This window comes from Chloracidobacterium sp., assembly GCA_016720705.1.
In the GTDB taxonomy this organism is placed as follows: Bacteria; Acidobacteriota; Blastocatellia; order Pyrinomonadales; family Pyrinomonadaceae; genus OLB17.
Genome location: JADKKB010000005.1, coordinates 461371 through 519041, shown reverse-complemented (window position 1 = coordinate 519041; position 57671 = coordinate 461371). Strand labels below are relative to the sequence as shown.

59 protein-coding genes (2 of these 59 only partly in view) are annotated in these 57671 nt (G+C 51.7%); 12 read left to right on the top strand and 47 right to left on the bottom strand.

Translation table 11 applies throughout. The annotated features are described in order from the left end of the window. Window positions 1-177, bottom strand: the 5' portion of a protein-coding gene (locus IPQ00_05630) for a hypothetical protein (GenBank protein MBL0240044.1). It extends 333 nt beyond the left edge of the window; only the first 177 of its 510 coding nucleotides appear in the window; the start codon lies at window positions 175-177; its stop codon lies off the left edge, out of view. 163 nt (window positions 178-340) lie between these two features. Between IPQ00_05630 and priA the strand changes: the two genes are divergently transcribed. The 3 genes from priA (at window position 341) to IPQ00_05615 (ending at window position 4129) form a co-directional block, all read left to right on the top strand. Beyond that, window positions 341-2599: a primosomal protein N' gene (priA, locus tag IPQ00_05625; GenBank protein ID MBL0240043.1), complete on the top strand. Its 2259-nt coding sequence runs from the start codon at window positions 341-343 to the stop codon at window positions 2597-2599. Between the two features lie 102 nt (window positions 2600-2701). Further along, complete coding sequence (locus tag IPQ00_05620; protein ID MBL0240042.1) at window positions 2702-3514, top strand: nuclear transport factor 2 family protein; 813 nt, start codon at window positions 2702-2704, stop codon at window positions 3512-3514. 111 nt (window positions 3515-3625) lie between these two features. Continuing rightward, window positions 3626-4129, top strand: coding sequence for a nuclear transport factor 2 family protein (locus tag IPQ00_05615; protein MBL0240041.1), 504 nt, complete (start codon window positions 3626-3628; stop codon window positions 4127-4129). A 71-nt stretch (window positions 4130-4200) separates the two neighbouring features. Here the strand turns inward: IPQ00_05615 and IPQ00_05610 are convergent, their stop codons facing one another. Next, complete coding sequence (locus IPQ00_05610) at window positions 4201-4809, bottom strand: Uma2 family endonuclease (GenBank protein ID MBL0240040.1); 609 nt, start codon at window positions 4807-4809, stop codon at window positions 4201-4203. 137 nt (window positions 4810-4946) lie between these two features. Here IPQ00_05610 and lpxD point away from each other — a divergent pair, with 137 nt between their 5' ends. Beyond that, complete coding sequence (gene lpxD / locus IPQ00_05605; protein ID MBL0240039.1) at window positions 4947-5975, top strand: UDP-3-O-(3-hydroxymyristoyl)glucosamine N-acyltransferase; 1029 nt, start codon at window positions 4947-4949, stop codon at window positions 5973-5975. Between the two features lie 7 nt (window positions 5976-5982). Here the strand turns inward: lpxD and IPQ00_05600 are convergent, their stop codons facing one another. Further along, window positions 5983-6963 carry a hypothetical protein gene (locus tag IPQ00_05600; GenBank protein ID MBL0240038.1) on the bottom strand — a complete coding sequence of 327 codons (981 nt, stop codon included), beginning with the start codon at window positions 6961-6963 and terminating at the stop codon, window positions 5983-5985. A 72-nt stretch (window positions 6964-7035) separates the two neighbouring features. Here IPQ00_05600 and cax point away from each other — a divergent pair, with 72 nt between their 5' ends. Both cax and msrB read left to right on the top strand, forming a co-directional pair. Then, a complete protein-coding gene (gene cax / locus IPQ00_05595; protein ID MBL0240037.1) occupies window positions 7036-8091 on the top strand; it encodes a calcium/proton exchanger in 1056 nt (351 codons plus the stop codon). Window positions 8092-8194: 103 nt separating this feature from the next. After that, window positions 8195-8641: a peptide-methionine (R)-S-oxide reductase MsrB gene (gene msrB / locus IPQ00_05590; GenBank protein MBL0240036.1), complete on the top strand. Its 447-nt coding sequence runs from the start codon at window positions 8195-8197 to the stop codon at window positions 8639-8641. 228 nt (window positions 8642-8869) lie between these two features. On the opposite strand, the gene IPQ00_05585 is transcribed toward msrB, so the two are convergent. From IPQ00_05585 to IPQ00_05575, 3 genes are all read right to left on the bottom strand, one after another. Continuing rightward, window positions 8870-9103 (bottom strand): hypothetical protein, encoded by a 234-nt coding sequence (locus IPQ00_05585; GenBank protein ID MBL0240035.1) that lies wholly within the window; start codon window positions 9101-9103, stop codon window positions 8870-8872. 124 nt (window positions 9104-9227) lie between these two features. Further along, window positions 9228-10061, bottom strand: coding sequence for a hypothetical protein (locus IPQ00_05580; protein MBL0240034.1), 834 nt, complete (start codon window positions 10059-10061; stop codon window positions 9228-9230). Between the two features lie 54 nt (window positions 10062-10115). After that, on the bottom strand, window positions 10116-10574 hold the full coding sequence (locus IPQ00_05575; protein MBL0240033.1) for a hypothetical protein: 459 nt from the start codon (window positions 10572-10574) through the stop codon (window positions 10116-10118). A gap of 218 nt (window positions 10575-10792) precedes the next feature. Between IPQ00_05575 and IPQ00_05570 the strand changes: the two genes are divergently transcribed. After that, complete coding sequence (locus IPQ00_05570) at window positions 10793-12901, top strand: PD40 domain-containing protein (GenBank protein MBL0240032.1); 2109 nt, start codon at window positions 10793-10795, stop codon at window positions 12899-12901. A gap of 44 nt (window positions 12902-12945) precedes the next feature. Here the strand turns inward: IPQ00_05570 and IPQ00_05565 are convergent, their stop codons facing one another. From IPQ00_05565 to ada, 5 genes are all read right to left on the bottom strand, one after another. Beyond that, complete coding sequence (locus IPQ00_05565) at window positions 12946-13104, bottom strand: hypothetical protein (protein ID MBL0240031.1); 159 nt, start codon at window positions 13102-13104, stop codon at window positions 12946-12948. Window positions 13105-13737: 633 nt separating this feature from the next. Continuing rightward, on the bottom strand, window positions 13738-15102 hold the full coding sequence (locus IPQ00_05560) for an amidohydrolase family protein (GenBank protein MBL0240030.1): 1365 nt from the start codon (window positions 15100-15102) through the stop codon (window positions 13738-13740). Beyond that, window positions 15102-16502 carry an amidohydrolase family protein gene (locus IPQ00_05555; protein ID MBL0240029.1) on the bottom strand — a complete coding sequence of 467 codons (1401 nt, stop codon included), beginning with the start codon at window positions 16500-16502 and terminating at the stop codon, window positions 15102-15104. Before IPQ00_05555 ends, IPQ00_05560 begins: the two co-directional genes overlap by 1 nt. A 50-nt stretch (window positions 16503-16552) precedes the next feature. Next, window positions 16553-18199: an amidohydrolase family protein gene (locus tag IPQ00_05550; protein ID MBL0240028.1), complete on the bottom strand. Its 1647-nt coding sequence runs from the start codon at window positions 18197-18199 to the stop codon at window positions 16553-16555. A gap of 106 nt (window positions 18200-18305) precedes the next feature. Continuing rightward, entirely contained in the window at window positions 18306-19370 is a 1065-nt protein-coding gene (gene ada / locus IPQ00_05545) for a bifunctional DNA-binding transcriptional regulator/O6-methylguanine-DNA methyltransferase Ada (protein ID MBL0240027.1), read from the bottom strand. Window positions 19371-19447: 77 nt separating this feature from the next. Between ada and IPQ00_05540 the strand changes: the two genes are divergently transcribed. From IPQ00_05540 to rpoD, 5 genes are all read left to right on the top strand, one after another. Beyond that, window positions 19448-19840 carry a thiol-disulfide oxidoreductase DCC family protein gene (locus IPQ00_05540; GenBank protein MBL0240026.1) on the top strand — a complete coding sequence of 131 codons (393 nt, stop codon included), beginning with the start codon at window positions 19448-19450 and terminating at the stop codon, window positions 19838-19840. 43 nt (window positions 19841-19883) lie between these two features. After that, window positions 19884-20162 carry a DUF427 domain-containing protein gene (locus tag IPQ00_05535; protein ID MBL0240025.1) on the top strand — a complete coding sequence of 93 codons (279 nt, stop codon included), beginning with the start codon at window positions 19884-19886 and terminating at the stop codon, window positions 20160-20162. Between the two features lie 209 nt (window positions 20163-20371). Beyond that, entirely contained in the window at window positions 20372-22834 is a 2463-nt protein-coding gene (locus IPQ00_05530) for a Smr/MutS family protein (protein MBL0240024.1), read from the top strand. A gap of 3 nt (window positions 22835-22837) precedes the next feature. Further along, window positions 22838-24715, top strand: a complete 1878-nt coding sequence (locus IPQ00_05525; protein MBL0240023.1) for a DNA primase — start codon at window positions 22838-22840, stop codon at window positions 24713-24715. A 121-nt stretch (window positions 24716-24836) separates the two neighbouring features. After that, the gene (gene rpoD, locus IPQ00_05520; protein ID MBL0240022.1) at window positions 24837-26570 is read left to right on the top strand and encodes an RNA polymerase sigma factor RpoD; all 1734 of its coding nucleotides are present in this window, start codon (window positions 24837-24839) and stop codon (window positions 26568-26570) included. Window positions 26571-26634: 64 nt separating this feature from the next. Here rpoD and IPQ00_05515 read toward each other — a convergent pair whose 3' ends face one another. The 36 genes from IPQ00_05515 to rplX form a co-directional block, all read right to left on the bottom strand. Next, a complete protein-coding gene (locus IPQ00_05515; GenBank protein ID MBL0240021.1) occupies window positions 26635-28020 on the bottom strand; it encodes an HD domain-containing protein in 1386 nt (461 codons plus the stop codon). A 55-nt stretch (window positions 28021-28075) separates the two neighbouring features. Then, a complete protein-coding gene (locus tag IPQ00_05510) occupies window positions 28076-29191 on the bottom strand; it encodes a histidine kinase (protein ID MBL0240020.1) in 1116 nt (371 codons plus the stop codon). A 70-nt stretch (window positions 29192-29261) separates the two neighbouring features. Further along, window positions 29262-29819 (bottom strand): potassium-transporting ATPase subunit KdpC, encoded by a 558-nt coding sequence (gene kdpC, locus IPQ00_05505; GenBank protein ID MBL0240019.1) that lies wholly within the window; start codon window positions 29817-29819, stop codon window positions 29262-29264. Between the two features lie 7 nt (window positions 29820-29826). Next, window positions 29827-31860 carry a potassium-transporting ATPase subunit KdpB gene (gene kdpB, locus IPQ00_05500; GenBank protein ID MBL0240018.1) on the bottom strand — a complete coding sequence of 678 codons (2034 nt, stop codon included), beginning with the start codon at window positions 31858-31860 and terminating at the stop codon, window positions 29827-29829. 8 nt (window positions 31861-31868) lie between these two features. Then, window positions 31869-33659: a potassium-transporting ATPase subunit KdpA gene (gene kdpA / locus IPQ00_05495; protein MBL0240017.1), complete on the bottom strand. Its 1791-nt coding sequence runs from the start codon at window positions 33657-33659 to the stop codon at window positions 31869-31871. 9 nt (window positions 33660-33668) lie between these two features. Further along, entirely contained in the window at window positions 33669-33758 is a 90-nt protein-coding gene (gene kdpF, locus IPQ00_05490; GenBank protein MBL0240016.1) for a K(+)-transporting ATPase subunit F, read from the bottom strand. Window positions 33759-33861: 103 nt separating this feature from the next. After that, window positions 33862-34563, bottom strand: coding sequence for a hypothetical protein (locus IPQ00_05485; protein ID MBL0240015.1), 702 nt, complete (start codon window positions 34561-34563; stop codon window positions 33862-33864). Then, window positions 34556-34855: a hypothetical protein gene (locus IPQ00_05480; GenBank protein MBL0240014.1), complete on the bottom strand. Its 300-nt coding sequence runs from the start codon at window positions 34853-34855 to the stop codon at window positions 34556-34558. The genes IPQ00_05485 and IPQ00_05480 overlap by 8 nt, the downstream gene beginning before the upstream one ends. Before the next feature lie 116 nt (window positions 34856-34971). Continuing rightward, on the bottom strand, window positions 34972-35682 hold the full coding sequence (locus tag IPQ00_05475) for a response regulator transcription factor (GenBank protein MBL0240013.1): 711 nt from the start codon (window positions 35680-35682) through the stop codon (window positions 34972-34974). Next, window positions 35679-36797: a DUF4118 domain-containing protein gene (locus IPQ00_05470; protein ID MBL0240012.1), complete on the bottom strand. Its 1119-nt coding sequence runs from the start codon at window positions 36795-36797 to the stop codon at window positions 35679-35681. The genes IPQ00_05475 and IPQ00_05470 overlap by 4 nt, the downstream gene beginning before the upstream one ends. A 117-nt stretch (window positions 36798-36914) precedes the next feature. Then, entirely contained in the window at window positions 36915-38306 is a 1392-nt protein-coding gene (locus tag IPQ00_05465; protein MBL0240011.1) for a glycine--tRNA ligase, read from the bottom strand. Window positions 38307-38419: 113 nt separating this feature from the next. Beyond that, the gene (locus IPQ00_05460) at window positions 38420-39589 is read right to left on the bottom strand and encodes a hypothetical protein (protein MBL0240010.1); all 1170 of its coding nucleotides are present in this window, start codon (window positions 39587-39589) and stop codon (window positions 38420-38422) included. Window positions 39590-39843: 254 nt separating this feature from the next. Then, window positions 39844-40800, bottom strand: a complete 957-nt coding sequence (locus tag IPQ00_05455; GenBank protein ID MBL0240009.1) for a PEGA domain-containing protein — start codon at window positions 40798-40800, stop codon at window positions 39844-39846. Window positions 40801-40881: 81 nt separating this feature from the next. Beyond that, window positions 40882-41484, bottom strand: coding sequence for a PEP-CTERM sorting domain-containing protein (locus tag IPQ00_05450; GenBank protein ID MBL0240008.1), 603 nt, complete (start codon window positions 41482-41484; stop codon window positions 40882-40884). A 343-nt stretch (window positions 41485-41827) separates the two neighbouring features. After that, window positions 41828-43954, bottom strand: coding sequence for a polyribonucleotide nucleotidyltransferase (gene pnp, locus IPQ00_05445; GenBank protein ID MBL0240007.1), 2127 nt, complete (start codon window positions 43952-43954; stop codon window positions 41828-41830). A 259-nt stretch (window positions 43955-44213) separates the two neighbouring features. Then, entirely contained in the window at window positions 44214-44483 is a 270-nt protein-coding gene (rpsO, locus tag IPQ00_05440; protein ID MBL0240006.1) for a 30S ribosomal protein S15, read from the bottom strand. A 191-nt stretch (window positions 44484-44674) separates the two neighbouring features. Next, window positions 44675-46024, bottom strand: coding sequence for an acetyl-CoA carboxylase biotin carboxylase subunit (accC, locus tag IPQ00_05435; protein ID MBL0240005.1), 1350 nt, complete (start codon window positions 46022-46024; stop codon window positions 44675-44677). A gap of 113 nt (window positions 46025-46137) precedes the next feature. Continuing rightward, window positions 46138-46659 (bottom strand): acetyl-CoA carboxylase biotin carboxyl carrier protein, encoded by a 522-nt coding sequence (gene accB / locus IPQ00_05430; GenBank protein ID MBL0240004.1) that lies wholly within the window; start codon window positions 46657-46659, stop codon window positions 46138-46140. Between the two features lie 20 nt (window positions 46660-46679). Next, window positions 46680-47183 (bottom strand): 50S ribosomal protein L17, encoded by a 504-nt coding sequence (rplQ, locus tag IPQ00_05425; GenBank protein ID MBL0240003.1) that lies wholly within the window; start codon window positions 47181-47183, stop codon window positions 46680-46682. A gap of 67 nt (window positions 47184-47250) precedes the next feature. Then, complete coding sequence (locus IPQ00_05420; GenBank protein MBL0240002.1) at window positions 47251-48267, bottom strand: DNA-directed RNA polymerase subunit alpha; 1017 nt, start codon at window positions 48265-48267, stop codon at window positions 47251-47253. Between the two features lie 96 nt (window positions 48268-48363). Continuing rightward, the gene (gene rpsD / locus IPQ00_05415) at window positions 48364-48996 is read right to left on the bottom strand and encodes a 30S ribosomal protein S4 (GenBank protein MBL0240001.1); all 633 of its coding nucleotides are present in this window, start codon (window positions 48994-48996) and stop codon (window positions 48364-48366) included. Window positions 48997-49134: 138 nt separating this feature from the next. After that, window positions 49135-49530 (bottom strand): 30S ribosomal protein S11, encoded by a 396-nt coding sequence (gene rpsK / locus IPQ00_05410; protein ID MBL0240000.1) that lies wholly within the window; start codon window positions 49528-49530, stop codon window positions 49135-49137. A 65-nt stretch (window positions 49531-49595) separates the two neighbouring features. After that, window positions 49596-49979 carry a 30S ribosomal protein S13 gene (gene rpsM / locus IPQ00_05405; GenBank protein MBL0239999.1) on the bottom strand — a complete coding sequence of 128 codons (384 nt, stop codon included), beginning with the start codon at window positions 49977-49979 and terminating at the stop codon, window positions 49596-49598. 18 nt (window positions 49980-49997) lie between these two features. Further along, window positions 49998-50111, bottom strand: a complete 114-nt coding sequence (gene rpmJ / locus IPQ00_05400; GenBank protein ID MBL0239998.1) for a 50S ribosomal protein L36 — start codon at window positions 50109-50111, stop codon at window positions 49998-50000. A gap of 309 nt (window positions 50112-50420) precedes the next feature. Beyond that, a complete protein-coding gene (map, locus tag IPQ00_05395; GenBank protein MBL0239997.1) occupies window positions 50421-51206 on the bottom strand; it encodes a type I methionyl aminopeptidase in 786 nt (261 codons plus the stop codon). 62 nt (window positions 51207-51268) lie between these two features. Then, entirely contained in the window at window positions 51269-51913 is a 645-nt protein-coding gene (locus IPQ00_05390) for an adenylate kinase (GenBank protein MBL0239996.1), read from the bottom strand. Window positions 51914-52010: 97 nt separating this feature from the next. Next, window positions 52011-53429 carry a preprotein translocase subunit SecY gene (secY, locus tag IPQ00_05385; GenBank protein MBL0239995.1) on the bottom strand — a complete coding sequence of 473 codons (1419 nt, stop codon included), beginning with the start codon at window positions 53427-53429 and terminating at the stop codon, window positions 52011-52013. A gap of 77 nt (window positions 53430-53506) precedes the next feature. After that, entirely contained in the window at window positions 53507-53989 is a 483-nt protein-coding gene (gene rplO, locus IPQ00_05380; GenBank protein MBL0239994.1) for a 50S ribosomal protein L15, read from the bottom strand. Window positions 53990-54085: 96 nt separating this feature from the next. After that, window positions 54086-54289, bottom strand: a complete 204-nt coding sequence (rpmD, locus tag IPQ00_05375) for a 50S ribosomal protein L30 (protein ID MBL0239993.1) — start codon at window positions 54287-54289, stop codon at window positions 54086-54088. 84 nt (window positions 54290-54373) lie between these two features. Beyond that, window positions 54374-54883, bottom strand: a complete 510-nt coding sequence (gene rpsE / locus IPQ00_05370) for a 30S ribosomal protein S5 (protein ID MBL0239992.1) — start codon at window positions 54881-54883, stop codon at window positions 54374-54376. After that, window positions 54870-55277: a 50S ribosomal protein L18 gene (rplR, locus tag IPQ00_05365; GenBank protein MBL0239991.1), complete on the bottom strand. Its 408-nt coding sequence runs from the start codon at window positions 55275-55277 to the stop codon at window positions 54870-54872. Before rplR ends, rpsE begins: the two co-directional genes overlap by 14 nt. A 66-nt stretch (window positions 55278-55343) precedes the next feature. Further along, on the bottom strand, window positions 55344-55904 hold the full coding sequence (gene rplF, locus IPQ00_05360) for a 50S ribosomal protein L6 (protein ID MBL0239990.1): 561 nt from the start codon (window positions 55902-55904) through the stop codon (window positions 55344-55346). A 66-nt stretch (window positions 55905-55970) separates the two neighbouring features. After that, window positions 55971-56369: a 30S ribosomal protein S8 gene (rpsH, locus tag IPQ00_05355; protein MBL0239989.1), complete on the bottom strand. Its 399-nt coding sequence runs from the start codon at window positions 56367-56369 to the stop codon at window positions 55971-55973. 86 nt (window positions 56370-56455) lie between these two features. Then, a complete protein-coding gene (rpsN, locus tag IPQ00_05350; protein MBL0239988.1) occupies window positions 56456-56761 on the bottom strand; it encodes a 30S ribosomal protein S14 in 306 nt (101 codons plus the stop codon). Between the two features lie 12 nt (window positions 56762-56773). Further along, window positions 56774-57313: a 50S ribosomal protein L5 gene (gene rplE, locus IPQ00_05345; protein MBL0239987.1), complete on the bottom strand. Its 540-nt coding sequence runs from the start codon at window positions 57311-57313 to the stop codon at window positions 56774-56776. A 67-nt stretch (window positions 57314-57380) separates the two neighbouring features. Further along, on the bottom strand, window positions 57381-57671 hold the 3' portion of the coding sequence (gene rplX / locus IPQ00_05340) for a 50S ribosomal protein L24 (GenBank protein ID MBL0239986.1). It continues 135 nt past the right edge of the window; the window shows 291 of its 426 coding nt (coding positions 136-426); its start codon lies off the right edge, out of view; it ends in the stop codon at window positions 57381-57383.

Below are 57671 nucleotides of genomic sequence, written 5' to 3'. Positions count from 1 at the left end.
CGGTGTTCCCTCACGAAACGAGCCCTCGAGCAGCTTTGCCGTCTGCTCCTCCATCGGCGGTTTGAACGACAAAAGGTATATCGCTCCGCCGATCAGAAGGATCCCGATCACTATCCCAACCGCAAATATCGGGTTGATGCCGCGCTTCTTTTTTTCCGGTTTGAAAATGTGGTCCATAGTTTGATTTTACAGCAGAGTCGTTAAGACTGAGCGACGTTAAAGTGACTTTGACTCAAGTGCGTCGATACTCCGTCGCTTTGTCGGCGATGGTTATTCCTATTTAGACGCCGGTTTCGGCAATATGTTCCGATAGGTTATCATTTTGGTCACAGACGAGAAAATGCCGACTCCAAAGTCCATATCCGATTCGCTTCCGGCGTATGTCGAAGCCGTTTTGCCGGTTCCCTTGCGGCGCTCGTTTACCTATCGCGTGCCGGATGAACTTCGCGGCACCATCGCCATTGGGGCGAGACTCAAGGTTCCGTTCGGAAAGCGAATAATGACCGGATATGCGGTTAAACTGCATACTGATCTGCCGGAGGACATCGAGTTTGACGAGTCGAAAATCAAACACATTCTTGAGGTCTCGGACGACGAACCTCTGATCACTGCCGAGATACTCAAACTTACGCAATGGACCGCTGAATACTATGCCAGCTTTTGGGGCGAAATGCTTAAAGCATCGCTTCCCGCAGGCATCAATTCCGATAAAGTGCGGCCCAAACGGCGAAAGGCCGTGCGACTGCTGACTGCCGACGCTGACGGCAAGCAACTTACCGACCAGCAGCAGGCGATCATCGACTTGCTCAGCGCAAACGGCGGCGAAATGCTCTTTACAGACGTGTTGGAACAGGCAGATGTCGGTGCATCGCCGATCAATACACTCGCCAAACGTGGCATCGTAGATATATATACCCAAGACGTTTTGCGCGATCCGCTGAAGGGGGCCGCGATTCCCGATCTTGACAACCACACGCTATCTGCCGAGCAACAGTCCGCATTCGAACAGATCACCGGTGCGATCGGCGGCGCCAATGGTTTTAAGGCGTTCTTGCTGCACGGCGTTACGGGCAGCGGAAAGACCGAGGTCTATATTCGCTCAATGCGATTTGCTCTCGATGCCGGGCGTTCGGCGTTGATGCTCGTTCCTGAGATCGCTCTCACGCCCGTATTTTCGCGGCGGCTTCGGGCAGTTTTTGGGTCCGATGTGGCGATCCTGCATTCAAATCTCAGCCCCGGCGAGCGTTTCGACGAATGGCGTCGCATCCGGCGCGGTGAGGCTCGGATCGCGATCGGCACACGCTCTGCCGTTTTTGCACCGCTCGAAAATATCGGTATCGTGATCATCGATGAGGAACACGACCCGTCGTACCGTCAGCACGAATCGCCGTTTTACAACGCTCGCGACGTCGGCGTGATGCGTGCGAACCTTGCGGGTGCAATCGTCGTGCTCGGATCCGCCACACCGGCGATGGAATCGTTTTACAATGCTCAAAACGGCAAATACACCTACCTTCAACTACCGGAACGCATCGGCGGACGCGGCCTCGCCAAGGCCGAATTGATCGATATGCGGGCCGTTTTCAAACGGTTCGGCAAGGATGTCGCTCTATCGCCGGAACTGGTCGAAGCCATCGCCGAGACACACGCTAAAGGCGAGCAAGTGATCATTCTGCTCAATCGAAGGGGTTTCTCGCAATTTGTACTGTGCCGTACGTGCGGCGAGACGCTCAAGTGCAAAAATTGCGACATAACCCTGACTTTTCATCGGGGCGACGGCAAACTTCTCTGTCATTACTGCAATTATCGTGAAAAGGCACCGCGGGTCTGTCCGCATTGTCAGAGCGAGTTTCTGTATTTTGTCGGCGAAGGCACTGAGAATATCACTGAACAACTTGTTAAAAAGTTTCCGTCGATGAGGATCGCACGCGTCGATCGCGATACGATGGCACATAAGGGCGAAATGGAGGCCGTTCTGCTCAAATTCGCGGCCGGCGGACTCGATATGCTCGTCGGCACCCAGATGATCGCGAAGGGACACGACTTTCCCAATGTCACACTAGTCGGTGTCATCTCGGTCGATATCGGGCTCGGACTTCCGGACCTGCGTTCGGCGGAACGTACATTTCAACTCATCACTCAGGTCGCAGGCCGATCGGGACGCGGCAAAAAGGCCGGCAAAGTGCTGATCCAGACCTATTACCCCGAACATTACGCCCTGCGGCACGCCGTAAAGCAGGATTACGATGGATTCTATGCCGAAGAGATCAAGTTTAGACAGCGGCTCGGTTATCCGCCGTTCTACGTACTCGCGAGCATAATAATCAAGCACCGCGACCTAGCTTCTGCGTCAAAAACCGCGAATATACTTAGGCGCGAACTAGATGCTGCCAATACGGCCCGCCAAGCCCGAGTGCTCGGCCCGGCACCGGCGTCGATCTCGCGTCTGAAAAACGAATTCAGGCTGCAGATAATCCTCAAAGGTGCGAGCCGAAAGACTCTGCGCGAGGCTCTCCAGATCGCTCTCGCAAATACCGAGAATAACGGCGGAGATATGCGGTCGATATACGTTGAGATCGACCCGGTTAACCTTATGTGAGGATAAACAGAGGCTGGTTGACCCGATATCCCGTTAGGCATGGCATCGTAATAGAACTCCGTATTTCTGTTATTCGGATGGAGTGAGCTGAAAAGACGTTATATGAAAGAATGCCCAAAGTGCGGAACGATCTACACGGACGAGACCCTGAGTTTTTGTCTGGCTGACGGCAACGCACTGATCGCAAATGATAATGAGCAAGCGACAGTTATGCAGCGCCCGGACGACCCGTTTCGCATCGACGATTCGATGCCGCCGACTGCCAAATTTGTTCCGGACCAACATATCACGCAACCGCCGACACCGCCTTCGAGCGGCATCTTTAAGGTCCTGATCGCCGCAGCGGTGGTGCTCGTCTTGCTCCTCGCCGTCCTCGGTGCGATTGGTGCCCTAATATACTTTCGCAGTTCGACTGAGCAGACTGTGGCCAAAAACGCGGCTCCGACTCCGTCACCGGTTTCGGGGACGGCCAAAACTCCGTCGCCCACGCCGCTTGACATAAAATTGCCCACTCCGGCCGAAACCGAACCAGAACCTGCGGAGGCCGATAAAGAATCACTTAAGGCAGAGGTGGTCGAGGTCGAAAAGGAAGTCATAAGGGCAGCACTTCGCGGCGATACTGCGTCACTTTCTGAGATCCTGACCGACGATTTTATTTCGATGGACACGGATGGAAAGCGATATAACAAAAAAACTACCATCGACGAGGTTAAAAGCACGACGGAAGGCCGATCCTGGCCATACTCATTCGGCAAGTTTGACCTTGTCAGCGCAGACGATGACACTGTCGTGATACGGTATATTCTGACGATCTCGCCGCCCGCCTCCGAGCCGGACAGGACCCAATTGACCGAAACCTACGTCAAGCAAGACGGTCGCTGGCGGCTGAAATTTCAAAAGGCTTTGACCAAATGATCGATGCCGCCGGAGCATTTCGGGCGCGACTGATCGCATATAATTGACTTAGACAATTCAGTAGAATACCATTCGCCTATCGACAACAACTGATACAGGAGACCGACTCAAATGAAATCAACTTTAGCGTTCTTGATACTGGCGGCGGTGATGTACGTTTGCGGCATCGGCGACAAGCCCGAGACTCAAACTCCGGCCAATACGGCTCAGGCTCCCGCCAAATCGACGCCAAAGCCCGAACCGTCACCTAGCAAGCAAGCGGTGCTTGACGAACTCGTCAAACTCGAAAAAGAGATCACGGAAGGGGTAATGAACGGAGATATCACCTTGATCGCCAAATATACGACCGACGATTTTGAACTCACGGGAGTCGATGGCAAGGTGCAGAACAAAAACGAAGCCCTCGCTGACATTAAAAAAGAAAAGAATGTTAAGAGTGTAACGATCACCGATCCTGACCTGCTCAGTTTTAGCGAAGATTCGGCCGTGCTCCGCTACACTCAGGCGATCAAACTCAAGACCGGCCAATCCGGAAAAGCCCGCATTACTGATACGTTTGTTAAAAAGGACGGCAAATGGATGGTCAAGTCTGAGCAACAGACGATGCTCAAATAGATCGCCGTTCGATCAAATGCGAAAAGGCCTCGCTCACAGGAGTCGAGGCCCTTTTTATGATCGTTTTAGATCTAATTTACCGCCTTTGAGCTGAGTTCGGATTCCTTGAGTTTGACCTGGGCATATACCTCTGCAAGCGAAAGTTTGCAGTTGATCGATTCCAATGAGATAACGTCGTCGCGCTCGTTATATATTCGATAGATCCATTGTTTCGCATTCTGACGGGCGTAATGCTCGATCCGCATTTCGTTTTCGTTAACGAGGAGACATTCCTTGATCTTCGGTATTGCAAGAAATCCCTCGAGTTTTTGAGTGCGGTCGGTTGTATTTGCGACACTCGAGAATATCTCGATCACAACCGTCGGATTTTGTATGACCTCAAAGGTTTGATCATTAAAGACCGGTTCGCCGTTTACGACTACAATGTCCGGGAAACACACGGAATTTTTGCCTAACTGGACCAGCATATCATTGGCGTAAAGCTCACAAGTGCTGCGGTGAATGCGACTGCCAATGGCGATCGCAAAATTAGACGAGATCAGATTATGCCATCGATTGGCCGCAGGTTTAGCGACCAACCGGCCATCCAAATATTCATTTTTTACAACATCACGTCGCTCCGGATTGGTAAAATTCTTACTTTGCTTATTGCCGGTCTGTTCAGCGGTGGTTTGATTCATACTACGATACTACTCCTGTCAAAAAAACTATAAACGGGCCGGAAGAGTGGAATACAAAGACTGGTGACTTTGCGTGGGTTAAATTGTTTGCAAAAATAGTGTGACACATTCGCTAACGAACTATCAAGGATTTTTTGATGAAACTTCTGCAACTGGCTGAATTGACCCAAAGTGCGATCGAGCACGGCTCGCCTGACCTCGAGATCACATCGACCGCCGGCCTCGATCTCGCAGGCCCGACCGATGTTACGTTTTTGGCAAACCCGAAATATACGCCGCAGCTTACCGAAACGCGCGCCGGGGCGATATTCCTCAACGAACGTACAGCGATCGAACGCTCCGATATTGCCGTTCTGCGGGCCAAGGACGCGTATGTCGCCTATACGTTGGCGATGCGGGCATTTTTCCCTTTCCCGAAACTTACGCCATTTATCCATCCGTCGGCGGTGATCGACCTGACCGCGACCGTTGCGAGCAATGTCGAGATCCACGCCAATGCCGTTGTCGGAGCCAATTGCACGATCGCAAGTGGCGTGCGTCTGATGCCAAATGTAACGATCTACGATGGTGTCACCATTGGCGAAGACACGACCATTCATTCAAACAGTTCGATTCGTGAAAACTGTGAGATCGGCCGTAACTGCATCATTCACAACAATACGACGATCGGATCGGACGGTTTTGGCTACGCCCGCACGCCCGAGAAAAAATGGCTCAAGATACCGCAAACGGGCCGCGTTGTGCTCGAAGATGACGTCGAGATCGGAGCAAATACGGCCATCGACTGTGCCTCGGTAGGCGAAACCCGCATCAAGTGCGGTGCCAAGATCGACAACCTCGTCCAGATCGGTCATTCCTGCACGGTCGACGAGGACGCACTGATCTGCTCGCAAACGGGCCTCGCCGGTTCTTCGCATATCGGCAAACGCGTAATTCTCACAGGCCAGGTCGGCATCGCCGGCCACCTCAAGATCGGCGACGACGCAGTGTTGACGGCAAAATCCGGCATCTCGCACGATGTGGAACCGGGCAAGGTTATGTCCGGCATCCCTGCATTCGAAAATCGCGACTGGCTGCGTTCCACTGCGGCATTTCGCAAGCTCGGCGATCTGGTGCGAACCGTGCGGGACATCGAGCGGCGTCTAAGTACAATGGAGAAAGACTAGATCTTCATTATTCTGTGCCGTTCCACGTCAATGTTTTTCTCAGGTGTGGAGCCAATTTATCCAAACCCTGCATATTGCCGGCGATCGCGACCCAGTTTCCGTCATTCTTCTTTATTCCCGTGAGGCCCTCGATCCCGCCAAATGGCCCGCGTGCAATGTTATAGTCCGCGATCTCGCTCCATAGGCAGCTGGTTTCCGACTTTTTGTCGAAATACTTAAAACCATTTTCATAAATTTGCATCACGTCTCGGCGTTCGATGATCATCGTTCGAGCAATTATCAGAAACGGTATCATCAATGGGACCGTGCAGACGAAAAACGTCACTACAGCGAGATTGACCGCGGTCAATAGGATGCCAAAGCCGGCAATCAACGCAACTAGTGCTAGCGGGACAAAGTCGAACGCTTTCCGACCGACGCGAAACGTGCCCTTTAGCTCACCGAGAGATGTCGGCTCGTCCGCCAGATCAGCCGAAGTGGCTTTCTCCGCCTGCGGTATCTTGTCGAACTCGTATTCCGCGTAAAGATGATCGAGCAGGTCGAGGCCTCGCATCTTGTAGGCGAAGACTATCATTTCGCCGCCCCGCTTTTCGACCGAGGTCATTTTCATACGGTCACCCGTATCGAGCGTCGCACTTTGATCTTTGATCTGTGGCCAAGTACAAGATTGGAGTCCGCGACGGGTCTTGTATGTGAAACCGTTCTGGTATACGGTAAGCTGATCGAAAAGGCTCGGGATCGTCTTCCACAAAATAAATGCCAGAGGTAGCGAAAAGAGTAAAAAAACAAGGGCCGAAACGTATGATTTCCAGCCTGCCGGTGCTCCGTAATAGATTGCGAATCCGATCAATGCTACGCAAAATAGTCCGAAATGAGGCAAGAAGTATGTCAGTCCCATTCTCACGCGAAAAACGCCCTTAAGTTCGCCCAACGATAACTCGTCCATTTTGGTCACGACGAAGGCATTCTGTGCCTTTTTAATTCCCAATGCAACAAATAATCTCGTCCTCACCGTTGCCGAACCTGTCCAAGTCAGCGTAAAATTCCTCCATCTCGCCATATGCACAAAAAAGAAAAGATCATCATCATCATTTGCCTGATCGTGACTGCGGCCGCCGGCATTTTGCATTACACGCACGCCAATGCAGTGCTTGCCTTTGCCGTTACCGCTGCGGCACTTGCCCTTTTGGCGATGATCGTCGGCGACGCCACCGAACAGCTTGGCAGTCGTCTAGGGCCCGGAGCGACCGGCGTACTGCAGTCGGGACTCGGCAATCTGCCTGAGCTATTTGTCTGCATATTTGCACTCCGCGCAGGTCTCGACCACGTTGTGCAGGCGGCCCTGATCGGCTCGATACTTGGAAACTCGGTACTGGTGCTTGGCCTCGCTCTGTTTTTCGGCGGACTCAAAAACGGAACACAACGTTTCAATTCAGAGCCGCCAAAGATGATCGTTACGCTGATGCTGCTGGCGTCCGCCGTGCTCGTTATACCGACGCTTGCCAAGGAACTGCACACTCCCGCGGAGACTCACATACTCAGCCTCGACATCTTTTTGGCTGTGATATTGCTCGTTCTGTTGGCAGCTAATATTTATTTTTCGGTCAAGGGCGACCCTGCACTTTCCATACAGGCCGAAGAATCGGGCGAACCCGGATGGTCGCTGAAACTGACCATCATCGTGCTCGCGGGTGCGGGAGTCGGGGCCGCTCTGGTATCGGACTGGTTCGTCGAGGCATTGCAACCGGCAATGGCTTCGCTCGGCATTTCGGAGGCATTTGCCGGTCTGGTCGTAGTCGCGGTCGCCGGTAACGCCATCGAAAATCTGATCGGCATTCAATTGGCTTGGCGAAACCAGGCGGACTACGCCATCAGTGTCATTCAGAATAGCTCGCTGCAGATAGCACTCGGCCTGTTCCCCGTTTTGGTGCTGCTTTCGTACGTGTTGGGCGGAGCTATTCTTACATTTGTACTGTCCCCGATGTTGGTAGCAGTGCTACTCATCGCGGTCATCGTCAGCGCCTTTATCGTGTACGACGGAGAATCTATCTGGCTCGAAGGCCTCGCACTGATCGGACTCTATGCGATCATCGCATCAGCATTTTGGTGGGGCTAGTCATAACCGCCAGCGTTGGCGTGCGGCCAGTTCGTCGAATGATATTTCGAATTTTGAGTCCAAACTAGAAGATTTTTATTGAACTCACAAAAAGGTAACATTTATGGAAACATCAGAATCAGGCTTTGAAATCACCCCATTGTCAGCCGAATCCATCGAACGCCTCGCCCAGGAGCTTAACGAAGAGGAATATCGAATTCTCTTAAACCACGGCACCGAACCGGCGTTTTGCGGGACGTTACTTGATAACAAGTTGGATGGCGTTTACGCTTGCCGCTTGTGCGGTTTGCCGCTCTTCGATTCGAAAAAGAAGTTTAACTCCGGCACCGGATGGCCGTCGTTCTATGCTCCCTTCGACAAAGAGCACCTTACCAACATCGAAGACAACGCCTACGGTATGCGACGCGTAGAGATCCGCTGTGCCCGCTGCGGCGGCCATCAAGGCCACGTCTTCCCCGACGGCCCGCCGCCGACCTACCAACGCTATTGCCTTAATTCCGCTTCGCTTGAGTTTTTTGAGAACGGCGAGGATATCCCGCAGAAAAAGTAGCAATCGTCCACTTTTTGTTAGTAGTTGGCGAAGACATCACACAGAAATATCAATGCCTACACCTACTTAGAGACAAATTTGCATGAAATCATCTCCACCGAAATTGTCGACGAAGCGGCGTCCACAATCCCCTTGAGCGTCAGAGGGGTCTTCGGTTTAAGTTGAAGAAACAACTTCGAATCAGCTACGTCAAATCTACAACGGACCTCATCCCTCGATCGGCTCAAGTCAACCAGGACCTATCGCCCCGCCGATGGCCTCGCTGATCATAGTTGGCTCCCTGTCGACCAAACCGCTTATTGTGATCTCCTTTCCATCATATTTGGTTTTGAACTTTTCCTTTGATTCCTTGAATTCCTTGGTCAAATTGCCAACGTCGATGGGTGTCGAAGAGCTAAGAGTTCCGGCACCGCAGCCGCCTAGTATTGATGTCAGCAGAACAAGCAAAATAGTTAATTTCATTCTTCTATTCTCCGTTCAGCTGTTTTCAAAACAATTGATCATGAGATCTGATTTCACAACGCAGTGATATATCTAATAAGGATCGAAATATACATAAGGATTTGTTTCCTCGCCGGCCGATCTTCTACTTCGCCGCCGGACATCCGACGATCTCGTCACCGGCAAAATAGGGGTAACTGGCTCCGTATTTGCCGGCGCCGGCATAATCCTGAATGATGTTTATGCTGAATAGGTGGCAGAACTGATGAGTATCGGAAGCGATGCGCAGCCAAGCCTTTCCGTGTTTGTAACGAGATTTTGGTATCCCAATTTCATTTGTGTCGATCAGCCAACTCGCCTCGACCAGTCCGATCTTAAGGATAGTTTTTTCCGACAAACGAACCGCCTCGGCCCGGATCATCTTTTCGTCCGCAGGATTGTGATTTGTAAAATTGGACTGGGCCGGCAGATACGTGGGCAGTTTTTTGCTTAGTGCCTCTGCCAAGGCATCGAAAGCACCATCGATCGAATGGCCCGGACAATTACGAACGTCCTCCATCTTTTTTTCCTGGAAATATTTGTCGCGATCCGGTTTCGAAAGCGCTAACGAAACATGGTCGTCGCGGTGCATTTCGAACACCAGTTGCGAATGTTTACCGTCACCATAATTCCCGACTTGAACAATGTCCTCATTAATGTCGTCAATAGCCCAACCAATCTGGGACGCTGCCTCGGTGCAACGGCCTTTTGGTCTCGTCTCGCCACTTGAGCTCCCTTGGTCATTTCGATTTGTTGAATTTTTTGGAGTTGGCTGTGACGATGTGTCGTCTGCAGGCGCCGATGTTTTCGTGTCGGGATTTTTTATTTTCGGAATTTTCGGGATCGTAATTGTAAATTGTGCCGACGCGATTGATGACCCGACGAAAAATAGTGTGATGGTTGCGAAAACTGCAAACATCGTTTTGGCTTGTGATTTCATTCTCATTTAGTCCTGTCGTTTAGATTCGATCGGTCCGGTTCTTTTGCTTTTGTCTTACAAGTTGTCGATCACTTCTCTCAAACCTGGTTCTCGCATGTGTATCTCCGGCTGCATCTGAATCCGCAGATTCTCGAAAAAGTCCTCTGCCCCCTCGAAGATTGAGAAGTACATACTTACCGGAAAGGGCATATATTGGGAGAATACGGCGAGTCCGGCGAAGATTCGTCCAAATGCCTTTGCGGACCGTTGCGGATTACTTCGGATATCGCCTCGGAGATCTGATATCGCGTACGAGATTTCTATTGCCGCTCCAATGTTCTTGATCGCGGTTTCTGGAAACGAAAGCACGTCGATCGTCTTATCGAGAGCTCCTTTGATCTCGCCCAACTTTTGCAAGTGGGCCGATCCCGCATCATCGAGAATGTCGACGGCAGTCAGAGATGCTGAGACAAATTCTAGATTTTCCTGGAGTCGCTGCTTTCCCTCCGACGTAGTCAACAAAATCATATCCATTATTAGACTCATACAATTTGCCTCCTGTTAATGACGCGTTCCGGCGTCCCGGACCCTGCGGATTTATAAGGTAAAAAGGTCTGCATTCCGGTCCGTCAATATATCCGTTCTCATTCGTGTTAAGATTTATTGTCCGAGGCAACCAGATTAAAATGATTTTCACTTTGACGTCCTGAAAATCGGGTGGAATAAAAGTGAAATTATTGTGAAAGAGCGTTATGCGTCCGAAAGTAGAACGGTATTACGAGTTCGATAATTTTCGCGTTGACCTTTTAGAGAAGACTTTGCTGTATGACGGCGAACCGGTGTCGATTACTCCAAAGGTCTTTGACGCGCTCGAAATCCTGTTGGAGAATGCTGGGCATTTGCTCGAAAAGCATGAACTGATGGAAATGATCTGGCCGGATCGCTTCGTTGAAGAAGGCAATCTCACCTCGACCATCAAAATGCTTCGCAAAGCTCTTTCCGATGACGCAAGCGAACCAAGATTTATCGAGACTGTTCCGCGACGCGGCTATCGATTTATTGCCACAGTTCAAAGGAATTTGCCGGTGGCCGGTTTGGACGCCGCCGCAGCGTCGGCACCAATCGGTTTACGATGGTCGCGAAGATCCATCGGCCTGACGCTGGTGGCTACAACTCTCCTATTGTGCACTTTGGTTTTCGGCATTCGGCTCATAAGCGATCGTGCTCCAGAAATGAGACTCGCTCCCGGAATTTTGTCTGAACCTTTTCAGTCCGAAAAATTATCCGGGTTGGGCAAGCTGCGGTACGCCGATCTTTCTCCCGATGGCAAGTTAGTGGCGTTTGTTAACGAAACTGGCGGGAAATATGGTGTTTGGCTGCGCAAGCTGGATACAGCGGAGAGCATTCAGTTAGTGGCACCGACGAATGACAACTACATCGGAATCGCCTTTTCAAGCGACGGCAATTCTGTCTACTTTGTCCGGACAACTTTCGCCCCACCGGCCAGATCAGGCGTCTTTGTGATCCCACTCCTCGGGGGCATTCCTAAACAAATACTTGGGCAAACCGAGGGCTGGATAAGCCTCTCACCGGATGGTCGGCTTATATCATTTGTACGTTGCGAACACAGAGATGATGATTTTTGCTCGTTATTCGTCGCCGACATCGACGGTCAAAACCAGCGGAAAATAGTTAGTCGCGTGAGCCCAATTCGCATAGGGGACAACCATTTTTCGCCCGATGGCAGGTCGATCGCATTTGCAAGCGGCCAATCGTGGAACGGCGGCAACGACTTTCGTCTGGCGAACATTGTTCTCGAAACCGGTGCCGAAACTGCGATCTCCGGCCGCAGCTTTTTTGACATTAAGAGCTTTCGGTGGCTGCCCAACAGTAAAAGCATACTACTCGCGGCGATGGAAAATCTCGACCAACAATCAAGCATATTCCGGGTTATGACGGCAACTGGGGAAACCGAGCGTCTCACGCGGGATGCGGCAAGTTACTCGGAAATCAGTCTCGATAAGATAGCCGACAGAATGATCGCCGTCCAGAAAACAAATACGTTTCAGCTCTTTTTGTCATCCGGCGGCATAACGAGAATACTGGCCCCGGCTCGCGAAGTAGTTTTTGCGCCGGACGGAAAGATCATCTATTCGGCCGACGATAATGATATTTGGAGCATTAATCCGGACGGTACCGGCCAACGCCAATTGACAAACAATACTTTCAAGGATTTCTCACCGCGGGTGTCGCCTGACTCACATTCTATATACTTCGCATCGAACCGCACCGGTACAAATCAAGTCTGGCGGATGAGTGCGGATGGCAGCAATCCGATCCAATTGACGCGGACCGAAGGCGGTTACCCGGTTTTCGTCTCACCGGATGAAAAATGGATCTATTACGAATCGGGCCTGCACCAAACCCTGTGGCGGGTCTCCGCTGATGGACTCGACGAAAGAGAGGTCGTTATGGAGAAAATGTTTCGCCCGACAATTTCACCGGACGGCAAGTACGTAGCGTATTTTTTTCGTGACCGAGAAAAAGACAATCGAATGAAGATCGCGGTCCTGACCACCGTTGATAGAAATATAGTCAAGATCCTGGATCTGGTCGACGAGCAATCACGTCCGGTCAAGATCGATTGGTCAAAAGATAACCTGACCTTAAACTACGTGACTAATAACGGCGTGAAAAATTCGCTCTGGTCACAGTCGTTGGACGCGGCCGCACCGCAATTCGTCGCCGATCTTGGCGATATGGAGGTCGAGGATTTTTCCCTTTCTCTCGACGGCAATTCGGTTGCCTATACACGCGGCGAATGGCTAAACGATGCGGTTTTGATCGGAGGGCTAAAGTGAGACTCGGGAACAAATCGGTATCGGGCCTGCTATTTTGTCGATTCTCATATGGCGTCTTTGACCGACTTTAAGTACATTGCACTTACGCTTTCGGCTGATGTTGCGAAATTGTTGTCTTCCATACTGCCCCATCGTGAGAGCGATCCTGCTTGCCGTGTCGATGCAGTGATACGGTGCAGGATTTCGATACTAGGATCTTTCATTAAACTTCTCCGGACATTGACCTTCTGCCTCGATGCGATGAAGCGAAAGCGTGATGTCTTTTGGCCCGTTCGCCGTCCGTGGGGTTTAGCCAGGCGGCGATAGCGTCATTTTGTACCTGGTGAGCTTTGGTGTCAATCAATTTGTTCGCGGCCGGAGTTGTAGCTCATTTTTATTTTTGTTGCATAGATAATATATTGTATGACACACAATATCTGTGAGATAATTTTATTGTAGGCTCGGACGGCACGTTCTGCCGCTTTGGGTTTGATGTTTGAAAATACTTGCAATAACGAAAGAACTCGGGAGAAATGGCGAATAACGAATGTCGAATACGGAATAGCAACAGTCGCTGTTTGTAACCGAAAGAAAAAGGGCAGGTTTAGCTGAAAACAGCCGTGCCATTTTTGAAGCGGTGTTACTTGCACAACGTAAAAATGGCACGATTTGTCGCTGCAAATGCCCTGGTGGCAATGGGTTACAAGCGGACCGCATGTGCAAAAATGGCACGATTTATGGCACGAATTTTGGCACGACTAGGCTTTTGCCTTACGCAGAGTCCGAATAATCAAAGAGGCGAGCCAATGCACGGCTAGCCTCTCTTATTTCTCTGTCTCGCGGCGGTGGAAATTTGACTACTTTCGATCCTTAAAGCTGTCAAATAACCTCGTGTGACGACTCGTCAGCGGCACCATTCGTCCGCCGATGAATACATACTTCACATTGGTGCGGGCGTCGAGGATATCGCCGTCTGCGACCACCAGATTTGCCATCTTGCCCGTTTCGATCGACCCCATTTGGCTATCGACGCCTAGGACCTGGGCTGCATATAGAGTTACGGATTTTAACGCGTCGTCCTTAGACAAGCCGAAGGCACCGGCCAGGCCCGCCTGGTAGGGCAGATCGCGAACAACCGCATTCTCGCTTCCGGTACCGATGCAAAACTTGACGCCGGCCGCCTGCAACTTCATCGGAGCTTCAAATAATTCGTCGTACGGATCATCATCGCGAACCGGAAGGGCATAGATATTGGTATAGATCACTGAGATATTGTACTTTTTCAGATCATCCGCCGCCTTCCACGCCTCTTGTCCGCCAAAGATGATTCCCTTCAATTTCATTTCGCCGACGAATTTGGCAACAGAGCGAATATCGCGTTCCCTCTCCGCAATAAAGATCATCGGCTTTTCGCCACGAATGTACGGTTCCATCGCGTCATATCGCTGGTCTTCGGCAACGTAGGGTAATGTTTTGTCCTTAGCGTATGCATCTCGGGCACGAAGGTAGTTTTGGGAAGCTGTGAATAGCGTTTTCAACTCATCGATCTGGGCGTCGCGACGCTTGACCGCCTCGCTAAACTCTAACGGAGGGCCGCCAAATCTGCCGCCAAATCCTCCACCGGTCGAAATACGCGGAAAATTGATCACGAGGCCAAACTCACGAACGACCGCCATCTCATCCTGTGTAGCACCGTTCAGATTTATGATCGCCCCCTGTCCGGCGATCAAGCCGCCGATCGGAAACGACATTACCGTTGTGATCCCATTGGCACGAGTCACATTGACGTAAACGGAATGCGGATTTATGCCCTTTATCGCCTTAGCATTGGCGTTCATCGTGCCGACCTCAGACACGTCGACAGAGGCATTTACGCCTTGGCCGATCTCAGAGAGGCCGATTTTGGTTCCGGCATCGATCATTCCCGGAAAGACACTGAGGCCCTTGCCATCTATCTTTTCTGCTCCGGCGGGAACAGCAATACCTGATCCGACCGCGGCGATCTTGCCATTCTGGATCACCACTGTTCCGTTTTCGATCGTCGCACCCGACACCGTCACCACGCGGGCCCCGACGATCGCAAATGTCCCGGCACGTCCGGTCTGATTTTGTTCCGATCCGTCATTCTGCGCATCTACGGACGACGATGCTCCGATGGCAATGACTGATAAAAGCAGTGTGAGGCACCATTTGGATCTAAGCGTTTTCAATTTTGAGTACATTATCGGTTGCCTCCATCGCTGTATTCGGCGTCATCGCGGTCACCGCGGCGACGCTCGGACGGGATCCGCGGTTGGCCGCCGCCGGTGCCCGGCGCTTTATTGACATCAAGCTTTTCGAGCGACTCACGCTCCTTTGCCGTATCAATACGCATTTTCGCGTCCGCGGCTCGGTCAAATAGCACTTCGCCCTCGACGATCGTGGTCAACACCCGCGAGTAAACGCTGAAGGGATGTCCGCTCCAAATGACAATGTCGCCGTCCTTACCGACCTCGATAGAACCCGTGCGTTTGTCGATGCCGAGTTGCTTGGCCGGATTCAGTGTGATCATCTTGAGAGCCTCTTCCTCAGGAACATTGCCATACTTGATCACCTTTGCGGCCTCGAGATTTAAGCGTCGCATACGCTCATCATCGTCCGAGTTGATCGACACGACTACGCCACTCTTCCACAATATATATGCGTTGTAGGGGATCGTATCGTACGCCTCGAGCTTGTAGCCCCAATAATCTGTGAATATTGAGACGCCCGTGCCACGCTTAGCGATCTCGGGGGCGATCTTGTAAGCCTCCAGTCCGTGCTGGAGGGTAGCGATCTTGAATCCAAATTCATCTGCCAAAAGCATCAGATTGAGGTGCTCGTCCGACCTGTATCCGTGGGCGTGGACAAGCCGTTTGCCCTCGATCACTTCGACAAGGGGTTCGAGCTCCAGATCTTTGCGAGGAGCGACCTTTATCTTGCCCGCCTTAAAGTCGGCCCAAGCTTGTCGGTAGTCTCTGGCCCGAAGGAATGCATCGCGCATTGTTTCGATGACGCCCATTCGCGTGCGGGGGTAGCGAACAGTGGCCCCGGGCTGGGCAAACGAAGTCGAACGCTTAACGTTTTCGCCCATCGCAAATTTGATCCCAGGCGGTGCGTCCGGTATCGGATAATCCTCGACCGGATGACCCCATTTGAATTTGACCGTCGTATTCTGGCCGCCGATCGGGTTTGCCGATCCGTGCAGCAGATTTGCGACCGTAACGCCGCCCGCAAGTGCCCTATATATCGCGATATCAGTCGGATTGAGCACATCGCGGGTCCGTGTCATTGATGTGACCGAATAGACGCCCTCGTTGATCGCGTCGAGCATCGTATGTGAATGGCAATCGATGATGCCGGGCGTTACATATTGCCCTTCGGCATTGATAACGCGTGTCGTCGCCGAGGCAGAAAGATTCTTGCCGATCTTGGCGATCTTGCCGTTCTGGATCAAAATGTCGGTATTTTCAAGCGTGCCTTTGACCGCGGTCATCACGGTCGCATTTTTGATCAATACGTCCGACTTTGACTGCCCCAAAACAAGCGTCGGCGAGATCATACCTAACGCGGTCAAAATTAGAATTACGAGAATTTTTCTCATCACTATTGCCCTTAATTACTCTTGCCTTTTTTTTAACTGTCGACTGATATCTACGGGTTTTTGGTGCCGGAGAACGGCACAATGCCCTGCGGCGAATCGATCGAACCGCTGATCTGATCACCTGTCACCTTGCCGCTGACCGTGATGTCGATCGCTGCTCCGCCAAATTCGACACTGCTGGCAAACGAAAAGCCCTCGGGTGAGACCTTGCCGCTACGGATCTGCGAACTGCCAAGTTGTGAGACCATCGTTCCATTTAATGCGGCGCCGACCTGTACAAATGTCAGCGTCGCCGCCATTGGCTGGCCGGGGATGTCGATCGTTACAGCGTAGGTGCCCGAGATACCGGCGGTTGGAGCAACGTTACCGCCATTCCGTGTGCCGCCAGCTTCGCGTTTCGGCTGTTCCTTTTGCTCGTAGTACTTCCCATCGACAAAAACGTGTGAAACATATCTGTCTTTTCCGAAAACGTCGCCTTTTACGACAACGAGGTTGGCGATCTTGCCGGCCTCGATCGAGCCGGTCGTCTTATCTACGCCGAGTATTTCGGCGGACCCAAGCGTCATCGCCCGGATCGCGGCATCCTTGCTTAAACCGGCTTCGACAGCCTTGCCGGCATTTGTGAAAAAATCACTAAGCGACCGCATATTGTCGGACTGAAACGCAAATTTCACTCCCGCCGAGGCCAGTTTTGATGCACATTTTGAAGCTTCGGCCCTCGAACGCAATGTTTCCATCGACTCAGGATCGGCATCCGGCGAAGCAGTCGTTGTTCGCTTCGGAAAATTTAATGTAAGCAGTACCGTGACGTTTTGAGCCTTGAGACGGTCGGCGACTTTCCACGCTTCGGCTCCGCCGGCGATCATCCCGTTGAGTTTGAATTCTTTTATAAGGTCCAGAGCCCGAATAATGTCGATCTCGCGGTTGGCCGTAAAGACCACAGGGGTATCACGGTTGATCGCCGGATATAGTGCCTCTAACGAACGGTCCGCGGCAGGGCGTTTCATTCCCCTCGGATTCGCTACGTACATCTTTTCGATATCTTGCTGCCGTTGTGCGTCATAGAATATCTGACGGATCGCCGCAAACGTGCCTAAGAGTGAACCGGGATATTGCCCGCCGCCGATCGTTGTGAATGTAATGTGCTGTGCGAATGGCGATCTGATAATCATAGCCGAAACGGTATCGCCCGTGAGATCGATTAATGCAGAACGACCGTTGAAGATTCCGACCCGGCCAGTAGTCAAGACCGTCGTAAATCCGGCGTTTCGATTCGCCTCAAACTGCGAATCACCGGCACGGAGATCATCGATCGCCTCATCCTCCGGTCTCATTCCCGCCGGATAGACCGAATTTGACGTCGGGGCGGTTGCTGGAGCCTGTGACATCTGTCCGCCGCCCTGACCGCCGGTTCTCGCCGCTGCCGCCGGCATGCCGAGATTGGTCATTGCGTCAATAAATCCCGGATATACCGTCAGACCGCTTGCATCGAACACCTGAGCGTCTGCCGGTACGGAGACATTTGGCCCGACGGCCTCGATCAGTCCGTTTCTGACGACTACCGTCCCCTTGTCGATGGTCGTGCCGGAAACCGTTACGATGCGTGCATTGGTGATCGCATAACTCTGAGCCTCGGCCCGGTTAGCAAAAAACAAGCTTATCGCCGCAAATGCGAACAAAAAGAGCTTTGATCTCATAACTTTCCTAAATTCTTAATTTTTGGAGTCTGCGTGAAATTACTGTTACGGAGAGAATATAGAAAAAGTTTCAGAACACAAAGACACAGTTTGCGATTGCGAACCGTCAGTCCTGCACGCCACGTTGTTTGCCCTTGAGCTCCAATTCGAGTTCAAGTAGTTTTCGTTTTCGTTCAATGCCCCAACGGTATCCACTTAGCTTGCCGTCAGCGGCCACGACTCGGTGGCAAGGGATCACAACCGCAACACGATTGGTCGCACACGCACGGGCAACGGCACGAACCTTTTTCTTGTCCCCGAGCATTTCTGCGATCTGACCATACGAAACTGTTTCGCCAAAAGGTATGCGTCTCAGCAACTCCCAGACCTGCAACTGAAAGGCCGTCGCCCGGACATCGAGCGGCAATGCAAAAGGACTTTTATCGCCGGCGAGGTGTTCAAGTACTTCCTGAACATATCGTTTCAGTATGGCCACATCTTCAGCAATATCAGCATTTGGATACTCTAACCTCAGGTTTTGCACAAGCTCAGTATCTGTATCTGCAAAAGCCACGGCACAGAGTCCGTTTGATGTCGCGGCGACCAAAAGGCGGCCAAGCTTACAATCTGTTACCGTGTAATTTATCATCATTCCCTTACCGCCCTTCTTATATTCACTTGGCGTCATCCCCAGGCTTTCCCACGCCTTTTCATACAGCCGGCTACTCGATCCAAAGCCCGATTCGTATATCGCGGTCACGATATCGCTGCCGCCGCGGACCTGACGCTTGAAACGCTCCATCCGCTTTGCTTCGGCATATTTCTTGGGACTGACACCAATGATCTGCTTAAAACTCCGCTGTAGGTGGTACGGACTTACGTCCAGTTCACTCGCGAGACGGTCCAGAGTCACGGCATCATTTGCATCGATCAGCTCGCAAGCACGCAATATCTTGACTGTCCGCGTATCGGGCTCACCCATATTTTGTGGAACACACCGGAGACAGGCTCTGAAACCGTCGTCCTCCGCCAGTTTTGCGTTGGGATAAAACTCGACGTTCTCACGCTTCGGCAACCGAGCCCGGCAAGACGGTCTGCAATATATCCCTGTTGTCCTTACGCCGAAAAAGAATACACCATCAAACCGCGAATCATTTGCTTCTACCGCCTGCCAAAAGATCACGTTTTCCATAACTTCAGAGTTTATGCGTAATCAAATATGAAATCTATCCGAAAATTGCGGTTGAATTTTTGATGTATAATATATCAATGAGCTCGATCATTCTCTTTGACGGCGTATGTAACTTCTGCAACGGCGCCGTTAACTTCATTATTCGACACGACAGCGAAAAGAAGTTTAGATTTGCTCCGCTGCAGTCCGAAATAGGCCAGCAATTGAAAAAAGAGCACAATATTGGGGACGACATCGATTCGATAATCTTAGTCGAGGGTGAGCGGGCATATACGCACTCCACCGCTGGCCTGCGAATCGCGAAAGGCCTGGGAGGCATCTGGTCGGTTGGATATGGGTTTATCATCGTGCCGGGATCTATCCGTGATCTGGCTTACAGGATCTTCGCGAAATATCGCTACCGACTGTTCGGCAGGCAAGACGCGTGCATGCTGCCAACTCCGGACGTTAGAGAACGATTTTTCGGGTGATGATGGTTGTGGCGAGATTTAGATCAAGGAGTTAATAATAGAAATGAAAGCAATATGGAACCGGACGATTTTGGCAGAGAGTGACAAAACGATAGTTGTCGAAGGGAACCATTATTTTCCCGCCGACTCGCTAGTCAAAGAACATTTTTCACCTTCGGAGACACACACGGTCTGCGGGTGGAAAGGCACGGCAAGCTATTACGATGTTGACGCCGGCGGTACCACCAATAAGGACGCTGCTTGGTACTATCCGGACGCCAAATCTGACGCTAAGAACATCGAGGGATACATAGCCTTTTGGAAGGGAGTAACTGTTATCTAGGCCCCTAAATCGTAAAATCGTGGGACAATGGGACAAGTTACATTAATTGCTTTAATCACAGCATTTAACCTGTCCCACCTTTTGTCCCGCTTTAATGTGCCGTGGGACAAAACTTTACTAGACTTTACTTTAAGTATTAGATCTATCAGCATTATTTACAATAGTTTACAACGCGTAGGCTATCTAACGACATTGGACCGGTTAATGTAATGGCTTACTCGCTCGAAACACTCGAATTTGCACGGCTGCTGGAACTGGTTAGCCGTAACGCCCAGACGCCGATGGGGGTCGATCGTTTTGCTTTACTTCGTCCGTTTACCGACCGTCGATCGCTTGAAACTTCCCTTTCGGCAATATCGGAAACGATCAAACTTAACGAAGAAAAACAGGTGACGTGGTCATTCAGCGGGCTCGGCGATCCATCGGATGCAGTAGCGATCCTGAAGATAAACAACGCGACACTCGAGCCGACATTAATCCTTGAGATCTCACGAGTTTGCAATCAGGCACTCTTCGCAAGGTCGGCGATCCAACCGGAAAAGGAGTTCGTGCCGACGTTGTGGCAGATCGTCGAACATATCCCGCCGACGCTACTCGCGGTGATCGACCGCATTAATAAAAAGCTCTTGCCGGGCGGCGAGATCGATGACAAAGCATCGCCGGAACTCGCCCGTATTCGCCACGAGATCAATCTGCAACGAGGTCGCCTAACCAAGTCGCTCGAGTCCGCAATGCGTGCTGCCGGCAATGCCATTCAGGACGAGATCGTCACGATGCGCAACGATCGATTTGTAATACCCGTAAAGGCCGATTTTCGCGGCAAGGTTTCGGGCGTCGCCCACGGCTTTTCGTCGTCGGGGTCGACCGTATTTGTCGAGCCATTGGATGCGATCGAGGCTAATAACGAGCTTCAAAACCTTAAAGGCAAAGAGGAGCGCGAGATCGCCCGTATCTTGTTTGCACTTACCGAAGAGCTTCGCGAGCAACTTCCGGCCGTCGAACTCGCCGTCGAGGCCGTGGCCGAACTCGATTTTATCAAAGCAAAGGTCGAATTTGCACGCAAATTCCGTGCTGTCGTGCCCGAGATAACCGGCGACAAAACCCTCGACCTGACCGATGCCCGGCATCCGCTACTGTCAGCCCCACCTGCGTTAGCGGGGGGCCAGAATATTAACGAACTGCCAAGTACGCGGTCGCCCGTTTACGCAGGCGACTCTGACTGGATCGTACCTAACTCGTTCACGCTAACTGACGGACGCCCGGTGATGATCATTTCGGGTGCCAATGCGGGCGGCAAGACCGTAGTTCTCAAGACCGCAGGATTGCTGAGCCTGATGGCGATATCGGGGTTGCCGGTACCCGCCAGTGAAGCTCGAATCCCCTTTTACCGCTCAGTTTTAGCGGATATCGGTGACCACCAATCGCTCGCCGCCAATCTCTCGACGTTCTCGTCGCATATGTCGAATATCGCTTCGATGATCGGCGAGTGTGAACCGCCGTCACTCGTCCTGCTTGACGAGGCCGGCACCGGCACGGACCCAGAGGAAGGCTCGGCTCTCGGCGTTGCCATCGTCGACCATTTTCGCCAAAAAGGGGCCCAAGTCATCGCTTCGACACATTATCGAGGCCTGAAGATGTACGCCGCCAATGACCCGAGCGTGATCAATGCATCCGTCGAATTTGACGAAAAGACCTTGCGGCCGACTTACAAACTACTGCTCGGCCTTGCCGGTGCGTCGTCGGGGATCGAGATCGCTCGGCGGTTTGGCATCACTCAGCCCGTCATCGACGACGCCCGCAGACATCTCGATATTTCAGCTCAGGAGGCCGAAATCTATCTCAAAAAGCTCCAGACGGAGACCAAGATCGCGACCGACCTTCGCATCGCGCTTGAGGAGGAACGCGAGGCGACGGCGATGAAATATGCTGCTCTCGAGGTTGAAGCCGTAAAAAAGGAAAAAGCCCGGCAGAAAGAGTTCGAAGGCGAGCTTGCCAAGGCAGTCGACGAATTTGACCGCCAGTCAAAGGCGTTTATCCAGACCATCGAGGACAAGGCACTAAAAACCCGCCTCGACAAGGAACGTCAATCGCGAAAGGCCGAGTTGAACCGTGCGGTTATGGCCAAGGTCGGAAGCTCATCGCGTGGTGGTAGTTTACACAAGGGTCCGGGATCAAATTTGCACAACCCAACGTCGATACCCGCAGACACTCCATTGACGGTTGGATCACGGGTGTTCACCTCATTCGGTAATGTGGGCGTTATCGAAAAGCTCGATCGGGATGTCGCCGAGGTACTCGTTGGCGGTATGCGACTGCGTGAGAAAGTCGCAAACCTCCAACTCGCCGAAACAGAATCTCCGCCGTCGGGCAACGTGCCTTCAAAAGATCGGGGCTCTTTGATAACGCGTGATGTCGACGGTGGCGATGCCCCCGCCGAACTCAACCTCATCGGCAAGACCACGGCAGAGGCGGAGTATGAGATCGATCGTTTTCTCGATGAAGCGTATATGTCCTCTCTGCCCCGCGTCCGCATCATCCACGGCTTTGGCACAGGCGCACTAAAGAATTACGTTCATCACTTTTTGAAGAACAGTGATATGGTCGATCGTTTCGAATTCGCCCCTTCATCACAGGGCGGCCACGGCGCTACAATTGCTGAGTTAAAGCAATAACGAATGCTCTACCCACAATATTTCATTGACGATCTGAAAAACCGTGCCGATTTAGTGCGGATAATACAGCCGTATGCTCAGGATCTGAAGAAGAAAGGGGCGAATTGGATGGCGTGTTGTCCGTTTCATCAGGAAAAGACTCCGTCATTCTCGGTCAATCCGAGCAAGGGTTTTTACAAATGTTTCGGCTGCGGCAAGGGCGGTACGGCATACAACTTTCTGATGGAGATGGAGGGATTGAACTTCCCTGAGGCGGTCAAGCGTGTCGCCGAGATCTCGGGCGTGATGCTGCCGGAGCCGATAGATGATGCGAACTATGAACGCGGCCGAAAGCAGCGTGAGGAAAAAAAGCAGTTGGCTGATCAGATCATCGAGCTCAATCAGATCGCACTCGATCACTGGGAAAAAGAGCTGCAAGGCAAAAGTAAAAAGGCAAAAGAGGCTCGGGCTTATCTCGAGACCCGAGGCATCTCAGACGAGGTTCAAAAACAGTTTCGCATCGGCTTTGCACACGATAGCTGGGATGATCTGCTGTCTGTTTTACGCGATTACGGTGCCGACGAAAAACTCATCGTACAGTCCGGCCTTGTCTCCGTAAACGAAGAAAAAGAACGCACCTTTGACCGTTTTCGCGGACGGATAATGTTCCCTGTTCTTGACGTTAATGGCCGTCCGGTCGCCTTTGGTGCACGTTCGCTCGACCCAGAGGACCAGCCAAAATATCTCAACTCGCCCGAGACGCCCGCCTACACTAAGGGCGAGCATCTTTATGGCCTGTTTCAGGCGAAAGACGAGATCCGCAAAAAGAAATTCGCCATCCTAGTCGAAGGTTATCTCGACCTGATTGCCCTCGCCCAGTTTGGAATAACGAACGTCGCTGCCAGCCTCGGCACGGCCTTTACGCCTCAGCAAGCCAAAGTGATTAAACGGTTTACAGAAAACATTGTAATTACTTATGACAGTGACGAGGCAGGAGCAAAAGCAGCAAAGAAGATCATGAGTTCATTGCTATTCGCTGGATTCGAATTGAAAGTACTGCAGTTACCCGACAAGCTTGACCCCGATGACTTCATCCGTAGGGACGGGGCTGAAAAGTTTAATCAGTTGCGTGGGCAAGCACCGTCAATTCTGGACTTTCTCATTACGAGGATGCCAACAGAATACAATCTTTCCAATAATCAGCAACGGATCAAGTTCATTGAAGAGGTGATGCCGATTTGTGCCTCGTTTCGAAGCACCAACAAGGGACGTGCTGCCCATCGACAGTTTTTCGATCAACTAATGCTTGCTATGCGAGTCGATGATCCCGGAACGCGTCGTGAATGGTGGAATTCAATGAAGGAAGCGGTTCGTACGGATGCGCGAGGCAATCAGCCTATTGAGATTACAGGGATCCGCAAAGCACCTAGAGGCAAGATCACTATCGCAGAACGCCGTTTGTTGGAACTACTCGTTTTTGACCGCGACCTTCGTGACGCTATCATTCCGCAACTTGAGCCCAGCGATTACCAAGACCTTGCTACAGCCGAGCTTTTCGATGCATTTATTGCTATCACTCGCGATAAAATGGATGTTTCGCAAGAGACGATCCTCGAGCATATCGGCGACGATGAAACGTCTGTCGACCTTGCCCATCTGCTGCTAAAGGGCGAACCGAGACGCGAAAAGGACGAGGTGATGGACGCAGTCCTTACCGAAGCGGAAAATTGCGTATTCACACTTAGAAATATGGCGATCGCAAATCGAATTGTTGAGATCAGCCGCGACGCTGTTATGGCTGAACAGTCGGGCAATAGCGAGCTTTTTAGCCAACTCACCTACGAACAGCTCGAACTCGAAAAAATAAGGCGTGAATTACAGCGGCAGACCACTGAATTGTGATATAATTTGGTTTTTTAAACCCGCCGGTGGGAATGAAACTATTTCCACGCTTACGGCGTTAATATCTAGTTCGCGAACAACGATAACCGCGAAGATTTAATCAAAGGTTTTTGATGATTTTATGGCTGATTACGACGAAAAAGAAGACTTGATGGATCGCTTGGTCGCCCTCGGCAAGCGAAAGAAATTTCTGAGCATGGACGAACTCCATCGCCAGATTCCCGAAAATATGATGTCCGCCGATGATCTGGAGGACGTACTTGACCGTTTAGAGGGCGCCAATATCTCAGTCGCCGAGACCGACGCACAACTTTTGGAAAATGCGTCGGCCCTCGCACTTGACGAGGATCAGGAAGAGGAAGCAGCCGACGAAGACGATATCGACCTTGATCTTTCGGCGGGAGCTCTCGACAAATCCAACGATCCGGTGCGCCTCTATCTACGTGAAATGGGCGTTGTGCCGCTACTTAACCGTGAAGGCGAAGTCACGATCGCTCAGCGCATCGAGCGAGGCCAGATCAAGACGCATAAGGCGATATCGCGTTCGCCGATCGCAGTCGGGCGCCTGATCAAGATCGCCGAGGATCTGGTCGAAAAGCGTGCAACGATTCGCGAAACCGTAGTCTTTTCGGAACAGGCAGACATCTCGATCGAGGAGGACAAGGCCGAGGAATATATGCGATGGACCCTTGAGGGCATCGGTAATATTGCGGAGCATTTTCACGTTGCCTTAAAAACCTGGACGTCCTTAGTCAACGAGCAGAAAAAGGCGGACGGCAAGAAATCCAAGAAGGTTTTGACTCTCAAGCGTAAGACCGCTCGGTTGCGTCTGGAGATCGCACAGGAGATCAAGCAGCTTAACCTGACCGAAAATTCGAATCAGAAAATGATCGCCGCGATCCGAAAGGTCGTGACCGACATTCAGACCTCGGAAAGGGCGATCAAAAAGGCTAATGAAAAGCTTGAGAAAAAACCCGCAACCGCTGAGAAGAAAGAACTTCTAGCCAAGATTGCCGATGCCAATGCGGCCATCGCTGAGATCGAAGAGAAGTATCATCTTCCCACCGTTGAGATCAAGCGTTCGTACAAAACGATCAGTATCGGCGAATTTGACACCAATAAGGCCAAACGCGAGTTGGTCGAGGCCAATCTGCGACTCGTGGTTTCGATCGCTAAAAAATATACCAACCGCGGCCTGCAGTTCCTCGACCTCATTCAGGAAGGCAATATCGGGCTTATGAAGGCGGTAGATAAGTTTGAATGGCGTCGCGGATATAAGTTTTCGACGTATGCGACGTGGTGGATCCGTCAGGCTATTACCCGTGCGATCGCCGATCAGGCCCGTACGATCCGTATCCCGGTCCATATGATCGAAACGATCAACAAGCTCATTCGGACATCGCGACTTCTCGTGCAGGAACTTGGCCGCGAGCCAACATCCGAGGAGATCGCAAAGCGAATGGACATTCCGGTGTCTAAGGTCCGAAAGGTACTCAAGATCGCTCAGGAACCGATCAGTTTGGAAACGCCGATCGGGGAAGAGGAAGACTCTCACCTGGGCGACTTTATCGAGGATCGATCGATCCTCAACCCGGCAGAATCCGTTACGTTTTCGAATTTGCGTGAGATCACTGACGAGGTTCTAGCAACATTGACGCCACGTGAGGAAAAGGTTATCAAAATGCGTTTCGGCCTCGGTAACACGGGGTCCGAACACACGCTCGAGGAGGTCGGCCAACACTTTGCCGTCACCCGCGAACGAATTCGACAGATCGAGGCAAAAGCCCTCAGAAAGCTACGTCACCCGTCGCGTTCGCGTCGATTAAAAGCGTTTTTGGAAGGAAAGCAGTCCTAACATTTGTAGGATACAATTTGCGATCTGTAATTGCTAAAACGATTACAGATCGCATTTTTCGTTTTTAGTGGATATGCTTTTGAGCTTCCGCAACCGCTTGGTCAAGATCAGTTATTTTGCTGTCAAGTTGCAGTTCATAGACGGCATCCAGGATCTCACGAAAACGCGGAGACGGTGTAAGTCCGAGTTCGATCAAATGCCGCCCCATCAGGATCGGATCGGGAGCTTTCTTCTCAATATCAAGTTCGCGGACTTTTGCGATAAACCACTCTTGAGCCTCCGAGCCAAACCATTTCTCTTTCGGCAGCCAATCTGGATTACGGCCGAGACTATCGGCCTTGGCGACACGATATAGCAAATCAGGTTCGACCTTGCGTGCAAGCCGACGAAAAGCACCGTCGCCAACGGGTGATTTGGCTTTGTAATATTCGCCGGGCTTGAGGTGATAGCGCACAAGCTGGACGACCTGGTTTCGTACGTCAAAGCCGTCCAGCGTGTGGATGCCGAGACGGTCGAGAAATGTGAGCGTCGGCTCAACACCTGCCTCATCGTGTCCACGGGATCGGATCCGCCCGTCGATGAATTCGGTCGTCGGCGGTTTGCCAAAATCGTGAGCGAGCGAGCCAAGCATTACGGCAACCTTTCGCGAATGGTCGAGGTCGTCGATCAGCTTGCGGGCCTCATCGCAAACCATCATCGTATGGAGATCGACGTTGCCCTCAGGATGCCATGCGGGCTCTTGAGGCACGCCTACAAGCGACTGCATCTCGGGGAATATCTTAGCCGTGATGCCGAGATCATAAAGCCACTTGAGCCCGATTGACGGCCTTGCGGAAAGCAATAGAAGCTTTTCGAGTTCGCCCCAGATACGTTCTTTTGGTAGATCGGTTAGATCGATCGCCTTGCAAACCTCGACGGTTTCCGGGTCGAGATCAAACTCAAACCTCGCCGCGAATTGTGCGGCCCGTAGAACTCTCAGGGAATCCTCACCAAAAGTCTCGCTCGAAACCATCCGCAGTTTTTTGCCGCGAATGTCGCCTTGCCCGTCAAACGGATCGACGATCTCACCGGTCAAAATATCACGGAGTATGGCGTTGATCGTGAAATCACGTCGCGAACACGCCTCTTTGAACGACATATCCGGGTCGCCTTCGACGACGAACGCCCGATGGCCTCGACCCTCTTTTCGTTCCCTTCGCGGTAGCGATACGTCAAGATCTGAACCGATCTTATAAACCGCAAACGCCTCACCGACCACGTTGACCTCGCCGAACGAATCGAGTAATCCACGCAACTTCGCAGGCTCGACGCCGTAAACCTCAACATCCCAATCCTTCGGATCGACATCCATCAGTTCGTCGCGTACGCAACCGCCAACAAGCATTGCACGGCCGCCGATCGAACGAATAGCTTCGGCAATATCAGTAATTTTCTTCGGAATATTCGACATAATGCAGACTTCTCATTCTGCATTATCGCCGTACTGGAAATCAAAGGCGGTTTGCTTAAGTACTTTCTCTTTCGAGTGGGATCACGTGAACTGAGGCATCCTTTACTTCGCTTAAAAAGCGGTTAATGATCGAGCCTTTCCAGAATATCTCCCACCGCGATCTTGCCGACTGGCCAAAGATAACGTGAGTGATGCCATTATGGCGAGCAAAGCCGAGCAGTGCATCGGCAACGTTATTGGATTTGAGATGCACGACCCTTGCCCCAAGCGAGGTCGCAAATCGAATATTGTCCTGCAGAGTTGCGTAATTTTCGGGGGAAATGCGTCCCATTTCTTCGTCGGAGGTTTCGACATAGACGGCGATCCAGTCATCATCGGCAAATCGTCCGGCGATACGCGACCCCGTGCGCAGTATCTTCTTAGCGCTTCCGCGAGACGCCATACAAACCATCACCTTTTCAGGGATGACCGCCTGATCGAGGCCTTCTCGTGTCCGGTATTCCTGATCCTGTGTGGACTGAAAATGGGCGACCTGTCGCAGCGAGAGTTCTCGCAAGGCCGCAAGGTTTCCCTTTCGGAAAAAATTATTGAGCGACTGTTCGATCTTTTCGACCGAATAGATCTTCCCTTGACGGAGGCGTGTCCGAAGTGTGTCGATCGATATGTCAACGTCTATTATTTCATCGGCATTCTTAAAAAAGGAGTCCGGTACGGTCTCGCGAACCTGCACATTTGTTGTGCGTGCAATAGCGTCATTAAGAGACTCTATATGCTGAATATTGACCGCAGTGACAACGGAGATCCCGTTTTTTAGTAGTTCGATCACATCCTCGTAGCGCTTATTATTCTTCGAACCTTCAATATTGGTGTGGGCAAGTTCGTCCACGAGCGCAACTGCCGGATGTCGTTCGATCACAGCCGAGATGTCCATCTCTTCGAACGTGTTTCCGCGATATTCTATTTCTTTCAGCGGAATAATTTCGAGATCGCCGATCTGCTCCTCAGTTTCGATACGGCCGTGGGTGTCGACCGTCGCGATAACAACGTCGATGCCCTGTCCCTTCAATTGAGCCGCATCCTGCAACATTCGGTAGGTCTTACCGACCCCCGCCGCGGCACCGATATAGACGCGCAACTTTGCCCGCTCATTCTCTTGCAGGGCTCTGAGCAATTCATCAGCGTTTGGCCGCGTCCCGTCGTGATCCGGCCTTTCAGTCGTATGCGTGTCGACAAATATCACTTTAATTCTTGTCCAAAGCTAGATTTAACAATAGTACGTTTACGCGTGGTTCACCCAGAAACCCGAGTTCACGGCCCTGTGTAAATTGAGCGACAAGCTTTCTCACCTCATTCTCATTCATATTACGCTCTCTTGCGACTCGCGAGACCTGAAAATCGGCAGCAGCGGGTGAAATATGGGGATCTAGGCCGGACGCGCTTGTGGTTACAAGATCGGCCGGAACTTTAGTATTCGGATTATCTGCCTGCATCGATGTCGAATCATCCGCGATCCGGTCGATCATTTTTTTGCTGGTCGGCCCTAAGTTCGAACCACCGGATGCTGCGGCATCGTATCCGTCGCCTGCAACTGACGGTCGCGAACAGAAGTATCGCGGCGAGGTGAATGTTTGTCCGATCAATTCGGAACCAACGATCTTTCCGTCTACCTCGGCGAGTGAACCATTTGCCGCTCTTGGGAACAATCCTTGCGACACGCCCCAAACAGCGAATGGATAAAGGATACCTAGCGAAACTGTCAAAACAAGTATCATTAATACTGATGTTATTAGGTCTTTCATATCTTTATTAGGCTAGGCCTAAAGTAGTGATTATCAAATCGATCAATTTTATGCCAATAAACGGAGCAACGATCCCGCCGAGTCCATACACCAGCAAGTTTCTCTGTAAGAGCGACGACGCCGACATCGGACGGTATTTTACGCCTTTCAACGCAAGCGGTATCAATCCGACGATAACCAAAGCGTTGAATATCACCGCTGAGAGTATTGCGGATTGTGGCGTCTTTAAGCCCATAATGTTAAGTGCACTCAGTACCGGAAAAGTCGCGGCAAACATTGCTGGAATGATCGCAAAATACTTGGCAACATCATTTGATATCGAAAATGTCGTCAATGCTCCGCGGGTAATCAATAGTTGCTTGCCGATCGCAACCACCTCGATCAGTTTGGTCGGATCGCTGTCGAGATCGACCATATTTCCAGCCTCTTTTGCAGCTTGAGTGCCTGTATTCATTGCGACGCCCACATCAGCTTGAGCCAGTGCGGGAGCATCGTTCGTACCGTCGCCGGTCATCGCGACGAGCTTGCCGTCTAACTGTTCGCGTTTGATCAACGCCATTTTATCTTCGGGTGTCGCCTCAGCCAGAAAATCGTCCACGCCGGCCTCGGCAGCGATCGTCGCTGCGGTCATAGGGTTGTCGCCCGTTATCATCACGGTTTTGATGCCCATCTGCCGAAGTTGTAGAAAGCGATCCCGCATTCCGCTCTTGACGATGTCTTTGAGATATATAACGCCAAGAGGAATATGATCGTCCGCCACGACAAGCGGAGTACCTCCTGCTTTTGCGATCCGCTCGACGACCTCGCGAAGTTCTGCCGCCGATTGCGGTGCTTTACCGGCAGTGTATTTTTCGATGGCATCAACCGCACCTTTACGAATCTCACGGCTATCGATATTCACACCGGACATACGGGTCTGTGCGGTAAAGGCAATAAACTCTGCTGAAGTATTTACCGTGAGTTCATGGCAACCGTACTTTTCGCGTGCAAGTATAACGATTGAACGGCCCTCAGGCGTTTCGTCTGCAAGCGAAGACAACTGGGCCGCCTCGGCCAGCAGCTTTTCATCGACGCCTTTGAGCGCGATAAACTCTGACGCCTGACGGTTTCCGAATGTGATCGTTCCCGTTTTGTCTAGCAAAAGCGTATTCACATCGCCCGCCGCCTCGACCGCACGTCCAGACATCGCAAGCACGTTATGCTGCACAAGCCTGTCCATTCCCGCAATACCGATAGCGGACAGCAGGCCGCCGATCGTGGTCGGTATCAAGCACACTAGCAATGAGATCAAAACAAAGATCGTCTGCTCCGCACCGGAATAGATCGCGAATGGCTGCAATGTGACAACCGCAAGTAAAAATATGATGGTCAAGCCGACGAGCAATATGTGCAGAGCGATCTCGTTCGGCGTTTTCTGGCGCGAAGCACCCTCGACCAGAGCGATCATACGATCTATGAATGTCTCGCCCGGATTTGATGTAATTCGCACCTTGATCCAGTCAGATAAAACTCGGGTGCCGCCGGTAACCGCTGACCGATCCCCGCCCGCTTCCCTGATCACGGGTGCAGACTCGCCGGTTATGGCAGATTCATCGACCGAGGCAACGCCCTCGATCACCTCGCCGTCGCCCGGAATGGACTCGCCGGCGATGACCATAACAACGTCGTCTTTGCGCAGGGCCGTAGCGGCGATCGTCTCCGTCGTGCCGTCCGCACGGATGATATTCGCCGCCGATTCGGTCTTCGATCTTCTGAGAGTGTCGGCCTGAGCCTTACCACGGCCCTCGGCCATCGCCTCTGCGAAATTGGCGAACAGCACCGTGAACCATAGCCACAGCGTGATCTGTATCTCAAATAGATGGCCGGCGTTTGCCCCGACGATAATACTCACGATCAGTCGAACCGTCAAAAATGATGCACCAACTTCGACCACGAACATTACCGGATTCTTGAGCATCTTACGCGGATCGAGCTTTCGCACCGATCCGCTGAGTGCCTGTTTGATTATTTTTTTATCCCAAATGGAAATTGCGTTTTTCATTTTGCTTCCTAAAAGGTTTGGCCGGCTGTCATCTGAAAATGCTCAAGTATTGGCGAAAGGCTCAGCACCGGAAAGAACGTCAATGCTCCGAGTATCAGAATGACGCTGACGAGCAGAACGCTGAACAAAGCAGTGTTGACCGGAAATGTGCCGAGGCTTGCGGGGACGAGTTTCTTCCGTGCAAGATTGCCGGCGATAGCAAGCATGGGAATGATCATAAAGAAACGTCCAAGCAACATTGCTGTTCCCAGAGTGGAGTTGTACCACAACGTGTTTGCACTCAGTCCGGCGAAGGCAGAGCCGTTATTTCCCGTTCCCGACGAAAATGCGTACAAGATCTCCGACAATCCGTGTGCGCCCGCGTTGTTTAGCGACGCCAAGCCGAAATCTGGGGCTATTGACGAGATCGCTGCGAATCCCAAAATTGTCAGCGGAAATATCAGCACATACAGCGTCGCCATTTGCACATCGTATGCCTCGATCTTTTTGCCGAGGTATTCCGGGGTGCGTCCTACCATTAAACCTGCCAGAAAGACCGTCAGGATGATCATAATTAGAATGCCGTACATTCCCGCACCCACTCCGCCGAAAATGATCTCGCCTAACTGCATATTTACCATCGGCACGAGTCCACCGATCGGTGTCAGGCTGTCGTGCATCGCATTGACTGCACCGCACGAGGCATCCGTAGTAACCGTTGCGAATAGCGCGGTTCCGGCAATCCCGAAACGCGTCTCTTTTCCTTCAAAGTTACCGCCGACAGCCGATTGGTCGACGTTAGCCGGATACAGGGGGTTTCCATTAGCCTCAGCCCAGTAGAGAGTTGTTACACCGGCGATCAATAGGAACATCATCGCAGCGTAAACCGCCCATCCATGGCCTTTTGACTTAACCATCCGCCCAAGCATATATGTGAAACCCGCAGGAATTATCAAGATCAGCAGCATCTCAACAAAGTTGGTCAAAGGGGTAGGATTCTCAAATGGATGCGCGGAATTTGCGTTGAAAAATCCACCGCCGTTCGTTCCGAGCATCTTAATGGCAAGTTGCGATGCAACCGGCCCTTGGGCGATCGTCTGCGTGTCGATCCGCTTATCCACTTTTACGGGATCGCCGTTCGCGTCCTTTATTACTGCCCCAGCAGCATCTTTTTTATCCACCTGGATCGTTCGAGAGTCAATAAGCGGGATGGTGTCATACGGCTTAAAATTCTGTACAACCCCTTGGGATACAAAAAAAATGGCGGCAAGGAACGAGATTGGCAACAGCACGTATAGCGTGCCGCGAAGCAAATCCGTCCAGAAATTGCCCAGTTTGTCAGTATCAAACCGCGAGATGCCGCGTATGAAAACCACCGCGAGTGCCATTCCGACCGCTGCCGATGCAAAATTCTGAACTGTCAAACCGGCCATTTGGGTGAAATAGCTCATCGTCGATTCCCCGCTGTAGCCTTGCCAATTGGTATTTGTGACAAAGGATACTGCGGTGTTGAACGATGAGTCCGGCGATGGTCCCGCTAATGCCTGAGGATTGAATGGCAAAAACGACTGCATTCGCTGGATCGCATAGACTGCGATCGTCGAAACCATACTAAACAGCAGCATCGCCACGCCATATTGCTTCCAATTCATCTCGCTCCCCGCATCAACGCGCGTGAGCCAGTAGAACGCACGTTCGATCGGTTGCAAAAAAGTTGTCTCGCCCGAGTAAACTCGCGTCAGATAGATACCGACCGGTTTGGTCAGTATAGTCAGAACCAGGAGGAAAGCAATGATCTGTAATATTCCGTTGAAAGTCATTATAAATCCTTAGAATTTCTCGGGCCGCAGGAGTGCGTACACGAGATAAACGAGCAAAATTGCCGAGCAGACAACTGCAAATATCGTCTCCGTATTCATTACCTATCTCCTTTCGACAGCCGCGAGCAAAAGGCAATATAGCCGATCGCTGCAGCGAAAAATGTCAGAATTGCCGTGATAAAGATGAAGTCGCTCATATATTTCAGTTAAGGTTGTAGCCGATCTCGAACAGGAAGTAATGATTGCCCAGTCGAGTGTTTGCATTGCCAATCGAATATGCCCAGTACGTGGTTATTTTCGGTGTCGGCCTGTAAGTTAAGCCGGGAGTAAAATAGCCGCCCGAGTGTTTGCCCGTTACCCAATCAGCGGCGATCGAGACCCTTTTATCTATAGTCTGTTCGACCCCGAACTGGCCACCCGCTCGGACCGCGTTTGTTGCAAATACGTTCTTGCTCGCGACGTATCCACCGGCAGTCAGACGCGTTTTATTGATCGTCTTGCTGACCGTGAAATATGAATAGCTGCCGATGTTATAGTCACGATTGCGAATCGGAATAAATAGATTTGTTCCCGCGGCCACAGCGACGCCCTTTTTCTTGTTTTCATAAAACTTCCACTTGACCGTCGGCACAAGAGTCGTCGAGTCCCTACCGGGTTGTACGTTGCCGGTCACGTTCAAGCCCACCTCGACATTACCGCCTACGCCGACAATGACGCGCGGCACAAAGCTCGAAAACCGTCCAAGTGCGGCTTGTGCATTCGGTTTGAACAAAGCATCAAACTCGACATAGACCTGACCGTGACCCAAAACGTCGATCGTCGGCACATTAAATATGGTCTGCTGACCACTGATCAATGTGGCTGTTCCGAAAAAGGCAGCCGCGAACAATATGAACTTAGTCATTTTTCTCCTCGATGGCGTCTATAAATATCGAACCGATCAGGATCATTGGGATTGCAACGACCAACAATGCGGTTCCGACTCTATCGAACATTGCGTCGACGGCCGCCAGGCTATGTAATAGGAAGAATACGATTCCGACAAATAATGCCGAGATACCGCCGAAAACACCAAAGATGGCGAGGATCGAAAAGACGACGGGCCGCAAACGAGTGTTCGACCTTGGCCGCCGCCGTGATCCTGTCAGATCTGTATTGCCTACAAATGCTGAGCTTCGACCGATTTCGCTTTTCATCTCACTATCTCCTTGCAAGCCGTAATTGGCTTTACAAGTATGAGATTAGCGAGTCTCTGCTAAGGGATAAGTAAGGGGTTTATAAAAAGTTCGTAAAGATGTAAAAAATCCGACGGCTAACGCTGGCGGTTATGACTTGATGTGAGAAATCGATAGCCGACCCACGGTTCGGTGGTGATGTATTTAGGCTGCGAGGGGTCGACCTCGATCTTTTTGCGGAGTTGGCCGACGAAAACACGGAGATACTCGGTCTGCTCAGTAAAATTGCCGCCCCAGATCGCCGCCAGGATGGCGCGGTGAGTGATCACCTTATCGCGATTGCGGAACAGAAATACGAGCAGATCAAATTCCTTGGGAGTGAGATGAATCTCCGCTTCGCGAACATTGACATTGTGCATGGCGACATCGATGCTGAAATCGCCGTCATTGAGAGTTGCGAGTTCGTCATCGACCGACGTAGTATTCCTGCGGAGCGATGCTCGGACGCGTGCAAGCAACTCCTCGATACCGAACGGCTTGGTAATATAGTCGTCCGCCCCGGCGTCGAGAGCCTGAACCTTGGTCTTTTCCTCCCCGCGAACTGAGAGGACGATCACCGGCAGGGTTGACACTTTGCGAATCTCCCGGCAAAGCCCAATGCCGTCCATTTCCGGCATTTGAAGGTCAGTAATTATCAGGTCGGGGTGCCAATCGTGGAAAGTTTCGAGGGCTGAAACGCCATCCGCCGCCGTTCGCACATCATAGCGATGAGCCGTCAGAGAATGCCGCAGCACACGCGTGATCTGCGATTCGTCGTCAACTATAAGGATCTTTTTGTTCTCGCTCATTCCTCTCCGATGGGCAGTGTCAGAATAATCTTTGTCCCTTTGCCGTTGTCCCCCGATCTGATCTGGATCGCTCCGTTCTGGGCTTCGACGATGCCGCGGGCAATCGCAAGACCGAGCCCCAATCCGCCCACTACATCGTCATCAAGTCGGACAAATTTCTCAAAAACACGCTCCCGCATCTCCGGCGGTATTCCTCGCCCATCGTCCATTACCGATATCAAAACACTGTTGCCGTGCAAAGCGGCAGTGATCGTTATACAGGTTTCCGCTGGCGAGTATTTTGCCGCGTTCTCAACCAAATTGTAAACCACCTCCGCGATCGCACGAGCGTCAACGCGTATCAGCGGCAACTCATTTTCGAGGTTTACGATCAGATGATGATCGACCAGCAGCGGTTCTGCACGTTCGAGGGCGATAGTTATGATCTCCTCAATGCTCGACAGTGTCCCGGTTGCGGCGGCAGAACCTGCCTCGATACGTGCAAGTTGCATCATTCCTTCGATAAATCCGTTAAGCCGGTCAGTCTCTTCATTTATTATTTCCAGAAACTCTTGACGGCCCTCGCTGTTCAATTCGATCGTGCGATGTCCGCCTTCGCTGTCCAGTAGAGTTGTGACTGATGCCTTTATGGCAGTCAGAGGGGTTCGCAGATCGTGCGTCACGGCGTCTAGAAGCGCTGATTTAAGCTTTTCGCTTTGCCGAAAGGCTTCTGCTTGTGTAGCTGTCTTGAACGCCGTCTGTAACGCCGCATAAAGACGTTCCGACTCATTGGCACGGCGGCGTGCATATGCCGACAATTCGCCGGCGACTATCGCTGTTATTGTGAACGCAGCCCAAGCGACCAGATTTTGTGGGTCGGAGATCGTCAAGGTCTGGACAGGCGGGATAAAGAAATAGTTAAAGCAAAGCATCGCTACGAATGATGCAAGCAATGCTGGGTTTCGTCCAAAGAAAGTCGCTGACGACAATACGGCCAATAAGAGCGATAGAGCCACCGTCGTCGAGTTGATCTCGTCCGAGACAAGGTCGAGGAAAAGCGTAACAACCAACACCGCCGACACGGACACCCCGAACCCAACGAATTTTGAATGAAAAATGTTTTCCCGATGCATCACAAACCAAAACTGAATTCTGACCCAGTTTATAGCCAAATACAAAGCGGCATAACGGTGTCACGTCAGCACGTCGGCCAGAGTGTTTGTCCGCAATCGATTCGATTTCCCGTTATGCTTTTACCGTAGCCTTTTTGACAAGTACGACTCGAGTCCGCCGACCGGGACTCTCTCCTGCTCCCAAGTGTCGCGGTTACGGACGGTGACGGCATTGTCTTCGAGTGATTCGTGATCGACCGTGACGCAGAACGGCGTTCCGATCTCGTCCTGCCGGGCGTACAGCTTTCCGATGCCGCCTGTGTCGTCGTAGACTGCCCTCATTGATGGCTGCAGGTCGCGTTTGAGCTGCTTTGCGAGTGTCACAATGCCCTCATTATTCTTAGCGAGCGGCAACACGGCAACCTTGATCGGGGCGAGTGACGGTTTTAGTTTGAGAATAACCCGAACTTCACCCTTGTCGTTAGTTTTTTCAGTGTAGGCATCCATCATCACCGCCAGCAGCGTCCGGTTGACGCCGATCGAGGGCTCTATGCAATAGGGATAAAACCGCTCGTTAGTCTGCGGGTCAAAATATGACAGGTCCTCGGTCGAATCCGAATTTATTCGCTTTCCTTCAGCGTCCGCAGGCTTTTTCGAATGCACCCGAAGGTCGTAGTCGGTTCGATTGGCGATACCTAGTAACTCGTCAAACTGCTTCTCTTCGTCTTCACGCTCCGGGAAAAATCGATAAAGGAAATCGACGGTTCGATCAGAATAATGGGCAAGCTCCTTCGGGGTCTGTTCGTAGTGTTTGATATTGTCGCGGGAAATGCCGAGCGTGCCGAGCCATTCGTCGTAGCTATCGATCCATTCCTGATGAATTCGCGGTGCATCCTCCGGACGGCAAAAATACTCGACCTCCATCTGCTCGAATTCACGCGTACGGAAGATGAAATTGCCGGGCGTAACTTCATTGCGAAATGCCTTACCGATCTGAGCAATGCCGAAAGGTAATTTGCGTCGCGATGTATTCAGAACATTGGCGAAGTTGATAAATATGCCCTGAGCAGTCTCGGGCCGCAAATATGCGAGTGCCGACGGATCATCCTCGGCCGAGGCGGCGCCGACAGTGGTGCGAAACATCAGGTTAAAATCCTTTGGGTCAGTCAGATTTTTCTTGCCGCAGTTCGAACACATTGCCTTATCGTCGGCCGGATCGACATCCAATTTGTCCAGGCGCAACCTTGCGTTGCAATCGCGGCAGTCGACCAGCGGATCGCTAAATGTGGTCTCGTGACCGCTGTATTTCCAGACGTTTCGATTCTGAATGATGGACGAATCTACACCCTCGATATCGTCGCGCTCGTAAACGATCCAACTCCACCAACTTTTCTTGATATTATTGGCAAGTTCGACGCCGAGTTGGCCGTAATCCCACGATGACCCAAGACCGCCGTAGATGTCCGACGCCGGAAAGACAAATCCGCGGCGTTTTGAAAGTGAGACTATAGTTTCGATATTTGGTGCTGACATATTGGTTGTAAAGAAGTGATTTTACAACCTAAGGCTTGTACCTCAAAAACTACATTAATGATTTCAGACAATTCACAACGACGCGTCGTTGCTTCCCGCCATCGCTACAGATATCATTTGGATGATTTCGGCTTAACAAGCCTAAGATTCCATTTAACAGTATAGCGGCCGCTGGTATCGTCGCCGGTAGTGGTGGTTCCACTCAGGACGTCAGGATTCTTAGGATCGAATTCGCCTATGACCTCTCCATTTCCATCCTTGAGATACTCCTCGCTACCCGGCCCTGCATCACCGGTCGAGACCGCCGAACTTGGTTTTGCATCGAAACACGCGACACCTGTCGCGGTAATCTCACGCTTGGATGTGGCCTTCACCGCCGGATATTTCACTGAAATCTTATACGTGCCGTTTGAACGATTAATCGTCACCCAAACCGTCTCAACAGAGCTTGCTTCCCCCTGATCTGTACCAATTTCGCTTTCTTTGTTGACAAGCCTCTTCCAGTAGGAATTGGCGTTGGGCGGCCGACACCACGTTGCAATGTTCTCGTTCACGATGTGTTGGTCGGTATGTTTGAAACGATGGATAACCGTGGCCGACGACTTATTAGGATCCTCACCTCCTTTTCCGTTGAGAATTGCCTGAATGGTGTTTTCTGTCATCCAGGTTGAGAGATAGGACCGTGTATTCACTCCCTTATCTCCACCGGGAGATCTTTCATCTTTTTGCTCTCTGGTTTCGTATTTGTAAGTGAAAGTGATCGTTCCGGACCAATGGGGCGTACATTTCCCCTTAAATAGACCGGAGATGTCCTGCATCAACTGCTTTTCGAGACCCAACATTACATCCACCAACGCTTCGCCGCTTGCCGGCTCTCCGCTTCGGCGGACGACTGCCCGCCCAGTACGTGTGTCCATAACCACCACGTTTAGGTAGGTTTTGCCATTTTCCATCGTTGTCCCTCTGACAACGATGATGTAATCTGCCCCGATCGAAGACGCAACATTCTCTAGAATTGCATCGTCCGCATCCCCACTGAGCAGTTGGCGTTGACGCTCATTATCCAAAATCGCCACCACGCTATCCATATCCATCTGATCGACGCACGGGAATTTATCCAAGATCCCCTTGCCGATCCACGCTTCTAGATGGACGGCGGCCGTCTTGGCCTCGCTTCCGCCCTTCCCAAAGCTATAGCTGAATACTGACGAGCCTGTTGCTTGCGCCGCAACAACGCCCGCGAGCGTCAAAATGAGTCCGATTGACCGTAGTATAGATCGCATATGCCACCTCCGTTGGTACCAAACCGTCGTGCAAAACAATAAGCGAAAAAGTAATCCCTATCATCTTTCGCGCAATTAGCGTGCCGCTTTGGAGCAACACATCAAGTGGCATTAATGCTCGACTTTACGACAGCATAGTTTAGGAAAACGTGGAATATCACACATTGGCAAGGATATTCTCGCGGCATCTTTCAAACGGAAAAAAAGGGCACACCGTCAAGGTGCACCCTATTTACTTACTACTTTTTATTCAGTTATTGGATAACCGGCAGTATCGCTGACGGCGGCACGATGTAGATCTGATATGTCGATCTGGCTCGGTCGCTGCCCTTTTGCAATATGATCCGACGCGGGTCGATCCCTCTTGATTTGACAAGGTAATCGAGTGCCCGTTTCGACAAACGATCATAGGTATTTCGAGTCATACTCGCACGGTCAGTGCCCTGATAGATGTAGATGTAAAGCTGAGCATCCGGGATGTTCTGAACCTGGATCGAGCAATTGTCGAGACGAGCCTTGTCATCGTCGGCCGTACGCGATTCAAATTCATCACAGAGGATGTATTTCAATGGTTCATCGGGCTTTCGCGGAGTTACATCCGTCGGAACCGAGATGACCTGACGGCATTTATTATCATAAACGTCATCGTTTACATCGAGTTCAGCATTGATCGTCCGACCGCCAAGTCCCGTCGAATCGACTGTGATTGTCGGCGTTCCCTGACCATCGACTTTCATCGTGCCCGGCGATACCGTCCAAGCGTACCGAATCGGTACAGGTGCCGAACCGGTATTGACGGCGGCAAATGTCACAAGGTCACCCTCATTTACCCGATCGGGTCCACCAAGTTGGAAATTGTATGGACAGGGCCGGCTAATGGTCTCACGAACGATCTTAAGACAAACACAATGTTTCTGGCCGCGTCTTATCTCGATCTGACTCTTCCATATCTTTCCGTTTGGCCCTAAAACCTCGACCGTATGAGTGCCCGGTGTAAGATAATATTCCGCCGGTGTCCCGACGCCGGTCATTCCGCGTTCGACTCCGTCGATCTTTACCGGAAATGCTTCTTCCGTTGTACGAATACTCAAAGTACCGGCATCCTTCGGACGCTTCTTGCCGCTATCGTCAGCCGAGGCAAACGCCGTCGAAATTCCGATCGTCAGCATTAGGCCGACAATTAATAAAAAACTATATCGAGTAACACGCATCTTAATTTCCCCTGATCTTTTGGCCGGATTGTTTTGTTCCACCCGGCAGCGGCTCTTGTGCCGCAAATCCCTTAATCGAGCTTATTTACCTTCTTCTTCGCCCTTTTTCTTCTTACCGAATTTCCGTCGAGCGGCCAAACCGATCGATGCCAATCCTGTTCCAAACAGCAAGATCGTAACCGGCTCAGGAACTGGCTCCGGCGGAGTCGGCGTCGGTGTGACGGTCGGTGTCGGTGTCGGTGTGACGGTCGGCGTCGGAGTTGGCGTCGGCGTGGTCGGCGTCGGCTCATCCTTTTTACGCTTGATCAGGATCAGTGCAACCGGTATCGCTGCTAATCCGAGAAGAGCCCACTTCGGAAACTTGCTGACCACTTCAGGTTCGACACAATCGCACACATCGTCTTCGACAATGTCCGTTTTGGTCTCGGTAATGACGCGGCCATCCTGTTTAGTTATGCCTGCCTTTTTGTCATCATCGCCATCGTCGCCTACCACAAATCCGTCGTAATAGTTGACGAGCCGTATCCGCGTAAAGCTACTTGTCTCAGCCTTACCCGGTGTCGGATTCATAATCTGTACGACCTGATCAAAACGAACAGGGCCAGCCTCGACCTTGACGAATGTGGCTACGATCGACATCAAGCAGATCACAGACAGCATTGCCCTAAGATTATTTTTCTTCATTCTCATAACTAAACCAAAAAAAGAGTTCGCGCAAAAGAAATGTACTTTCACTGTACGATTGGCACTCGCAGTGTAAAACAGGATTTCGGGGCAGTTCTAGAAACATATCAAAAACGGCAGGCAAATGCACGTATAATATTCAATTTTCAAATTACTGCTTAGCAAATCCCGGTATTTCTTATGATTCAGTGGGAAGATATGGTCAATCGCGGCCATTTTCCATATTTCTCAAAGTTTATTTTCAAAAAATTGTCTAAACCAATAAAAAAAGATCCGGCTACCACAAGAAAGTAATAACCGGACCTGATTTCCTAAATCGAAGACTAATTATTTACCGCGATGATTATTCATCACCGCCGGCCTCATTGCCCTTTTCCTCAGCGATGATCGCTTTGCGAGAAAGCTTGATCTTGTTGCCTTCTTTCCCGATACATTTAACGAGGATCTGCTGGCCTTCCTTGAGTTCGTCACGCACATCGCGTACACGGCGGTCTGAGATCTCGGAAATATGAAGCAGGCCGTCAAGTCCCGGCATTATCTCAACGAACGCACCGAAGTCCACGATACGCGAAACCGTACCCATATACGTCTCACCGATCTCGGCCTCAGCCGTAAGGGCCTTGATGCGTGCGATCGCAAGTTGAGCGGCTTCGCCGTCGGCAGTCGCGATCAGTATAGTACCGTCGTCCGAGATGTCGATCTTGGCACCGGTTTCCTCGGTGATCGATCGGATCATCTTGCCGCCCGGCCCGATAACATCACGGATCTTGTCCGGATTGATCATCAGCGTGATGATCCTCGGCGCAAATTCCGACAGGCTCTCGCGTGGTTCGGCTAGAGCCTGATTCATTATCTCGAGGATATGCAGACGGCCCTTGCGCGCCTGCTCGAGGGCTTCCTGCAAGATCATCGCGTTGATACCGCCAACCTTAATATCCATTTGAAGTGCCGTGATTCCGTCCGCGGTCCCCGTCACCTTAAAGTCCATATCGCCGTAATGGTCTTCGGCACCGGCGATGTCCGAAAGGATCGCGTAACGATTCCCCTCCATTACTAGGCCCATAGCCACGCCCGCGACCGGCTTTTTGATCGGCACACCTGCATCCATAAGGCTCAGGATACCGCCGCAGACCGAAGCCATCGACGAAGATCCGTTTGATTCAGTAATATCGGAGACGATACGGATAGTGTAAGGAAAATCAGTGTCATCCGGCAGAACCGACATTATCGCACGGCGGGCGAGGTTGCCGTGGCCCGTTTCGCGGCGTGACGTGCTTCCAAATCTGCCGGTTTCTCCGACTGAGTAAGGCGGAAAATTATAGTGAAGCATAAATCGGCGGTCGATGGTGCCTTTTTCCAGATCATCCATAAACTGGCCGTCCATCTTGGTACCGAGTGTCGTAGTTACGATCGCCTGCGTTTCACCGCGGGTGAACAGTGCCGAACCGTGAACTCGCGGCAGCCAGCCGACCTCAGCCGAGATCGGTCGGATCTCGGAGAAACGGCGGCCGTCAGGACGACGCTTATTAACAAGCATATCCTCACGAAAGATCTTTTCCTTAAGGTGGCCGAACGCCTTCGCGGCCATCGACCGCTTCGCCGGATCGTCGTCCGGATAGCTATCAACAACCTCTTTCTTAAGAGCGTCGAGGCCGGCGTAAACCGCGATCTTGTCACGACCGGTCGAATCCAGTGCGGCACGTAATTTGTCCGCAAAGTTCTTTTCAACTTCAGCAACCGTTGCTTCGTCGAGCGTCGGCGGAGTGAACTCTCGTTTTGTGATCTCGAGAGCCTTGCCGAGTTCCTTTTGCCACAGACAGAGACGTTTGATCTCGCGGTGAGCGAGCATCAGAGCCTCGACCATAATGGTCTCCTCGACTTCGTCGGCCTCGCATTCGACCATACAGATCGCTTCTTCAGTACCGGCAACGATCAAATTAAGTTGCGACTCGCGGCGCTCGTCAAAGGTGGGATTAATGACGTACTTGCCGTCGATCAGGCCAATTCGAACACCGGCGATCGGATTGTGGAATGGGATGTCAGAAAGATACAGGGCACACGACGCACCCGTGATCGCGATGACATCCGGATCGTTCTCAGCATCGGACGAGATGACCGATGCGACGATCTGGGTTTCAAAACGGTAGCCGTCTGCAAAGAGCGGTCGGACAGGACGGTCGATCATTCGACACGTCAAGATCTCCTTTTCCGACGGACGGCCTTCACGTCGGAAATAGTTTCCGGGAATGCGGCCTGCGGCAAATGAATTCTCGCGATACTCAACTGTCAACGGGAAAAAGTCCAGCCCTTCTTTGGCTGTGCGGGCGGAAACGGCCGCTACGAGCAGCATCGTATCGCCATAACGGATCACGACCGAACCATCGGCCTGCTTGGCAACCTTGCCTGTTTCAACGATCAACTCTCTTGTGCCGAGTTTGATCGATTCATTCAAATATTTCTTATTTGTCATTATCTGTTCCTCAAAAAAACAAAGACGAAAGGAGGCTGTGCCGTGAAGCCCTTTCGTCTTTGAACAACTACTGATTTTTTCCGATGACCTTCATTTAACCGGCGGCGTAGTGTACTGTCACGTTCAGCAACCACCGGCAAAATCTTCGCGAAGATATCTTGTCTCAAAAGCCCGAAGCGGCTCTTATATTTTCGTTCCACAAAATAATGGAAAGCGGCCGTGGCTCAATATACGCGGCCGTTGCTCTCCAGCCAAACGCTTAACGACGCAGGCCTAACTTCTTGATGATCTCGTGGTAAGCGTCAATATTACGACGCTTAAGATAATCCAGGAGCTTCCTTCGACGCGAGACCAATATCAGCAAGCCGCGACGCGAATTGTTATCTTTCTTATGGATCTTGAAATGAGCTGTAAGCTCGGTTATACGCTGCGATAGCAACGCTATCTGGACTTGTGACGAACCCGTATCAGACGTATGGGTTTTGTAGTCACCTACGATTTGTTCTTTTACTTCTTTAACTGTTGACATATTGTCTTGCTGTATCAGCCTCTCCTATTGCTCGCAGTAACTCCGTAAACTTGTACGGAAACCACAAAATTTATTGAATAACTTATAACTCAAAGTGCAAAGTAATTCTGAAAAGATTATCTACTATTCCGGAGATTCTATCAACTTATGAATTTAAGCTAACAACCTTATGCCTATTGGCTTTATGTTGATCAGATCTCGTATTTGAACTCTTCCATAAACTTGGTCGAAAATTCACCTTTCTGGAAATTTTCATCGTCCATTATCTTGAGATGAAGCGGAATTGTCGTTTTGATTCCCTCTACCACCATCATTTGGAGTGCCCTCCGCATACGAGCGATCGCAAGTTCGCGGGTGCGGGCGTGGACGATAAGTTTTGCGATCATCGAATCGTAATACGGCGGTACGACATAACCCGGGTAAACAGCCGTATCGACACGAACACCCGGCCCGCCGGGAATGTTAAATGCCGTGATCTTACCGGGACTCGGCGTAAACTTGACGGGGTCTTCGGCATTAATGCGGCACTCTATCGAGTGTCCCACTATCTGCACCTCGTCCTGCGAGTAGCCAATATTCTCGCCGGTTGCGATCAATATCTGATTGCGGACGATATCCGCCAGCGTAACCATTTCCGTAACCGGATGCTCGACCTGAATACGGGTGTTCATTTCCATAAAATAGAAACTACCGTCTTCATCGAGCAAAAACTCGAACGTACCCGCACTTGTGTAACCTATCTCCTGGCAAGCCTTGACCGCCACCGCACCCATCTTGTCACGAAGTTCCTGCGAGATCGCGGAAGATGGAGCTTCTTCGAGCAATTTCTGGTGTCGACGTTGGATCGTACACTCACGCTCGCCGAGATGGATAACGTTGCCGTGCTCATCCGCGAGTACCTGGATCTCGATGTGACGCGGCCGCTCAATATATCGCTCGATATAGACCGAACCGTTCTTAAAGGCATTCAGAGCTTCGGTTTGGGCAAGTTCGAGGCTCCCTTGGAGCTCGCTTTCTTCACGGACGATACGCATTCCGCGTCCACCGCCGCCTGCTGCCGCCTTAATGATCAGCGGAAAGCCGATCTCCAGGGCGATCTTGAGTGCTTCCTCGGCAGATTCGATCGGGTCCGGACTGCCCGGGAGGATGGGCACGCCGGCGGCCGCCATCGTCCGTCTTGCCTCGACCTTGTCACCCATCATCGCGATCACATCCGCTGGTGGGCCGATAAACTTAATATTGCAATCTTCGCAGATCTTGGCAAACGTTGCCGATTCGGCCAAAAAACCATAGCCAGGATGGATCGAATCAACATTTGTGATCTCAGCGGCACTGATGATCGCCGGGATGTTCAGATAACTTTCGGCTGACGCCGCCGGGCCGATGCAGATCGCCTCATCCGCAAACCGTACGTGTAATGCTTCCCGGTCCGCTTCGGAGTGGACGGCGACGGTCTTAATGCCCATCTCCTTACACGTCCAAATTATGCGGCAAGCGATCTCACCACGATTTGCGATCAGTACTTTACGAATTTCCCGCATTTATAAAAAATAAACCGCCGAGACCTTGAGTCGTCGAGTTTATGAAATCAGGGTCGGCAAAAGGCTCCTTTCCTTGCTTTCTCTCAGCGTCTCTGCGTCTCCGCGGCGAATAACTATTTCCTCACGCCGAAAAGTGCCTGGCCAAATTCGACCGGTTGCCCATTTTCGACATATATCCTGATGATCTCGCCCGACACTTCAGCCTGGATCTCGTTCATCAGCTTCATCGCCTCGACGATGCAGACGGTTGTCTCAGCCGACACATTGCTCCCTTCGGAGACATACGCGTCCTTCTCCGGCCCTGGTGAGCGATAGAATGTTCCAACGATCGGCGAGGTTATCTTATGAAGGCCGGCATCAGGATCAGCTTGAACTTCCGCCGGTGCCGATTCAGCAGGTGCTGAACTTACCGCCGGAACTGCTGCAGGTGCCGACTGCAAGACGGGCGCCGCCGCCATTTTGCTGAGGCGTACACGAATGTTCTCGTTTTCGAACTCAAAATCCGTGAAGCCGTGTTCGTTTACCAGTTCGGCAAGTGCCTGGAGTTCATTCATATTGAATGATGCTCCTTCGGTCTTGCTCACATTCGTTTCGACGACGTTATCGTCCTTGGCCCGAGCAGTGTTATCGATCATACCGGCAATCCTCCGATGAACTAGCCCTTAGCAGCAAGTTCCCGTGGGTTATCCACCAATTCGATGACGGCCATTTCAGCATTGTCACCGACACGGCGGCCGAGTTTGATGATACGCGTATAACCACCGGTACGGTCTTTATAGCGCTCTCCGAGCTCATTGAAAAGCCGCTGGACGGCTTTTACGCCCGCGGTACGAACGATCGGCTCTTTCGCCTCACCCTTATTACCACGGAAACGGCTCTGCTCAGCCTTGAATGTGCTGTTGCCAGCGTGGAAAAAGCGTGCTGCCTGCCGTCGCAGGTGAACCCCGCGCAGAACAGCATCGTCACCCGATAAGTTCTGTGCTTTGCGAGCAAGCGTGATCGCCTTTTCGATGAACGGACGAAGTTCCTTTGCCTTCGGTACGGTGGTCACGATGTGCTCTTTGTCCGCGTTGATGAGCGAAGTCGCCAGATTGCGGAGCAGCGACATGCGATGCTCGCTGGTGCGGCCCAATTTACGATGTGCTTTTAAGTGTCTCATTTCGTTAAGTCGTTCGAGTCATTCCGAACCGGGACGGCAAGTTGCCGACTTCCCGGATTCCGTACTCTTAGTCTAGATCTCTCCCACCCGAGCCCGGGATCGGATTGCCTTGCTCGTCAAAGTCCATTCCGAAATCGAGCCCCATACCGTGAAGCATATCCTTGATCTCGGTGAGCGATTTCTTGCCGAAGTTCTTGGTGTTCAGCATATCCTTTTCGCTACGGCGGATAAGGTCCCGGATCGAGCGAATATCTGCATTCTTGAGGCAGTTATACGAGCGGACCGAAAGCTCGAGTTCGTCGACCGATTTATCCAATAGGTCGTTACGCATCAGCGGCGGACGGGCAATATCCTCATATTTGTATTCTTCTTCCTCTTCTTCGAAGTTGATGAAGATGGCCATATGATCCTTGACCAGTTTGGCTGCCAGGCCGATCGAATCTTCCGGTTTGACCGAACCATCCGACCAAACTTCGATCGTCAACCGGTCAAACTCAGTGTTCGAACCCTGCCGGGTCTGATCCACCGTGTAGTTTACCTTTTTGATCGGCGTGTGGACCGAGTCGATCGGGATATAACCGACCGACAGGTCTTCGTCGTTATTTACCTCAGCCGATACATAGCCCCGACCGGACTTTAATCTCATTTCGATCCCGATCGAACCGCCAGAGCTGATCGTTGCGATATGGATCGTCTTATCAAGGACCTCGACGTCGCCGTCGGCCTCAATATCGGCGCTAGTAACTTCGCCCGCTCCTTTTTTGCTGATCGAAAGCGTTTTCTGGCCGCTGCCGTGCAACTTGAACGGAACCTGCTTTAAGTTAAGAATTACATCCGTCGCGTCCTCGACAACGCCCTTGATCGACGAAAATTCGTGCTCGACGCCATCGATCTTAACGGCTGTGATGGCCGCTCCCTCGATCGACGACAAGAGAGCCCGGCGAATCGAGTTTCCGATCGTTGTACCAAACCCACGTTCGAACGGAGCGGCGTAGAACTTCCCGTAACGTTCCGTAAGGGTTTCCGTCTCAACATTCAAACGGCTCGGCATTTGAAAATCTGTCCAACTATTACTCTGTGTCATATGCGTTTTAAAATAGTTTTTAGTTTCCGGCTTTTGGCCTTTGCCTGGGCAGGATCGCCCAGGGTCAATTCGACCAAAAACCGGAAACCGACTGCGTTACTTACTGTAAAGTTCGACGATAAGCTGTTCGTTAATATTTGCGCCGACATCCTCACGACGAGGAGTCCCCGAAACCGATACGCTAAATTCCACCGCACCGGCACTCAGCCACGACGGCCGTCCGCGACCCGCCGAGGTCTGCCACGCACCCTCTACGTGCGTATTTTTCTGGCTCTTGTCCTTGACGGTAACTACATCGCCGGCCTTAACCTGAAACGACGGGATGTCCACCTTTTTTCCGTTAACGGTGATATGCCCGTGATTCACGAGTTGGCGAGCCTGACGGCGTGATGTCGAAAAACCTGAACGGTAAACGACATTATCCAGCCGACGCTCAAGCATAAACAACAAGTTCTCGCCCGTAACTCCCTTTTGGCGCCGAGCCTTTTCAAAGTAGTTGCGGAACTGTTTTTCGAGAATGAAATAGATACGCTTCACCTTCTGCTTTTCGCGAAGCTGTTCGCCGTAGCCGGCGAGCATCTTGCGACGGGCCGCTCCGTGCTGTCCCGGCGGGTTGGTTCCACGCTTTTCAATTGCGCACGACGGTTTGAAGCACCGGTCGCCTTTCAAAAATAATTTTCCACCTTCGCGACGGCACAATCGGCACACCGCATCTCTATATCTAGCCATTTGTTATCTTCCTGCCTCCGTTCTCTAACGGAAAAGTTTACAGGTGACAGATCACCCTTCATCCTTTCGATAGTTGAAACGTAACTTAAAAAACGAATATTTTTGACACTGTGCCAAAAATATCCTTAATAAAAAATATCAGACGCGTCGACGCTTCGGCGGACGGCATCCATTGTGTGGGATCGGCGTCACGTCGCGGATCGCGGTAACGCGGATCCCGGCCTGGCTGACCGCACGGATAGCAGACTCACGACCGCCGCCCGGGCCCTTGACACGAACCTCCACCTCACGCATTCCGGCTTCGACTGCCTTGCGAGCGGCCTCTGACGACGCCTGCTGAGCGGCGAACGGCGTTCCCTTTCGCGAACCGCGGAAACCGCGTGCTCCCGACGAACACTGTGCGACCAAATTGCCGTTAGCATCGGTGATCGAGATTAGCGTGTTGTTGAACGACGCTGCAATGTGAACGATCCCGACCGGAATGTTCTTTTTCTCTTTCTTCTTGTAAGTCTTCTTTGCTGGTGCTTTTGCCATATATGTAAACTGTAAGCGGCAGATGCAAGCAGATATCCTACTTACCGACTACCGCTCACTGATAACTACTTCTTACCTGGTGCCTTCTTCTTGGCGACCGCTGCCTTACGCGGGCCTTTCCGGGTGCGTGCGTTCGTGCTGGTACGCTGTCCGCGAACCGGCAGTCCACGTCGATGACGCAGGCCGCGATAGCATCCGATGTCCATCAAACGCTTAATGTCCATTTGAACGCGCTTTCTGAGATCACCCTCAATATTGCCGTCGGTGTCCAGGATCGTACGGATCTTGTTCAGCTCGTCTTCGCTAAGATCCTTGATGCGGGCATCGATGCTGATACCGGCCTTATCCAAGATTTCCGTCGCACGCGACTTGCCTACACCATAGATGTAGGTCATTCCAACCTGTGCCCGTTTATTGGGCGGTAAATCAACTCCTGCTACGCGAGCCATAATGTCTCCTAAATAAACCTATCCCTGACGCTGTTTATGCTTCGGATTGTCGCAAATTACACGAACTACGCCTTTACGATGAATGATCTTGCACTTATCGCAGATCTTTTTAACTGAAGGTCTCACTTTCATTGCTTTTCCCCTGTCTTAACTATCGCGATACGTTACACAGCCACGACTAAGGTCGAATCGAGAAAGTCCGACTAGAACTTTGTCACCTTGGGATGATATGAATAATCATCTTCCACATCCCTCCCGGAATATGTGCCGGGACCTCGTGCTGATTTACGTCCATTGCGACCTCGAACATTGCTTTCGGCAAGGTTCCCAAACGGCCGCTGTGGCCTCTATCGCTTTTTCTTTAGACGTACATTCTAAAGCCAACCAACTTTCTAGTTGGACAAACCGTTGATGTTAACGTTTTTGCGCAACTTTTTCAAGTCAGGCGGCGACCTTTGCCGCCAACTGTTTTTTCTGCTCTTTGGTCAGAGTGAGTATCTCCGGCCCGTCAGCGGTTACAGCAAGTGTATGTTCTGCGTGTGCTGAAGGCTTTCCGTCCAAAGTAACAACGGTCCACTTATCACTAAGGGTTCGCGTTTCGTGCGTCCCCAAGTTGAGCATCGGTTCAATTGCAAAGCAATATCCGGCTCGAATTCTTTCTTTTGTTCCCGGACGTCCGTAATTCGGGATCTGCGGAGCCTCGTGCATCGCCCGCCCGATTCCGTGTCCCGTATAATCACGGACGATCCCGTACCCAAATTTCTGAGCGTGCTCCTGCACGGCCCAGCCAATGTCGCCTATTCGATTATTTACTCGCGCGGCCTCAATTCCGAGGTGGAGACATTCTTCGGTGACGCAGATCAACTGTTTGAGCTCGTCCGTGATCTCACCGACCGGGACCGTCATCGCGGTATCGCCGACAAATCCTTCGAAAGTCGCAGCCATATCAAGTGAAATAATGTCGCCCTCATTGAGCGGGTCAGGCTTAGAAAAACCGTGAACGATCTCGTGATTGACCGATGCACATATTGAATATGGAAATCCGTGGTAGCCGATAAACGTGGGAATGGCCCCTGCATCGCGGATCATTTTTTCAGCCGCCGTGTCGAGTTCCAGGGTAGAAACGCCGGGGATGACCATTACGCGCAGAGCCTCGCGGACCTCGGCGATCAATTCGCCCACGGCTCGCATCTTATCCAGATCTTTGGCTGTCTTCGCGATTATCATCTTCTTTCCGGTCAGATACCGCCAGACATTGCTTATGTTGGCACCCGAACCCATCTTTCAATCTAGACCATTGCGGCCATTTCCGTAAAAATATCTTCGACCTCGCCGTTTCCATTCACCTTTTTCAGTCGGCCTGAACTATCGTAATATTCGAGTAGGGGCTGAGTATTTATCTGATAATTATCCAGACGAGTTTTGACGCTGGCCTCATTATCATCAGCACGGTGTACGAGCTCCGTTTGGGGATGACTGTCGCAGAAACCCTCAACTTTCGGCGGCTTTGAATAAATATTGTATATCTCACCGCACTCAGGGCAACTTCGTCGGCCCGTGAGCCGTTTGAGCAGTTCTTGAGTCGGCACATCTACTTCGATCGCCACGATCTCCTTGCCCTGTTCGCCTGCGAGTTCTTCAAGCTGTTCTGCCTGAACAGCCGTTCGAGGATATCCATCGAGCAGAAATGTTCCGGCCGTGTCGCTCTTCGACGTTCGTTCGCGGACTATCTTGTAAGTGATCTCGTCCGAGATCAGATTCCCCGATGCCATTATCTCCTGCACTTCGCGTGCGAGCGGCGTGTCAAGCGACTTCATTTCGCGGAACATATCACCGGTCGAGATCTGCGGTATTCCGCAACGCTCCTGCAACAATCGTGCTTGCGTGCCTTTTCCTGCTCCGGGTGCACCTATGAGAACAATTATCTTATCCATCAAAACTATTCACCACAGAGCCACCTAGTGCACCGAAGGTCTGAAACAATAATTCAGATAGCTCCGTGAACTATGTGACGCTGTGGTGCACTATTTCCTACGATCTGCGTCCGCGAAGTTTCGAGCCGGCTCCGAGAAATCCTTCGTAGTTCCTCATAACCAACTGAGCCTCGATCTGCGAAACCGTATCCATCGCCACACCGACCAGGATCAGCAGTGACGTACCGCCAAAGTAGAACTGGTATCCCAAACCGGTCGGTATCCAACTAAGGCCGGGCGTCGAGGTAAAAAAGTTATCAAGAGCCGTTCCAATGAACGGTAGACGGGCAACCTTGAATCCACTGAGCAAAAGCTGCGGAGCAAATGCGACGAACGCAAGGTACAACGCACCGACCGTGGTCAACCTAGTCAAGATGCCGTTCAGATACTCTGCCGTCGGAGCACCGGGACGAATACCGGCAATAAATCCACCGTGCTTTCTTAAATTATCTGCAACTTCATCCGTATTGAAGATGATCGTGATGTAAAAGAACGTGAACAGGACGATCATCGAAAGGAAAAACAGCTCGTAGTAAGGATCGCCGCCGTGGAACTGCTGCATAAATGCATACACTTTGCTCCACATGGAATTCGGTGCATTCGGATCCGGCGGAAATGCCGAGAACATAGTCTGTGGCAATGCCAGCACCGATGATGCAAAAATGACCGGGATAACGCCGCCCATATTGATCTTCAGCGGCAGACTTGTTTCCTGTCCGCGGACGGTCTGGTTGCCGACGCGCCGGTTGGCATAGCTGATCGCTATGTTGCGGCGGGCCGATTCGACGTATACGATCAATGCGATCAAAGCCACGATCACTATGACGAGGAACAAGACGCCCAGCGTCTGCATTGCATCGCCCGCACTCACGCGGTCACTGATCTGGGTCAGGCCGCGGGGCAGACCGATCACGATACCAGCAAAAATAAGCAATGATATGCCGTTTCCGACGCCGCGTTCGGTGATCTGTTCACCGAGCCACATCACAAAGATCGTACCCGTCGTAAGCGTTATAACGACCATCGACGTTGCCCACCACGTCTCGGCAATTATGCCGTTTCGGTGTAGCCAGGTCGCGACGAAAAATGTCTGGACCGAGCAAAGCACAACCGTCAGGTACCGCGTCCATTGATTCATCTTCTGACGTCCGACCTCGCCCTCTTCCTGGATCTTTTTGATCGCAGGCGAAAGTACGGGCATCAGCTGCATTATGATCGACGCCGTAATATAGGGCGTGACGCCAAGTGCAAAGACAGAGATCGTACGAAAGTTTCCGCCCGAGAAGAGATCCAGTACGCCAAGCAACGTGCCCGCCACTTCGCCCCAAACCTGTTCAAGTCGCACCTTATTGATCCCGGGAGCCTGAACGTGTGCACCAAAACGATAAACCGCCAAGAGCCCGAGCGTGAAGAGGATACGCCTCCGCAGTTCCGGGATCTTGAACATGTTTTGAACGGCACCAAAAAACTTTTCCATATCTTTGTTTGTCGTTCGCTGTATAACGCCGCCGTGAGGCCGTGCGAAATATAGCTCAACGAATGACGATCAACGAACTAGGCTTCTGCCTCAACTGCTTTGGGGGCTCTCACGATCACCGTAGCGGTTCCACCGACCTTTTCGATCTTATCTTTGGCTGTTTTGGTAAAACGATGAGCCGAGATCTTGAACGATTTAGTAACATCGCCGTTGCCGAGGATGACCAGGTCGTGTTTTGCCTTTTTGATCAGGCCGCGGTGGTGAAGTATCTCCGGGGTAATCTCATCACCTGCATTGAAGTTCTCTTCGATCTTAGCCAAGCTGATCTCAAGCCATTCTTTCTTGAAGATGTTGGTAAATCCGCGCTTGGGCAACCGACGCTGCAGGGGCATCTGGCCGCCTTCAAATCCGGGGCGGCTGCTGTAGCCCGAGCGTGACTTCTGGCCCTTGTGGCCGCGTCCGGCGGTCTTGCCGAGTCCGGAGCCGGGGCCGCGTCCCACGCGCTTCTTCTTATGTGTCGAGCCCTTAGCCGGGTGTAAATTATTTAATGTTAATGCCATCTTTTCCCTCGTTCGTCGAAAACCGTAAATCGCAAATAGCGGAGTATCAAAAGTGATCACTCTATTTACGATTGACGATAGCCGATTTACATTACCTTAATCAACGATTCGCAATAGATGCGGCACCTTGGCGACAATCCCGCGTGTCCCTGCCGAATCGATGAGTTCGACCGTCTGATTGAGCTTGGTGATACCAAGGCTCTTGACGATTTCTTTCTGCTTTTTGGCGTAGCCGATCATGCTCCGGTAATATTGGATCTTGATCTTTCCGCTTTCGGTGTTCTCTGCTTTCTTTGCCATAACTCTTTAAAGTCTAACGAGTGTCGGTTGCAAACGGTACGACCGAGATACTAGCTCAGCGGTACCGCAGCGTTCGACAAACTCTTAAACTAACTCCTCGACCTGCTTACCGCGAAGACGTGCGACCTCGATCGGGTCCTTCATCCTGAGCAAGCCGTTAAATGTAGCACGGATCACGTTGTGTGCGTTGTTCGATCCAAGGATCTTGGTTCGCACGTTATGTACGCCGAGGCTCTGCAGCACGGCACGCACGGCACCGCCGGCGATAACGCCCGTACCTTCTTTTGCCGGCTTCAGCAGAACGCGTCCCGCTCCGTATTCGCCGATCATCTGGTGTGGCAGGGTGCCGTCGATCAGTGGTACGCGGATGAGGTTGTTTTTTGCAGCCTCTACCGCTTTCTTGATCGCATTCGGCACTTCCTTAGCCTTACCGGTGCCGAAACCGACGTGACCGGCCTCGTCGCCAACGACGACCAGGGCCGCAAACGACATATTCTTACCGCCCTTAACAACCTTGGTAACGCGGTTGATCGAGATCAACTGGTCCTTAAGGATAAGCCCGCCCGGAGAAATTCTCTGTTTATTTATCGTCATTGCTCTTTTCTTCTGATTCCTTAACGGCTTCTTCGTGCTTGTTCAGTCCCGCTTCGCGGGTTGCGTCGATCAGGGCTTTAACCCGTCCGTGATAAACGTATCCGCCACGGTCAAAAACAACGCTCGAGATGCCGGCTTTTTGTGCCCGTTCAGCGATTGCCTTACCGACAATTTTAGCTGCCTCGACGTTTCCGCCGGTGGAACCCGCCAATGCCTTTTCGGTCGTCGATGCCGTTGCGAGCGTCTTGCCCGAGCGGTCATCTATCACCTGGGCGTAGATATGGTTCAGGCTGCGAAATACTGCGAGTCGCGGACGTTCGGCCGTACCCTGTACTTTCTTCCGAATGCGGCTATGAACCCCTTGTCGGACCTCTGCTCTACTTTTCTGTGCCATAATTTTAGTTGATCGTAAAGTTTGAACATTTAGCAAGCCCGCTGCCTGCTCAACGTTCAGGATTTACTATTTACCGGTCTTGCCCGGCTTTAATTTGTACTGCCGATCGGCGTATCGCACGCCCTTGCCCTTGTAGGCATCCGGCTTTCTCAAACGATTCAATTCGGCCGCCACCTGTCCGATCAACTGCTTATCAATGCCGGTAAGCGTGATGGTCGTCTGATACTGATTGATGGACGTTTTTGTGTTGACCCTTTCGGTCTTCGCGTCGACTCCGTCGGGCAAGGCGTATTCGATCGGGTGCGAATATCCAAGCGAGAAATTGATCTTCTTGCCCTGGACATCGGCCTTGTAACCGACGCCGACGATATCCATATCCCGTGTGAATCCCTCGGTCACGCCGACGATGGCGTTATTCGCAAGAGCCCGAGCCAAACCGTGAAATGCGGCTTGATCCTTGCCGGCACGCTCAGCGGTCAGCGTTCCCTCTTCGAGCTTAAAGCTGACGCCGGACGGTACCGGTGTTGACAGAGTGCCCTTCGGTCCTTTGACCTCAAGCGAAGTATCGTTGATCGTTACGGTCACGCCCGTCGGGATTGTGATCGGTTTTTTTCCTACTCGAGACATAATCTTTTGCGGATTGGGTATCAAACGACCGGACAATTCCGGAAGTTCGCCTTCATCCATTTTCCTTTAATAAACTTCTGCCAAAATCTCACCGCCGACCTTGTCGCGACGAGCCTGCTTTCCGCTCATCAATCCTTGTGACGTTGAAACGATATTGATACCGTAACCGCCAAGGACACGCGGGATGTCAGCCGAACCGACATAAACGCGGCGGCCCGGACGCGATACTCGCGAAAGATGCGTGATCGAAGAGACACCCTTTGCATCGTAGCGAAGGAATACTCGGATCATATATTTAATGCCTTCGCCCTTAGTGGTAAAGCTATTAATGTAGCCCTCTTCCTTAAGGATGCGTGCGACTTCAAGCTTTAGCTTTGAGCCAGGAATATCAACACGTGTGTGATTCGCAGCGATCGCGTTACGAATTCGCGTGAGCATATCGGCTATTGGATCTGTCATTACTATTTACTCCGTCTTTTTCTGAGTTGATTCTCGTCGTTCCCGGTTCCGGTGCCCCTGGCACGGCCTTGGATCGCGGACGTCCAACCTAATTACCAACTTGATTTCGTCACGCCCGGGATCTGGCCTTCGAGGGCCAATTCGCGAAGGGCAATACGCGAAACTCCAAATTTCCTCAAATACCCGCGTGAGCGTCCCGACTGCGAGCATCGGTTACGAACACGGATCGGGCTGGCGTCACGCGGCATTTTCTGCAGCTTGACCACCGCGGCATCGACCTCTTCGACGGTCGATTTCGGGTTGTTGATGATCTTCTTGGCCTCGGCACGGCGGTCAGCCCAGAGCTTCACCATAACCTTGCGTCGGTCGTTTTTGACTACTTTGCTTATCTTTGCCATTTTGTTCTAAACCTATTGTCTAAAGGGCATCCCGAGTGCTTTGAGCAGCGAGCGGGCCTCTTCGTCAGTACGAGCGGTCGTTACGATCGAGATATTCATCCCGCGGGTTTTATCGACCTTATTAAAATCGATCTCCGGAAAGATCAACTGTTCGCGAATGCCGAGCGTATAGTTTCCACGTCCGTCGAACGCCTTGCCCGAGATACCGCGAAAGTCACGCACACGGGGCAGAGCCACTGAAATGAGGCGATCAAGGAACTCGTACATACGGTCGCCGCGAAGCGTAACCATTGTCCCAATTGCCATTCCCTGGCGGAGCTTAAATGCCGCGATGGACTTCTTTGCTTTGGTCACGACCGGTTTCTGTCCCGTCACAACTTTCAGTTCCTCGGTAGCGACATCCAGGATCTTTGCGTTGGCACTTGCCTCGCCGAGTCCCATATTTACCACGATCTTTTCGACCTTGGGTATCGCCATCGGATTCAAGATCTCAAATTCTTTGGCTAATGCCGGTGCGATCTCGCTTTTATATTTTTCTTTAAGTCTGGTCATTTTCGACCTCTCCCTATTGTCGTCTGGGTATCACTCTCAAAGCGTTTCCAAACTATAAATGTCTTTACTATTCGGCTTCGTCACCTTCGAGCTTTTTGATCGATTCGCGTTTATATGAACCCGAGTCCGCCACGATCTTGCCACTTTTGGCGACTCGGACCTTCTTGCCGTCACGCTCTTCGATCTTGACTCGCGTCGGCTTGCCGGTTTCCGGGTCGATCAAAGCAACGTTTGAGATGCTGACCCAAGCTTCCTGCTCAATGATCCCGCCTTCGCGGTTGAGTTGCGGTACTGGTTTGCGGTGACGTTTTACGATCATCGCACCCTCGACCTTTACCTTTGCGTTACGGACGTCGAC

Excerpts from the sequence above, each read along its gene's own strand:
- priA (MBL0240043.1), top strand. The coding sequence starts at position 341 with ATGCCGACTCCAAAGTCCATATCCGATTCGCTTCCGGCGTATGTCGAA.
- IPQ00_05620 (MBL0240042.1), top strand. The coding sequence starts at position 2,702 with ATGAAAGAATGCCCAAAGTGCGGAACGATCTACACGGACGAGACCCTG.
- IPQ00_05615 (MBL0240041.1), top strand. The coding sequence starts at position 3,626 with ATGAAATCAACTTTAGCGTTCTTGATACTGGCGGCGGTGATGTACGTT.
- IPQ00_05610 (MBL0240040.1), bottom strand. The coding sequence starts at position 4,809 with ATGAATCAAACCACCGCTGAACAGACCGGCAATAAGCAAAGTAAGAAT.
- lpxD (MBL0240039.1), top strand. The coding sequence starts at position 4,947 with ATGAAACTTCTGCAACTGGCTGAATTGACCCAAAGTGCGATCGAGCAC.
- cax (MBL0240037.1), top strand. The coding sequence starts at position 7,036 with ATGCACAAAAAAGAAAAGATCATCATCATCATTTGCCTGATCGTGACT.
- msrB (MBL0240036.1), top strand. The coding sequence starts at position 8,195 with ATGGAAACATCAGAATCAGGCTTTGAAATCACCCCATTGTCAGCCGAA.
- IPQ00_05585 (MBL0240035.1), bottom strand. The coding sequence starts at position 9,103 with ATGAAATTAACTATTTTGCTTGTTCTGCTGACATCAATACTAGGCGGC.
- IPQ00_05580 (MBL0240034.1), bottom strand. The coding sequence starts at position 10,061 with ATGAAATCACAAGCCAAAACGATGTTTGCAGTTTTCGCAACCATCACA.
- IPQ00_05575 (MBL0240033.1), bottom strand. The coding sequence starts at position 10,574 with ATGGATATGATTTTGTTGACTACGTCGGAGGGAAAGCAGCGACTCCAG.
- IPQ00_05570 (MBL0240032.1), top strand. The coding sequence starts at position 10,793 with ATGCGTCCGAAAGTAGAACGGTATTACGAGTTCGATAATTTTCGCGTT.
- IPQ00_05565 (MBL0240031.1), bottom strand. The coding sequence starts at position 13,104 with ATGAAAGATCCTAGTATCGAAATCCTGCACCGTATCACTGCATCGACA.
- IPQ00_05560 (MBL0240030.1), bottom strand. The coding sequence starts at position 15,102 with ATGTACTCAAAATTGAAAACGCTTAGATCCAAATGGTGCCTCACACTG.
- IPQ00_05555 (MBL0240029.1), bottom strand. The coding sequence starts at position 16,502 with ATGAGAAAAATTCTCGTAATTCTAATTTTGACCGCGTTAGGTATGATC.
- IPQ00_05550 (MBL0240028.1), bottom strand. The coding sequence starts at position 18,199 with ATGAGATCAAAGCTCTTTTTGTTCGCATTTGCGGCGATAAGCTTGTTT.
- ada (MBL0240027.1), bottom strand. The coding sequence starts at position 19,370 with ATGGAAAACGTGATCTTTTGGCAGGCGGTAGAAGCAAATGATTCGCGG.
- IPQ00_05540 (MBL0240026.1), top strand. The coding sequence starts at position 19,448 with ATGAGCTCGATCATTCTCTTTGACGGCGTATGTAACTTCTGCAACGGC.
- IPQ00_05535 (MBL0240025.1), top strand. The coding sequence starts at position 19,884 with ATGAAAGCAATATGGAACCGGACGATTTTGGCAGAGAGTGACAAAACG.
- IPQ00_05530 (MBL0240024.1), top strand. The coding sequence starts at position 20,372 with ATGGCTTACTCGCTCGAAACACTCGAATTTGCACGGCTGCTGGAACTG.
- IPQ00_05525 (MBL0240023.1), top strand. The coding sequence starts at position 22,838 with ATGCTCTACCCACAATATTTCATTGACGATCTGAAAAACCGTGCCGAT.
- rpoD (MBL0240022.1), top strand. The coding sequence starts at position 24,837 with ATGGCTGATTACGACGAAAAAGAAGACTTGATGGATCGCTTGGTCGCC.
- IPQ00_05515 (MBL0240021.1), bottom strand. The coding sequence starts at position 28,020 with ATGTCGAATATTCCGAAGAAAATTACTGATATTGCCGAAGCTATTCGT.
- kdpC (MBL0240019.1), bottom strand. The coding sequence starts at position 29,819 with ATGAAAGACCTAATAACATCAGTATTAATGATACTTGTTTTGACAGTT.
- kdpB (MBL0240018.1), bottom strand. The coding sequence starts at position 31,860 with ATGAAAAACGCAATTTCCATTTGGGATAAAAAAATAATCAAACAGGCA.
- kdpA (MBL0240017.1), bottom strand. The coding sequence starts at position 33,659 with ATGACTTTCAACGGAATATTACAGATCATTGCTTTCCTCCTGGTTCTG.
- kdpF (MBL0240016.1), bottom strand. The coding sequence starts at position 33,758 with ATGAATACGGAGACGATATTTGCAGTTGTCTGCTCGGCAATTTTGCTC.
- IPQ00_05485 (MBL0240015.1), bottom strand. The coding sequence starts at position 34,563 with ATGACTAAGTTCATATTGTTCGCGGCTGCCTTTTTCGGAACAGCCACA.
- IPQ00_05480 (MBL0240014.1), bottom strand. The coding sequence starts at position 34,855 with ATGAAAAGCGAAATCGGTCGAAGCTCAGCATTTGTAGGCAATACAGAT.
- IPQ00_05475 (MBL0240013.1), bottom strand. The coding sequence starts at position 35,682 with ATGAGCGAGAACAAAAAGATCCTTATAGTTGACGACGAATCGCAGATC.
- IPQ00_05465 (MBL0240011.1), bottom strand. The coding sequence starts at position 38,306 with ATGTCAGCACCAAATATCGAAACTATAGTCTCACTTTCAAAACGCCGC.
- IPQ00_05460 (MBL0240010.1), bottom strand. The coding sequence starts at position 39,589 with ATGCGATCTATACTACGGTCAATCGGACTCATTTTGACGCTCGCGGGC.
- IPQ00_05455 (MBL0240009.1), bottom strand. The coding sequence starts at position 40,800 with ATGCGTGTTACTCGATATAGTTTTTTATTAATTGTCGGCCTAATGCTG.
- IPQ00_05450 (MBL0240008.1), bottom strand. The coding sequence starts at position 41,484 with ATGAAGAAAAATAATCTTAGGGCAATGCTGTCTGTGATCTGCTTGATG.
- pnp (MBL0240007.1), bottom strand. The coding sequence starts at position 43,954 with ATGACAAATAAGAAATATTTGAATGAATCGATCAAACTCGGCACAAGA.
- rpsO (MBL0240006.1), bottom strand. The coding sequence starts at position 44,483 with ATGTCAACAGTTAAAGAAGTAAAAGAACAAATCGTAGGTGACTACAAA.
- accC (MBL0240005.1), bottom strand. The coding sequence starts at position 46,024 with ATGCGGGAAATTCGTAAAGTACTGATCGCAAATCGTGGTGAGATCGCT.
- accB (MBL0240004.1), bottom strand. The coding sequence starts at position 46,659 with ATGATCGATAACACTGCTCGGGCCAAGGACGATAACGTCGTCGAAACG.
- rplQ (MBL0240003.1), bottom strand. The coding sequence starts at position 47,183 with ATGAGACACTTAAAAGCACATCGTAAATTGGGCCGCACCAGCGAGCAT.
- IPQ00_05420 (MBL0240002.1), bottom strand. The coding sequence starts at position 48,267 with ATGACACAGAGTAATAGTTGGACAGATTTTCAAATGCCGAGCCGTTTG.
- rpsD (MBL0240001.1), bottom strand. The coding sequence starts at position 48,996 with ATGGCTAGATATAGAGATGCGGTGTGCCGATTGTGCCGTCGCGAAGGT.
- rpsK (MBL0240000.1), bottom strand. The coding sequence starts at position 49,530 with ATGGCAAAAGCACCAGCAAAGAAGACTTACAAGAAGAAAGAGAAAAAG.
- rpsM (MBL0239999.1), bottom strand. The coding sequence starts at position 49,979 with ATGGCTCGCGTAGCAGGAGTTGATTTACCGCCCAATAAACGGGCACAG.
- rpmJ (MBL0239998.1), bottom strand. The coding sequence starts at position 50,111 with ATGAAAGTGAGACCTTCAGTTAAAAAGATCTGCGATAAGTGCAAGATC.
- map (MBL0239997.1), bottom strand. The coding sequence starts at position 51,206 with ATGATAATCGCGAAGACAGCCAAAGATCTGGATAAGATGCGAGCCGTG.
- IPQ00_05390 (MBL0239996.1), bottom strand. The coding sequence starts at position 51,913 with ATGGATAAGATAATTGTTCTCATAGGTGCACCCGGAGCAGGAAAAGGC.
- secY (MBL0239995.1), bottom strand. The coding sequence starts at position 53,429 with ATGGAAAAGTTTTTTGGTGCCGTTCAAAACATGTTCAAGATCCCGGAA.
- rplO (MBL0239994.1), bottom strand. The coding sequence starts at position 53,989 with ATGGCATTAACATTAAATAATTTACACCCGGCTAAGGGCTCGACACAT.
- rpmD (MBL0239993.1), bottom strand. The coding sequence starts at position 54,289 with ATGGCAAAGAAAGCAGAGAACACCGAAAGCGGAAAGATCAAGATCCAA.
- rpsE (MBL0239992.1), bottom strand. The coding sequence starts at position 54,883 with ATGACGATAAATAAACAGAGAATTTCTCCGGGCGGGCTTATCCTTAAG.
- rplR (MBL0239991.1), bottom strand. The coding sequence starts at position 55,277 with ATGGCACAGAAAAGTAGAGCAGAGGTCCGACAAGGGGTTCATAGCCGC.
- rplF (MBL0239990.1), bottom strand. The coding sequence starts at position 55,904 with ATGTCTCGAGTAGGAAAAAAACCGATCACAATCCCGACGGGCGTGACC.
- rpsN (MBL0239988.1), bottom strand. The coding sequence starts at position 56,761 with ATGGCAAAGATAAGCAAAGTAGTCAAAAACGACCGACGCAAGGTTATG.
- rplE (MBL0239987.1), bottom strand. The coding sequence starts at position 57,313 with ATGACCAGACTTAAAGAAAAATATAAAAGCGAGATCGCACCGGCATTA.